This is a genomic window from Priestia sp. TRN 1309, assembly GCF_050846875.1.
GTDB lineage: Bacteria > Bacillota > Bacilli > Bacillales > Bacillaceae_H > Priestia > Priestia zanthoxyli.
The window spans coordinates 56,978-114,648 of record NZ_JBOZGM010000001.1; the positions used below are offsets into that span (position 1 = coordinate 56,978).

Below are 57,671 nucleotides of genomic sequence, written 5' to 3' on the forward strand. Positions count from 1 at the left end.
ATTCGTGACATTATCACGAATAATGATATTGAAACACAGGATGAATTGGTAGATATTTTAAAAAACCAAGGTTTTAATGTAACACAGGCAACAATCTCTCGTGATATTAAAGAACTGCACTTAGTCAAAGTGCCTTTGATGGACGGACGATACAAATACAGCTTGCCTGCAGATCAGCGTTTTAATCCCTTACAAAAGTTAAAGCGCTCTCTTATGGACGCATTTGTAAAAATTGATTCAGCCGGGCATATGCTGGTGATGAAAACATTGCCGGGAAACGCAAATGCGATTGGCGCATTAATTGATCATTTGGACTGGGATGAAATATTAGGAACAATTTGTGGAGACGATACATGTTTGATTATTTGCCGTACTCCTGAAGATACGCAAATTATATCAGACCGATTCTTAGAAATGTTATAAAGGTGAGTGAAGCAGGTTGTTAGCTGAATTATCCATTAAAAACTTTGCGATTATTGATGAACTTTCTGTTTCATTTGAAAAAGGCTTAACGGTATTAACAGGCGAAACAGGAGCGGGAAAGTCGATTATTATTGATGCCATTTCATTGTTAGTAGGTGGAAGAGGCTCTTCGGAGTTTGTCCGCCATGGAACAGACAGAGCCGAAATTGAAGGGCTTTTCTTATTTGATGAAGAACAGCATCCGAGTCACGAAAAAGCCAAACAAGTCGGTTTGGAAGTGGAAGATGGAATGATTGTGCTTCGCCGAGATATCACTACAAATGGGAAAAGTATTTGCCGTATCAATGGGAAGCTCGTAACGTTAGCTATCCTACGTGAAGTCGGACAGACGTTAATTGATATACATGGACAGCACGAGCACCAAGATTTAATGAATCAAGATCGTCACTTAACTCTTCTTGATCAATATGGAGGAGAAAAAGTAGAAGAGGCTTTGATGGAGTATCGAGAGGTATTTTCGAGGTATACGTCGCTAAAAAAGCAGTTGGATCAATTAACTGAAAATGAGCAGCAGATGGCACATCGCCTCGATCTTATTCAATTTCAATTAGATGAAATCAAAGCCGCAAATTTGCAGCTCAATGAAGACGAGGAACTAAATGAAGAGCGTTTGAAGATTTCCAACTTTGAAAAGATCTATACGTCGCTAAACGATGCGTACAATGCGCTGCACGGTGAACATCAAGGTCTGGATTGGGTAGGCGTAGCAATGAATCATACGGAGGATATTTCGTCACTGGAAAAAAACTATGCCGAAATTTCGGAGATTATTTCATCGAGCTTCTATCAGTTAGAAGACGCATCTTATAAAATTCGTCAGCAGCTGGATTTATTAGAATTTGATCCGAAACGCTTAGACTTTATTGAAGCGCGTTTAAATGAAATTAATCACTTAAAGCGTAAATACGGTCAAAGTGTAGATGAAATTCTAGAATATGCAGCACAAATTGAAGATGAAATTGATCGTATTGAAAATCGAGATACGCACGTGAGCAAGATCAAAGAACAGTTAAACAGCGTAGCACAGGATTTATTAGTAGAAGCTAACAACGTTTCAGCTATTCGAAAAAAACTTGCTCAGGAGTTAACGGACAGCATCCATCATGAGCTTCAAGAACTCTATATGGCTAAAACCGTATTTCAAATTAAATTCTCTGTCGTAAATGCAGGTAAAAATGACGTTGAAGTAAATGGCGAAAGAATAAAATTCACCAAAGACGGCATTGACAACGTAGAGTTTTATATTTCTACCAACCCTGGTGAACCGTTAAAGCCTCTTGCGAAAGTAGCATCAGGCGGAGAACTGTCAAGGATCATGCTGGCGTTAAAGAGCATCTTCTCTAAGCATCAAGGCGTGACGTCCATTATCTTTGATGAAGTTGATACAGGCGTAAGTGGAAGAGTAGCTCAATCGATCGGTGAAAAAATACATGCCATTTCCGTTGATTCGCAGGTTCTTTGCATATCTCATTTGCCGCAGGTAGCAGCTATGGCAGATACTCATCTCTTTATTGCTAAAGAGATAAAAGGTGATCGTACAACGACATCTGTTCTTCCATTAACTCTTGATGAAAAAGTAAAAGAAATTGGTCGAATGATTGCAGGAGCTGAAATTACAAGCTTAACGAAGGAGCATGCCAAAGAGCTTTTAGATTTAGCGGATAAGATGAAGCAGACCATTTAACAAAACACCTTTTAACACGTAACAGTATGTGTTAAAGGTGTTTTTTTATACAAAATGGAGGAACTGAAAATGTTTCCTTGCACTTCTTTTCATTTTTCTCTGAACTTCTGTTATAAATGCGCTCTAAGAAGGCTAAATTAAATGTGTAGCCATTTAGGCGAGGAAGCGAGGAGAGTGAAAACATGCAAAATCGATACAGACATATAATTGGTGCGATTCTCCTTGTTTCGTTCATTTTTGTAGGATTTATTCCAGTTGTGCAACAATATATACACATTCCAAAACAAATCGTCTTATTTGAACAGCAAAAAGAAAAAATTAATACGACATTACCGCTTAGCGTAGAAGCTTCATCACCTGTTTACGATGTAACAAGTAACAAGGCGAAGCTGACCGTAGCAGGCAAACAGGTAGGCAAAGAAGAGTTGATGCTTCATTTGGCCGGTATTCCTGTAAAGCGTGTAGACGTGCAGGTATTATCTGATTTTAAAGTCATTCCTGGTGGACAATCAATCGGTGTGAAATTAAATTCAAAAGGTGTTCTTGTTGTAGGCTATCATCAGGTAGATACAGCAAAAGGTAAAAAATCTCCTGGCGAAATTGCGGGTATTCAAGTTGGAGATATGATTACGAAGATTAATGGTAAAACCATTGAAAAAATGAGTGATATTACACCGTTTATTCAGCAGGCAGGGAAAACGGGTGAACCATTAAATCTGCATATTTTAAGAGAAAAAAAGCAGTTTGACACGAAGCTGTATCCGTTAAAAGATAAGCAAGATTATGCGTACAGAATCGGTTTATACATCCGTGATTCAGCTGCAGGAATTGGCACAATGACTTTTTATGATCCAAAATCTAAAAAATACGGCGCTTTAGGCCATGTTATTTCGGATATGGATACAAAAAAGCCAATCGTAGTAGAAGATGGACAAATTGTCCGTTCGACCGTTACATCAATTGAGAAAGGTTCGAACGGCGTTCCCGGCGAAAAGCTAGCGAGGTTTTCTGAAGATAGACAAATCATTGGAAATATTACACGAAATAGTCCTTTCGGTATTTTTGGAAAATTGTCTTCAACGATGGAAAACGGAATAATGGATAAAGCAATGCCAATTGCTCTATCTCATCAAGTAAAAGAAGGACCGGCTAAAATTCTAACGGTAGTAGATGATGATCAAGTGGAAGAATTTGATATTGAAATTATGAGTACTATACCTCAAAAGTTTCCGGCTACTAAAGGAATGGTTATTAAAATTACAGATCCTAAATTGTTAAAGAAAACAGGTGGAATTGTTCAAGGAATGAGCGGGAGTCCGATTATTCAAAACGGTAAAGTCGTTGGAGCGGTTACCCATGTTTTTGTAAATGATCCTACCTCCGGTTACGGTGTCCATATTGAATGGATGCTTAACGAAGCAGGAATCGATATTTATAAAAATAATCGAAAAAAAGCGAGCTAATGTTGTCATTAGTTCGCTTTTTTTGATAAAAATTATTGTCGTAAATGTACGAGAAAAACGTCGAAAAACAAAGAAAATAAGAGAAAATCGAATAAATTCCATTTAAAAGACTTTTTTCTAAAAAAATAAAGGAAATAATGTTGCATTGTCGAATTTGTCCTTTAGAATAAAGAATAGAGACACGTAGGAAACGACGTATAACATAAAGGACTGAGGAGGAAGCTGCATTGAAAAAAATTAAAGTATGCTTGGTTGATGATAATCGGGAACTAATTGGTTTGCTTGAAGATTATATTTCAGAGCAAGAAGACATGGAAGTAATCGGAGTAGCTTACAATGGACAAGAGTGTTTATCCATTTTAAAAGATAAAGATCCGGATGTTCTTGTATTAGACATTATTATGCCGCATCTAGATGGATTAGCAGTTTTAGGTCAGTTAAAAGAAATGAAAAAAGAAAATTATCCAAATGTCATCATGCTAACAGCATTTGGGCAAGAAGACGTAACGAAAAAAGCGGTTGATTTAGGAGCTGCTTATTTTATTCTAAAGCCGTTTGATATGGAAAACTTAGTGAATCATATTCGTCAAGTTAGCGGACAAACATCTTCATTTATGCAACGTTCATCTTCTTCCATGCGTTCGCATCGCGACAGCAAACCAGCAAATTTAGATGCAAGCATTACGAGCATCATTCACGAAATTGGTGTACCTGCTCATATTAAAGGCTATTTATATTTGAGAGAAGCCATTTCAATGGTATATAAGGATATTGAGCTGCTTGGGTCGATTACAAAAGTGCTGTATCCTGACATTGCAAAAAAATACAATACAACAGCAAGCCGCGTTGAGCGCGCCATTCGTCATGCCATTGAAGTAGCATGGAGCCGAGGGAACATTGATTCTATTTCTTCATTATTCGGATATACTGTCAGCATGTCAAAAGCGAAGCCGACAAATAGTGAATTTATCGCCATGGTTGCGGATAAATTACGCCTTGAACATAAAGCGAGTTGAAAGGGATAGGACTGCTGGAATTACGGGGTTTTGAGTGAGCTGATACCTTTTGTAATACAGAGTACATGCCGATAAACTTTTGGAATTTACACTAGATATTAAACTGAAAACCAATAAACTTTTTACTGCAGGGCCGATGAATTTTAATCATTCATGGGTCCTTTCATTTTGTTTTAAGAGTTGGAAATAGGGAGGTTAAGGGAATGCACATCTTGTGATCCATAGTAGTGTATTTTATTGAAATAATTTATTTAATTGTTATGAGGGCTTTGTGTTTGAAAGAAGATTTAGAAGATGTGTTAAAAAATTCATCTACATATATGGATAAGTAAATGATAAAAAAAGCAGCCTTCAGAAAAGGCTGCTTTTTTTAATCCATTAATTTAGCAATCGGTTTTGAAAGGAACAAAACAATAATTCCAAGTACAATTGTTACAGCTCCGATTAAGCTGAAGATGTCGAAATAACCTAACGACTGTGTATAAGATGCAAGAACACCCGCTAGCTTATTAGCAACAGCAGAGCTTGCCATCCATACGCCCATTAAAAGAGAAGCAAGCTTTAATGGAGCCAGTCTACTTACCATAGACAACCCTACTGGCGAAATCATAAGCTCAGCTAGCGTGTGCAGGAAGTAAGTGAAAATCATGAACAGGATATTTACTTTTAAAGCTGGGTCATTACCAGTATACATAACGGCTGGAATTAAAATTAAGAATCCTAATCCGACTGTTACAAGTCCCATACCCATTTTTGTTGGTGTTTTAAAATCACCGCGTTTTGAATTTCCTAGCTTGTACCAAACAAGTGACATAATTGGTGCTAAAATCATGATAAACAATGGATTCAATGATTGGAACCACTCTGTTGGAACCGTAAAACTACCGATTTGACGATCAATTTGATCTTGAGCATATAGCGTTAAAGAACTTCCAGCCTGTTCAAAAGCTGTCCAGAAAGCAATAACAACGAAAGCTAGAATAACGATAGCAACCGTTCTTTTCTTTTCTCGTGCTGTCAGCGGAGCAGTTGATGTTTGAGATGCTGCTGCATGAACTTTTCCTGTAGGCTCTTTCCCAATATCACCTAAATAGCGATTAGCCAGTAGGTTAAATAAAATTTGTCCAACAACCATTCCGATAGCTGCTGTTAAAAATCCGTATTTATAACTCATTAATCCAACAACTAATGGGGCGAAAAATGCACCAAAGTTAATACCCATATAAAAAATGGTAAAAGCACCGTCACGGCGAGGATCATTTTCTGCATAAAGATCTCCGACCAATGTGGAGATATTTGGTTTGAAAAATCCGTTTCCGATAATTAATAAAGCAAGTCCGATATACAAAGCGGCTACGCTTTGATGAATGAAGATGGAAAAATTCCCGAGTGCCATAATCACACCACCGATTGTGATGGCTAGCCTTCTTCCGAGGAAGCGGTCTGTTAAATATCCGCCAATCATCGGCGTAATGTAAACAGCACTAGTGAATGTTCCATATAAGCTCAGTGCAGTTGCTTTATCTACCCCGAGTCCACCTTGAGCAGCGGTAGCAGTTAAATAAAGAACCAGAATGGCTCTCATTCCATAATAACTAAATCTTTCCCATGCCTCAGTCGCGAATAATAAGTACAGTCCAGGAGGGTGTTTTTTCCTAGACTCATTTTGCTGCTGATTTTCATGTTGTACAGCTGCTTGCATAATGAAGTCCCCCTAAAATTTCTCTCATACTATTTAATTCTTTTATTTGAATTGATCAAAAAATCAGAATATAAGTACTGGAATAAATATAATGTATTTTTATTTTAGTAGAAAAACAATAATTTCGTCAATGAAATTATATGGAAAAATCAAAAAATAATTAAATATACACAAAAAAGTATTAAATTACTTATTTAAAAGCATTTTTAAAAATACATTTATATTATTAAATATTCTAATATATGTTATGGAAAATGAAGTAAGAAAGTAATACTATTTTTGGAAACGAAAATTCGAAAGAAAAAAGGATCTGTTATTCAGATCCTTTTTTATCTTCGCTCGCATTTAATTCAGCAAGTTTCTGTAGCAAAATATGCTGAGGCATATGCATTAATTGCTCGAGAGGGATATTTAATTGTTCTGCTAATTTTACGGCTGTATCCGGTGAAATTTGCAGTGGTCTCATACACAACGACCTCCTTTTGCATATAAAGTAATGAAAGTGAAAAAGTATAAACAGTAAATTCGTGCTTTCACTATTAAGTAATGCTAAAGTTAATAATAAGTGATAATAGAGGAGTTGAGCAAGTATGTTTGTAATAGGTCATCGCGGCGCAGCTGGAACGTTTCCTGAAAATACGATGATTTCCTTCAAAGAAGCAGCGAGAGTCGGAGCACACGGAATTGAACTTGATGTGCATATGACAAAAGATGGAGAACTTGCTGTAATTCATGATGAAAAAGTAGATCGAACGACGAATGGAAAAGGGTATGTAAAAGATTTTACGTATCAAGATTTACAAAAATTAGATGCGAGCTATAAGTTCAAAAAAAAGTATGGAGTATGTAAAATTCCCATGTTAAATGAAGTAATGGAGTGGGCTTCAAGTGAAGGAATTAGCGTAAATATCGAGTTGAAAAACAATATATTTGACTATCCATACTTGGAAATGAAAGTCTTGGATTTAATTTATTTATACAAGATGAAGGATCGAACGATGATTTCATCTTTTAATCATAACAGCTTAGCCCGAATTAGTTCCCTGGATTCTACGATTGAAACAGCTATTTTATATTCTTATCCGATGTATGAGCCTTGGGTATATGCTCAGCATCTTGGCGCAAAAGCTCTTCACCCTAATCAGCGTACCGTTAATGAAGTAAATGTAGCCGCTTCAAAAGATTGTCAAATTCCAGTGCGACCTTACACAGTAAATGATGTAAAAGTAGCTGAGCAGCTTCGGAAATATGGATGTGAATCCGTTATTACCGATTATCCAGAAAAAATGGTGAAGCAATTTGGAGGGCGCTTTTCGTAAAAAAACATCGCATTAATGCGATGTTTTTTTATCTTTTTGAAATCTGTTTTGAACTTTGTTTCGCTTGCGGTCTCTGTGCAGAATAAAGCCAGCAACAAATCCAAGACCGATTACAAATAACAGAAGACCGACTGAAAATTGCAAAAATAAAGAAGGGAACGGGGATTGCAGGATGCCAAAAATCATATCTCTCATAAGTTTAATGCCATATCCAGCGAGTATACCAGGAATAAGTAAGATTAGCAGTGCGATAATTCGAACCATAGCTTCTCCTTTCGCTTCTCTTTTTTAAAATGAATGCGTTTACATTATAAAACCGTTATACTTGAATCATAAAAGAACTAAATAAATTGTCAAGAGCGTTTCTTTTTTTATATGATAGGTATATGCAATATTTTGCACGGAATATGTACATATTAAGTAGAAAAGGTGAAAAAATATGCAAAAAGTGTTGATCGTTGGAGGAGGAAAAGGCGGATTAGCTATTCTGAAAATCTTGTTGGAAACAGAATTTATGAAAGTGATTGGTGTAGTAGACGTACGAGCTGACGCGCCGGCTGTTTTGCATGCGCAAGAACAAGATATTTCAACTGGAATGAATTGGGAGCCTTATATGACAAAGCAGCTCGATGTCATTGTTGAAACAACAGGTAAACAAGGTGTTTTTCAACAATTGCAGAGAAGCAAACCTGCTGATGCACTGGTAGTTCCGGGATTGGTTGCTGAAATTATGGCCAATCTGATGGAGGAAAAAGAAGAGTTAATTCAGCGGTTAAAGCAAGAATCGTATAAATATGATCTTATTTTTAACGCGGCTCATGATGCGATGGTCGTGATTGATAAGAATGGATATATTACGCTATTTAATCAAAGCGCCGAGCGTTTGACGAACTTTTCACACAGAGATGTAATTGGTAAGCATCTTCATGAAGTTATTCCAAATAGTAAACTTGTTGATGTTCTTCATACAAAAACGATTGATCAAAATAGTGAATTTGTGTTAGATAGCGGACGGAAGGTCATTACGACTAGAATACCAATACTCGACGAGAATAGAGAGCTGTTTGGTGCCTTTTCGATTTTTAAAGATATTACGGACGTTGTCGGATTGGCAGAAGAAGTTACGAACTTAAAAGAAGTACAAACTATGCTTCAAGCTATTATTCAATCTTCTGAAGAAGCTATTTCGGTTGTCGATGAAGAAGGAAGAGGGATTTTAATTAATCCTGCTTATACGAGAATTACGGGTTTAAAAAAGACGGATATTATTGGTCAGCCCGCGACTGCCGATATCTCTGAAGGAGACAGTATGCACATGAAGGTGCTGCAAACAAGACGTCCTGTTCGAGGTGTAAGAATGAGGCTTGGTCCGAGTAAAAGAGACGTAGTTGTGAATGTTGCCCCCGTTATTGTCGATGGAAAATTAAAAGGCAGCGTTGGAGTTATTCATGATATGTCTGAAATTCAAGAGCTTACAAATGAACTCAAAAGAGCGCGTCAAATTATCCGAACGCTTGAAGCGAAATATTCATTTGCTGATATCATTGGTCAGTCTGAAGAATTTCAGTTAGCAATTGAGCAGGCTAGACTTGCTGCTAAAACACCAGCTACTGTTTTGCTTAGAGGTGAATCTGGGACGGGTAAGGAGCTGTTTGCACATGCGATTCATAATGCGAGCAGCCGAAAGTTTAATAAATTTGTTCGGATCAACTGTGCTGCACTTTCTGAGTCTTTGCTTGAAAGTGAACTTTTTGGGTATGAAGAAGGAGCTTTTTCCGGGGCAAAACGAGGCGGAAAACGAGGTGTTTTTGAAGAAGCCAATAACGGTAGCATCTTTTTGGATGAAATCGGGGAGCTTTCAGCTCATATGCAGGCTAAGCTGCTTCGAGTGCTTCAAGAAAAAGAGCTTATTCGCGTTGGAGGCACGACCCCTATTCCGGTGAATGTTCGCGTGATTGCAGCTACGAATGTGAATTTAGAAAAAGGAATGGCTGATGGAAGCATCAGACAGGACTTGTATTATCGGCTAAACAAAATTCCGATTCACATACCTCCTCTTCGGAAGAGAAAAGAGGATATTGGAGCGCTTGTTACACACTTAATTACAAAAATTAATCAAGATTACGGCCGACATGTTGAAGGGGTAACAGAGCGGGCCTTACAATCATTGAGATCATACGACTGGCCAGGAAACGTCAGAGAGCTTGAAAACATATTAGGAAGAGCTATTATTTATATGCACTATACGGAAACAATGATTGATTCTGTTCATCTCCCTTCACTTGAAGGCAAGGGCAAAAAAGAAAAAAATCAGGCGAATGAAGAGGTAGTATTCGAAGGGAAGACTTTAGCGCACATGATGGAAAATTATGAAGCTGAACTTATTCAAAAAGTGCTGATTGCAAACAAGTATAACCGAACGAAAACAGCAAAACAGCTCAATATTTCCCTGCGTTCTCTGTATTATAAGTTGGAAAAATACAATCTTGCAAATAACAGCATGCAATAAAATGCATGGTGTGCAAGTTATTGCATATAAATAGAGAGGTATTCTTTTTTTCTGTTTGTCGTTAGAATCAATAAAAAAATTTTTTTGTGCGTAGAAACGGATATAAGCAGCTATATTATGTAATATATGCAGAGTGTGGCACAAATCTTGCATATATTTTAAGTGACTGCATAAACGCGCAGTATGCTCCTTAAAAAGGGGCAAAAGAAAGAATGAAAAAGGAGAGGTCGAACATTCCATGACTCTTGCTACCATCTTATCTCGGGTTGCTAAGCAGTCTTCTTTGACTGTTGCTGTTGCTGCAGCTGAAGACTTAGAAACAATTGAGGCAGTGTATGAAGCTGTGTCAAGGGAAGTTTCTGAATTTATTTTGTTTGGCAACGAAACAACAATTAATGAATTATTCAGGCAGTACCGCCCATCCTTACTCACTCATAAGGCTGTGACGGTCGTACATACGGAGTCCGTTTTAGAAGCGGCTCAATTGGCTGTGCGTTCAGTTCAGCAAGGTCAAGCTCATATCGTAATGAAAGGGAATTTATCCACATCGCTTATTTTAAAAGCTGTGTTAAATAAAGAGCATGGTTTGCGTACGGGAAATGTTTTATCACACGTAGCTGTGTTTGATGTTCCTCACTATGACCGCCCTATTCTTGTAACAGATGCAGCTATGAATATTACGCCATCTCTGGAAGAGAAAGTTCAAATCATTCAAAACGCGGTGAACGTTGCTCACTCGATTGGGATAGAGGTGCCAAAGGTAGCTCCTGTTGCAGCGGTTGAAGTTGTGAACCCTTTGATGCCTGCCACAGTAGAGGCTGCACTTCTTACACAGATGAACCGCAGAGGACAAATTAAAGGCTGCGTTATTGATGGACCTTTAGCACTCGACAATGCCATTAACATAGAAGCAGCCAAGCAAAAAGGCATTCAAAGTGAAGTTGCCGGTCAAGCAGATATATTACTCGTTCCAGCAATTGAAACAGGGAACGTCTTATATAAATCCCTTATTTATTTTGCTAAAGCAAAAGTTGGAGCTATTCTAGCGGGGGCAAAAGCTCCGGTCGTCTTAACATCCAGAGCAGATTCATCAGAAAGTAAATTATACTCACTGGCGCTTGCTATCAGCGTCGCTCAACAGAATTCTTAGGAGGCACTAACAATGAAAATTTTTGACTATATGGAAACATACGATTATGAGCAGTTATTATTTTGCCAAGATAAAGATTCAGGCTTAAAAGCCATTATTGCGATTCATGATACAACAATTGGACCAGCTCTAGGCGGTACGAGAATGTGGACATATGAATCAGAAGAGGCTGCAATTGAAGATGCGCTTCGTTTATCACGCGGAATGACTTATAAAAATGCAGCAGCAGGCTTGAATTTAGGAGGAGGAAAAACGGTTATTATCGGAGATCCTCGCAAAGACAAAAATGAAGCGATGTTCCGTGCATTTGGCCGCTTTATTCAAGGGTTAAATGGTCGATATATTACAGCAGAAGATGTGGGCACAACGGTAGAGGATATGGATATTGTATATGAGGAAACGGATTATGTAACGGGTGTATCTCCTGCCTTCGGTTCATCAGGCAATCCATCACCAGTCACAGCCTACGGCGTATACCGAGGAATTAAAGCAGCAGCAAAAGAAGCATTTGGAACAGATATGCTTGAAGGAAAAGTAGTAGCTGTCCAAGGTGTAGGAAACGTAGCATATAATTTATGCCGCCACCTTCACGAAGAAGGGGCAAAACTTATTGTAACGGATATTAATAAAGAAGCTGTTCAGCGTGCGGTAGAAGAATTTGGTGCGCAAGCAGTAGACCCAAATGATATTTATGGTGTAGAATGTGATATCTATGCTCCTTGTGCACTCGGAGCAACGATTAACGATGAAACGATCCCTCAAATAAAAGCAAAAGTTATTGCAGGGGCAGCTAATAATCAATTGAAAGAAACGCGTCATGGTGATTTAATTCATGAATTAGGCATTGTATATGCACCGGACTATGTTATTAATGCAGGAGGCGTTATTAACGTAGCTGATGAGCTAGTTGGATATAACCGTGAGCGTGCGCTGAAAAAAGTTGAAGGTATTTATGATAATATTGAAAAGGTAGTTGAAATCTCAAAGCGAGATGGCATTCCAACCTACCTAGCAGCAGATCGCTTAGCTGAAGAAAGAATTGAAAAGCTGCGTCGTTCACGCAGTCAATTTTTACAAAATGGACAGCATATTTTAAGTAGACGTCATACGCGCTAATGTTTGAGCTGAAGGCTAGGCAAAAGGAATAAATGAAATCCTTTCGACCTAGCCTTCGTTTATGAGAATGATAAGGTAGGAGGACATGTGTTGGATATGCACGAATATCGAATGCTGATAATAAATCCGGGTTCAACGTCCACAAAAATTGGCGTGTTTCACAACGATAAACCAATTTTTGATCGAACAATCCGCTACGATTCACAGCAAATGAATCAGTTTGAGACGATATATGCACAGTATGAGTTCCGTAAAAACTCGATTTTAGAGGCACTTGATGAAGAAGGGATTAATTTATCTAAATTAAGTGCAGTATGTGGAAGAGGAGGGCTTTTACGCCCGATTGAAGGCGGCACATACGAAGTAAATCAAGCCATGCTCAAAGATTTAAAAGACGGTTATGCCGGCCATCATGCTTCAAATTTAGGCGGGATTTTAGCGTTTGAGATTGCGTCTGGATTAAATATTCCAGCATACATTGTTGATCCAGTGGTGGTAGATGAGCTAAGTGACATCGCTCGTATCTCAGGAACTCCTTTTATGGAAAGGAAAAGCATCTTTCATGCGCTGAATCAAAAATCGGTGGCTCGAAAAGTGGCCAAAGAAATGAATAGCACATACGAACAAATGAACGTTATTGTTACCCATATGGGCGGGGGCATTACAGTTGGAGTTCACAAGTGCGGAAAAGTAATTGATGTGAACAATGGCCTGCACGGCGACGGTCCTTTTAGTCCAGAGCGCGCTGGCGGTGTACCGGTTGGTGAATTAGTTCGTCTTTGCTTTTCAGGTCAGTATTACCGCGAGGAGATTATGAAAATGCTTGTAGGAAAAGGCGGACTTGTCGGTTATTTGGGCACATCTGACGTGCAGAAAGTCGAAGCGCTAGTGAAAAATGGAAACGAAAAAGCTAAGCTTATCTACGAAGCAATGGCTTATCAAATTTCGAAGGAAATTGGAGCTGCCAGTACGGTATTGCATGGAAAAGTAGATGCCATTATTCTAACGGGAGGCATTGCTTATTCAAAAGCGTTTGTTGAGCTGATTATTAATCATGTAAAGTGGATTGCAGATGTCATTGTTTATCCTGGAGAAAATGAGCTTCAAGCGCTAGCTGAAGGGGCTCTCCGAGTGCTTACAGGTGAAGAAGAAGTAAAGGAATATAAAGGCGCTTAATAGCGTTTGCAGAAAGGTGTGAAGCAGTGTGGCAAAAGAATATGATTTGGTCATTCTCGGCGGTGGAACCGGAGGGTACGTAGCAGCTATTCGTGCCTCTCAGTTAGGTCTATCGGTAGCGGTTGTGGAAAAAAATAAGTTAGGCGGCACATGCCTGCACGCAGGGTGTATCCCAAGCAAAGCTTTACTAAGAAGTGCAGAAGTCTATCAAACGGCTAAGAAAAGCAGTGAATTTGGCGTAGAAACGTCCAATGTACTATTGAACTATGCTCGTGTACAAGAACGAAAGTCAGAAATTGTTTCACAGTTACATAATGGTGTCAAACAGCTAATGAAAAAAGGTAAAATTGACGTATATGAAGGAATTGGACGTATTTTAGGACCTTCTATTTTTTCTCCTATGCCAGGAACCATCTCCGTTGAATTAAAAAGCGGTGAAGAAAACGAAATGCTTATTCCAAAGAATGTAATTGTCGCAACAGGGTCTCGTCCTAGAACATTACCTGGTTTAACAATCGATGGAGAGAAAGTAATCACTTCAGATGAAGCATTAAAGATGGAAACACTTCCTGCTTCTATTATTATTGTGGGAGGCGGCGTCATTGGAATTGAATGGGCGTCAATGCTCACAGATTTTGATGTTGATGTAACGGTTGTTGAATACAGCGATCGAATTTTACCAACAGAAGATCAAGATATCTCTCGTGAAATGACGAAGCTTTTAAAAGCAAAAGGAGTTACCATTATTACTTCTGCTAAAGTAATGGCTGATACACTGTCTGTTGGTGGTCAGGTGAAAATTTCTGCTCAAGTAGGAGACGATATGCAAGAATATGAAGCAGAAAAGCTGCTTGTATCTGTAGGGCGTCAAGCGAATGTCGAAGGAATTGGTCTCGAGAATACCGATATTGTAGTAGAAAACGGTGTGATTGCCACAAATGATTTTTATCAAACGAAAGAATCTCATATCTACGCAATTGGAGATGTGATTGGCGGACTGCAGCTTGCACATGTAGCTTCTCACGAAGGAATCGTAGCTGTTGAGCATTTACACGGTGACAAGCCTTTGAAGATTGATTACACAACAATTTCTAAATGCGTATACAGCAGCCCGGAGGCAGCAAGTGTAGGATTAACAGAACAAGAAGCAAAACAGCAAGGATTTCAGCTGAAGGTTGGAAAGTTTCCGTTTAAGGCCGTTGGAAAAGCTCTTGTATATGGAGAGGCAGAGGGATTTGTTAAAATTATTGCCGATGCCGACACAAATGATGTTCTTGGTGTGCATATGATTGGACCTCACGTGACGGATATGATTTCTGAAGCGGGTCTTGCAAAGGTATTGGATGCTACACCATGGGAAATTGCTCATACCATTCATCCTCATCCTAGCCTTTCAGAAGCGATGGGAGAAGCTTCATTAGCTGTAGATGGAAAAGCGATTCATTTTTGATGATTAAAGGAGGTTTAAACATGACAAAAAACCGTCATGAATCATTAGGATTAACTGATGAACAAGTACTTGAAATGTACCGCACTATGCTGCTTGCACGAAAAATTGATGAGCGTATGTGGCTATTAAACCGTGCAGGGAAGGTGCCTTTTGTTATTTCATGTCAAGGTCAAGAAGCCGCTCAAGTTGGCGCAGCTTTTGCCTTAAACAGAGAGAATGATTACATATTACCTTATTACCGCGATCTGGGTGTTGTGCTGGCATTTGGAATGACTGCGCGCGATTTAATGCTTTCTGGGTTTGCTAAAGCAGAAGATCCAAACTCAGGAGGTCGTCAAATGCCAGGTCACTTTGGCCATAAGGAAAAGCGAATTGTAACAGGATCTTCTCCCGTTACAACACAGGTGCCTCATGCAGTAGGAATCGCTTTAGCAGGACGATTGGAGAAAAAAGACTTAGTCACGTTTGTTACGTTTGGAGAAGGATCTTCTAACCAAGGAGACTTCCACGAAGGCGCGAACTTTGCAGGTGTTCATAAGCTTCCTGTTATCTTTATGTGTGAAAATAACAAGTATGCGATTTCTGTTCCGGTTGAAAAGCAGCTAGGGTGCGCAAAAGTATCTGATCGTGCGATTGGATATGGTATGCCAGGCTACACAATTGATGGAAACGATGTCCTTGAAGTATATCGAGTGGTAAAAGAAGCAAGAGATCGTGCATCCAGAGGAGAAGGGCCTACTCTTATTGAAACTGTTTCAGAGCGTTTGACTGCCCATTCAAGTGATGACGATGATCGTGCATATCGCGGCGCAGAAGAATTGTCTGAAGCTAAAAAGAGTGATCCGCTTGCGTACTTTGCGACTTATTTAAAAGAGGTTAACGTGTTAACCGATGAACGAGAAAAACAAATGCTTGATGATATTATGAACATCGTTAATGATGCAACAGATTATGCTGAAAACGCTCCTTATGCAGAAGCGGAATCGGCTTTAAAATACGTGTACGGTGAGTAAGGAGGAGAACATATGCCGGTTATTTCATATATTGATGCAGTAACAATGGCCATTCGTGAAGAAATGGAAAGAGATTCCCGCGTGTTTGTATTAGGAGAAGACGTAGGAAAAAAAGGCGGCGTATTTAAAGCAACCAACGGACTGTACGAACAGTTCGGGGAAGAAAGAGTTATTGACACACCTCTTGCAGAGTCTGCTATTGCAGGCGTAGGAATCGGAGCGGCAATGTACGGCATGCGTCCGATTGCGGAAATGCAATTTGCTGATTTTATTATGCCTGCAGTCAATCAAATCGTGTCAGAAGCAGCGAAAATTCGCTATCGTTCTAATAATGATTGGAGTTGTCCAATTACAATTCGAGCTCCGTACGGCGGTGGAGTTCACGGTGCTCTTTATCATTCTCAATCTGTTGAAGCACTGTTTGCCAATACGCCAGGGTTAAAGATTGTGATGCCTTCTACGCCTTATGACGTAAAAGGATTATTAAAAGCAGCTATTCGTGATGATGATCCAGTTCTTTTCTTTGAGCATAAGCGTGCGTACCGTTTGATTAAAGGAGAAGTCCCTGAAGATGATTATGTACTTCCGATTGGCAAAGCAGATGTAAAGAGAGAAGGAGACGACATCACGGTTATTACATATGGTCTTTGTGTACACTTTGCTCTTCAAGCTGCTGAAAAGCTAGAAGCAGACGGTATTTCAGCACACATCTTAGATTTAAGAACGGTCTATCCACTTGATAAAGAAGCTATTATAGAAGCAGCATCTAAAACAGGTAAGGTCCTGCTTTTAACGGAAGACAACAAAGAAGGCAGCATTATGAGCGAAGTAGCAGCTATTATTGCTGAACACTGCTTATTTGATTTAGATGCGCCAATTCAGCGTCTTGCTGGCCCCGATGTTCCAGCTATGCCGTATGCACCAACAATGGAAAAATATTTTATGGTGAATCCAGATAAAGTAGAAAAAGCAATGAGAGAATTAGCTCAATTTTAAAAGGAGTTGTATCAATTGGCTATTGAAAAAATTACGATGCCGCAGCTCGGTGAAAGTGTAACAGAGGGTACAATTAGCAAATGGCTCGTTTCTGTTGGAGATCACGTAAATAAGTACGACCCGTTAGCTGAAGTCATGACGGATAAAGTAAATGCTGAAGTGCCTTCTTCTTTTAGTGGAACAATTAAAGAGTTAATTGCAGGTGAAGATGATACTTTACCCGTGGGAGAAGTGATTTGTTTAATTGAAGTAGAAGGAACTGTACCTCAAAAAGAACAGAAAACGTCTGATAAGACTGTAGAAGAATCAGCGCCAAAAACAGCGGACAGTCAATCCAATAAAAGCCGATACTCTCCAGCTGTTATGCGTCTGTCACAAGAACATAATATTAATTTAGATACCGTGACAGGAACAGGAGCGGGCGGCCGCATTACGAGAAAAGATATTTTAGCTGTTATCGAAAAAGGCGGAGCTGCTGAAGTGAAAGAAACACCTGCATCAACAGTTCAGCCAGAAGCACCCGTAGCGGCAGCTGCTCCAAAAACGAAGCAACCCGCGCCGGTTGTGTCTGCAGCCGGAGATCAAGAAATCCCTGTTTCAGGCGTGCGTAAAGCTATTGCAGCAAATATGCTTCGCAGTAAACACGAAATTCCGCATGCATGGACAATGGTTGAAGTTGATGTAACGAACTTAGTTTCTTATCGTGATGCATTAAAGACGGAGTTCAAACAAAAAGAAGGTTTTAACTTAACTTATTTTGCGTTCTTCGTAAAAGCAGTGGCTCAGGCTTTAAAAGAATTCCCTCAAATGAATTCAATGTGGGCAGGAGACCGTATTGTTCAGAAAAAAGATATTAATGTATCTATTGCTGTTGCAACAGACGATGCTTTATTTGTGCCGGTTATTAAACAAGCCGATGAAAAGACAATCAAAGGCATTGCGCGTGAAATTACAGAGCTTGCGCAAAAAGTTCGTACGGGTTCATTGAAGTCTGAAGACATGCAGGGCGGAACGTTTACTGTTAACAACACAGGCTCATTTGGTTCCGTGCAATCAATGGGGATTATTAATTACCCGCAAGCGGCTATTTTACAAGTAGAATCTATTGTAAAACGTCCGGTTATTATTGATAACATGATTGCTGTTCGAGATATGGTTAACTTATGTTTATCACTTGATCACCGCGTGTTGGACGGCTTGGTGTGCGGCAGGTTCTTGGCAAGAGTTAAAGAGATTTTAGAATCTACGTCTAAAGAGAATACGTCCGTCTATTAAAAAAAGCAAATGGAGCTTTCTCCATTTGCTTTTTTATTTTGAAGCAATGATTGAACAATTTGTAAAAGATGTATTAAAATAAAAGAAGAATCATCAAACTTCAAAGTGTAATCATCTAGTTCTAGCAGGCAGCTATTAACTGTAAAGGGGCATGGAAATGAAAACAAATACATTATCATTTCATGAATTTACACGTACACCTAAAGAAGATTGGGCACAGGAAGTTAGCAAAAACACCGCGCTCCGCTCAAAAGAAACGTTAGAAAACATCTTTTTGAAACCGCTTTATTTTGAAAGTGATACGGCACATTTAGACTACTTGCAGCAGAGTCCGGCGGGAATAGATTGTTTAAGAGGAGCCGGTAAAGAATCATACATATTAGGGGAATGGGAAATCACCCAAAAAATCGACTTACCTTCTATTAAAGAAAGCAATAAACTTCTTTTACACAGTTTGAGAAATGGACAAAATACGGCCGCTTTTACGTGCAGTGAAGCAATGAGGCAAGGAAAAGACGTTGATGAAGCAACTGAAGCTGAAGTAGCCTCAGGCGCTACAATTTCTACTTTAGAGGATGTTGCTCATTTGTTTCAGCATGTAGCTCTTGAAGCTGTGCCTTTATTTTTAAATACGGGATGTACATCCGTTCCACTTCTTTCGTTTCTAAAAGCATACTGTGTTGATCATAACTTTGATATGAGACAGCTAACAGGTACGGTTGGAATGGATCCGCTCGGCACTCTTGCTGAATACGGGAGAGTTCCACTTTCTACTCGAGATTTATACGATCATTTAGCTTACGCAACGCGTTTGGCTCATAGTAATGTTCCAGAGCTCAAAACGATCATTGTATCAAGCATTCCTTACCATAACAGCGGTGCAAACGCTGTTCAAGAACTAGCTTATATGCTTGCTACAGGAGTGCAGTATATTGATGAATGCATGAAACGCGGTCTGTCCTTACATCAAGTTTTACCTCACATGACCTTTTCTTTTTCAGTTAGCTCACATTTATTTATGGAAATATCAAAACTTCGTGCTTTTCGCATGCTTTGGGCAAATGTAGTTCGTGCTTTTGATGACACGGCCGTTTCAGTGCCGTTTATTCATACGGAAACGTCACGTCTTACACAGTCTAAAGAAGATATGTATACAAATGCATTAAGGAGCACGGTTCAAGCGTTTGCTTCTATTGTAGGAGGAGCGGATAGTCTGCATATTGAACCATATGATTCCGTTACATCCTCATCTTCTCAGTTCGCTCATCGCCTTTCCCGTAATACTCACTTAATTTTGCAGCACGAAACACATATATCAAAAGTAATGGATCCTGCCGGAGGCTCTTGGTACGTTGAAGCTTACACACATGAATTAATGACAAAAGCTTGGGAGTTATTTGGCAACATTGAAGACCACGGCGGAATGGAAGAAGCTTTAAAACAAGGGCGAATTCAAGATGAAGTTGAACAAATGAGAGTAAAAAGACAAGGAGATATAGAGTGCCGAATTGAGCGCTTGATCGGAGTCACACACTATGCTCCTAAGCAACACGCTGCATCTGAAGAGATAAAAAGCACTCTGTCTAAAAAAGAAGAAAGAAAAATGAATAAATACAGTGACCAGAACACTTCGGAATTTTCATCAAATCTTTCGCTAGAGGACTATACAAAGCTAGCATCTAAAGGGGTAACAGCAGGGTGGATGCTAAAACAAATGGCGAAGCAGTCACAGCCAGACAGTGTTGTGCCGCTCACTAAGTGGAGAGCAGCAGAGAAGTTTGAAAAAATACGGGTTTATACAAAGGGAATGAGCATTGGCATTATGGAGCTCGCCGATCCTAGCAGCCATAAAAAAGCTGAGATTGCCCGGTCTTTATTTGAAAGCGCAGGCTTTGCGTGTGAAACAATTAAAAACATAGATTCCTACGTCGAGATAGCAGATTGGATGAATGAACAAAAGCACGAAGCATATGTAATCTGTGGAAGTGATGAACTCGTGGAAAAGCTCTTAACAAAAGCGATGACTTATTTTGAGGAAGATTCCGTTTATGTGTACGTAGTAGGGGAAGAACACGTATCACGCAAAACGCAGTGGCAGCAAAAAGGTGTAATGAGCGTCATACATCCTAAGACAAATGTTATTCAATGCGTTAAGAAGTTATTATGTGCTTTGGAGGTAGAAGTTCATGTATAAAAAGCCTTCTTTTTCTAATATTCCATTATCATTTTCAAAGCAGCAAAGGGAAGAGGACGTGGCTCAAAGTTCATTCACTGCTTTTCAAACAAATGAACAAATTGAATTAAAATCATTATATACAAAAACAGACAGAGATGACCTCGACTTTATTCACTTTGCACCTGGTATTCCACCGTTTGTGAGAGGACCGTATGCAACGATGTATGTGAATCGGCCTTGGACGATTAGACAGTATGCAGGATACTCAACGGCGGAGGAAAGCAATGCCTTTTACCGCCGAAACCTAGCTGCTGGACAGAAAGGGCTGTCTGTTGCTTTTGACCTCGCTACCCACCGCGGCTATGACTCTGATCATCCAAGAGTTGTTGGAGATGTAGGGAAAGCAGGAGTGGCAATTGATTCAATGATTGATATGAAGCAGCTGTTTGAAGGGATTCCGCTTGATCAAATGTCCGTGTCGATGACGATGAACGGGGCGGTTCTTCCTATTTTAGCTTTCTACATCGTAACAGCTGAAGAACAAGGAGTAAAAAAAGAAAAGCTGGCTGGAACGATTCAAAACGATATTTTAAAAGAATATATGGTGCGCAATACGTATATTTATCCTCCTGAAATGTCCATGCGAATCATTGCGGATATTTTTAAATATACAGCGGAGCATATGCCGAAATTTAACAGTATTAGTATATCAGGCTATCATATGCAAGAAGCAGGCGCTCCAGCAGACTTAGAGCTTGCTTATACGCTTGCAGATGGACTTGAATATGTACGAACCGGCTTGAAAGCAGGAATTTCAATTGACGCGTTTGCACCGAGACTATCCTTTTTCTGGGCAATTGGAATGAACTACTTTATGGAAGTAGCGAAAATGAGAGCGGGGAGGCTGCTGTGGGCAAAACTCATGAAACAGTTTGAGCCGGACAACCCTAAATCACTCGCTCTTAGAACGCATTCTCAAACGTCCGGATGGAGCTTAACCGAGCAGGATCCATTTAATAATGTTATTAGAACATGCGTCGAAGCTCTGGCTGCAGTGTCAGGACATACGCAATCGCTTCATACAAACGCACTGGATGAAGCGATTGCTCTTCCGACTGATTTTTCAGCTAGAATTGCTCGAAATACGCAGCTTTATTTGCAAAATGAAACGGAGATTTGTTCCGTCATTGACCCTTGGGGAGGCTCTTATTATGTGGAATCATTAACGAATGAATTAATGATAAAAGCGTGGAAGCACCTTGAAGAAATAGAGCAGCTCGGCGGAATGACAAAAGCAATAGAAGCAGGCGTACCTAAAATGAAGATAGAAGAAGCTGCTGCGCGCAGACAAGCAAGAATAGACTCGCAGGTAGAAATTATTGTAGGTGTGAATCAGTTTCAGCCGGAGCAAGAAGAACCGCTTGATATTCTTGATATTGATAACACAGCAGTTCGAATGAAGCAGCTGGAAAAGCTAAAGAAAATACGCAGTGAACGTAACGAACAAGCGGTACTCGAAGCGCTTAATCGACTGACCACTTGTGCCAAAACAGGCGAAGGGAATCTCCTTGCTTTTGCGGTTGAAGCTGCAAGAGCTAGAGCTACACTAGGTGAAATTTCAGAAGCCATTGAGAAAGTGGCTGGAAGACATCAGGCTACTTCTAAGTCAGTCAGCGGGGTATACAGTGCGGAGTTTGCGCATCGAGATCAAATCGAAGAAGTTCGAAAGCTCACGGCTGAATTTTTAGAGGAAGAAGGAAGACGCCCAAGGATTTTAGTGGCGAAAATGGGGCAAGACGGTCATGACAGAGGATCAAAAGTGATTTCAACAGCCTTTGCTGACCTTGGATTTGATGTGGATATTGGCCCTTTATTTCAAACGCCTGAAGAGACAGCAAGACAAGCTGTAGAAAACGACGTACATGTGATTGGGATAAGCTCTTTGGCAGCCGGGCATAAAACGTTACTGCCGCAGCTTGTTGATGAGTTAAAGAAATTAGAGCGCGACGATATCGTTGTTATTGTCGGAGGCGTTATTCCTAAACAAGACTACTCATTTCTTTTAGAGCACGGCGCTTCTGCAATCTTTGGACCTGGAACAGTAATCCCAAAAGCGGCCGTTTCCGTCTTACATGAAATAAAGAAACGGTTAGAAGAATAGTTGGTGAAGACAATTGGTGAAATTAAAAACGGTACAAGATTATAAACAAGGGCTGCTTGAAGGGAAAAGAACAGCGTTAGCTCAAGCCATTACTTTAATTGAAAGTAAAGCGCCGAAGCATAAAGCAATAGCACAACAGCTGATTAAAGAAATCTATCCCCATACGGGGCATTCAGTGCGCATTGGTTTTACTGGCGTACCAGGAGCAGGAAAAAGTACGCTGATTGACAAATTTGGATCGTATCTATGCAAAAATGGCCATTCCGTTGCAGTTTTAGCAGTCGATCCAAGCAGTACCTTGTCTGGAGGAAGTATTTTAGGAGATAAAACCAGAATGGAGCTGCTTGCCAAACAAGAGAACGCTTTTGTCCGTCCTTCACCTTCTCAAGGAACGCTTGGAGGTGTTCATCTTAAAACGAGAGAAGCCATTTTTCTTTGTGAAGCGGCTGGGTATAACATCATATTTGTCGAAACGATGGGTGTTGGCCAAGGTGAAATGATTGTAAAAGAGATGGTAGACTTCTTTGTTTTGCTTGCTTTAACCGGAGCAGGAGATGATTTGCAAGGAATTAAAAAAGGGCTGCTTGAATGGGTTAATTTAATTTGTGTAAATAAAGCAGACGGGGATAACCGGCTAAAAGCAGAAGTGACTGCAAAAGAATACAAAAGTGTCATCGGTTTTCTTCACGGTCATTCCGGAGGGTGGAAACCACAGGTCATCACAACTTCTGCTTATGAAGAAGCGTCGTTTCAACATTTATGGCAGATAATTTGTGACTATAAGGAATGGATGAATAAAAAAGATCTGTTTTATGCAGTAAGACAAAAGCAAATGAAGGCATGGTTACAAGCAAGTGTTAATGAATATTTACAAGAATCATTTTATGAACATCCTTTAGTTAAGCAAACATTAGGGGATGTTGAAAAACAAATGATGACCGGAGATGCCACAATGGCTGAAGCTCTCCAACACTTGATTAAAATCTATCAGCAGGCGATGAAAGAAATGTAAAAAAGGATCCTGCATTTTATGCGGATCCTTCTACACTAGGGAGTTAAGAGTATGGTTTTCTAGCTGTAAAAACAGTATCACCATTTCTTTTCTTGTTTAATCTTGATTACCAAGAAAAAATGAGTCAAAGCAATCGCCTTTTTAGTTTTCGTTTGCTATGATAAAGGATAGATAGCAAAAGGGAGGTATGAAAATGAATATCGATTTTAACTTGTTTATGAACGACGTTGTTCGTCAGGCCCGTAAAGAAATTACAGCTGCTGGTTATACAGAATTAACGACGGCTGAAGCGGTAGATGAAACGTTTAAACAGCCTGGCACAACGCTTGTAATGGTGAATTCAGTTTGCGGTTGTGCAGGAGGTATTGCAAGACCTGCTGCAGCGCACGCTGTACATTATGATAAACGTCCAACAAACTTGGTTACAGTATTTGCTGGGCAAGATAAAGAAGCAACTGCGCGTGCACGCGAATACTTTGAAGGTTATCCGCCTTCATCTCCATCTTTCGCTTTATTAAAAGACGGAAAAATTATCACAATGGTAGAGCGTCACGAAATTGAAGGCCATGAGCCAATGTCAGTTGTGATGAAGCTGCAAGAAGCGTTCGAACAGAACTGTGAAGAAGTGTAAGAGAGAAGCCGTTTTGAACGGCTTCTTTTTTTATGCATTTTTTTATCCGTCTGTATGCAGGCTTTCTAATGAGTGGAAAATGTTGAGAAAAGGTATTTTCAAATAGTGAAACTTATATTTAAAAAAGATATTGCATATTTATAATGTTGTGTTAAAATACATTTATATGAATATATATTTAAATTTCGACATTTACTTGCAATAGTAAAAAACTTATTTCATAATATTATTAATTTTTAAAAAATAATGTAAGGAATAAACTAGGGGGAACGAAGATGAAATTGAAAAAGTGGTTATCGGTAACGGCAATTGGTCTCTTAACAGCAGGCGTTTTAGCTGCATGCGGAGCAGGAGAAGGAACGTCTAATGGCGGAGCAAGCAGCGACGACAAAGATAAAAAAGTACTTGTAATGGGAACATCAGCAGATTACCCACCATTTGAATATATTGATACGGCAAAAGGTGATAGTGAAGCAATCGGATTTGACGTAGATTTAGCAAAAACAATCGGTAAAAAGTTAGGCTATGACGTGCAGGTAAAGGATATGGAATTTGGCGGATTAATTCCAGCTTTACAATCTAACAAAGTCGATTTAGTTTTAGCCGGTATGACGCCAACTGAAAAGCGTAAAAAGAACGTGGACTTCTCAGACGTATACTATGAAGCAAAAAACATGATTGTATCGAAGAAAGATGCGCCAATTAAAAACGCAGAAGAACTAAAAGGAAAAACAGTCGGTGTACAAACTTCTTCTATTCAAGCAGACGAAGCAAAAGAAATTGCAAAAGAAGTTGACGGAGTAAATGTAACAACGCGTGACCGTATTCCAGAACTAATTCAAGAAATGAAATCAAATCGTATCGATGCAGCGATTATTGAAGATACAGTAGCTAAAGGGTATGTGAACAAAGACAAAAGCTTGCAAATGTCTGATACAGGACGTCCCGATTCAAGTAAAGGATCAGCAATCGCATTTCCTAAAGACAGCAAGCTAACGAATGACTTTAACCGTGAATTAAAGAAAATGAAAGAAAACGGTGAATTGGATAAATTAATCGTTAAGTGGTTTGACGACCAAAAATAAGAATGATAGTTAGAGAGGAATGGAACTAGGCATGAATTTGGATTTTTCGCAAATCGTGCCTTCTATGCCTTATATTTTAAAAGGGATAGGGGTAACGATACAGATAGTCCTAGCTTCAGCAATTTTAGGGTTTGTGCTGGGAGTTATTTTATCTTTATGTAAAATCAGCCGCAATAAACCTCTTCAATGGTTTGCGGATGCATATACGTCCGTGTTTCGCGGAACACCGCTTGTACTGCAATTATTATTAATATACTTTGGATTACCTCAGCTGCTCGGGTTTGATATTGCCCCGTTTCCAGCGGCCGTTGCTGCGTTCGGGCTAAACTCTGCAGCATATATATCTGAAATTATTCGCGCTGGTATTTTAGCTGTTGATAAAGGACAGCGTGAAGCGGCATTAGCGTTAGGAATTCCTTATCGCCGCATGATGGGACAAATTATTTTGCCACAGGCACTTAAAAATATTTTACCTGCTTTGATGAATGAGTTCATTACATTAACAAAGGAATCAGCTATCGTTACAGTTATTGGAGCACTCGACATTATGCGACGTGCTTACATTGTAGGTGGAGAAAAATTCGCCTACCTTGAACCGTTAATTTTTGCAGGGTTGATTTATTATGTAATGGTAATGGGCTTAACGCTCCTTGGTAAAGCAGTCGAGAGGAGAATGAGAAAAGGTGATTAACGTTGAAAATTTACACAAATCATTTGGTAAGAATGACGTTTTAAAAGGTATTTCAACTACGATTAAGGAAAAAGAAGTCGTAGCTGTTATTGGCCCTTCTGGTTCTGGTAAATCTACTTTTTTACGCTGTATGAACCTGCTTGAAGAACCGACGAGCGGATTAGTTTCCATTAACGGTCAAGTGATTACAGATAAAAAAACAAACATTATGCGTGTGCGTGAAAATGTAGGAATGGTATTTCAGCATTTTCACTTGTTTCCACATATGACAGTGCTTGAAAATTTGACGTATGCTCCGATGACGGTAAAAGGCGTGTCAAGAGAAACGGCTGTTGCTAAAGGCAAAGAATTACTCCAAAAAGTTGGACTTGCTCAAAAAGCCAACGAGTTTCCAAGTCGCTTATCGGGCGGTCAAAAGCAGCGTGTAGCTATTGCAAGAGCATTGGCAATGGAGCCGAAAGTAATGCTGTTTGACGAACCAACATCAGCATTGGATCCAGAGATGGTAAAAGAAGTGCTAGATGTAATGAAGTCGCTAACAGAAACAGGAATGACGATGGTCATTGTAACGCATGAAATGGGATTTGCACGAGAAGTAGCGGATCGTGTGCTGTTTTTAGACGGCGGTGTGCTTGTTGAAGATGCGCCTCCGGCCGAATTTTTCTCAGCCCCTAAAAGCAAGCGTGCTAAAGATTTCTTAGAAAAGATTTTATAATAAAAAAAGTGCAGGAAGAGTACGATCTTTTCTGCACTTTTTTTATTGAAATTTATAAAGTACAGCAAGATTTAAGGTTGTGTTATTTTTCTATTCGTGTTAATAAAGAATAGAGTATTTTATCACACTAAAAAGAAACCAACATGTAGGAGTCTAGAAAATGAAATTTAAAATTGGGTACCGGACAATTAAAACGGCCGTCGGTACATCACTGGCTATTATTATAGCTCAGTTCTTTCACCTCGAGTTTTTTGTATCAGCTGGAATTATCACCATTTTGTGCATTCAAAATTCAAAGAAAAAATCGCTGCGAAGCGCAAGCGATCGTTTTATTGCTTGTTCTTTATCCATTCTGTTTTCGTTTATATTCTTTGAAGGGATTGCTTATCATCCACTTGTTATAGGACTGATGCTGCTTTTGTTTATCCCGGTTACGGTGATATTCAAAGTTAATGCAGGCATTGTTACAAGCTCCGTTATTTTGCTTCATATTTACTCCAAAGGCAATATGACGTGGGGAATCGTCTTTAATGAACTTGGCTTAATTGTAATTGGGATAGGGGTTGCCCTGCTTGTGAATTTATATATGCCAAGTTTAGATCAAGAGCTTCGCACGTATCAGCAAGAAATTGAAGAAAATTTCCGATCGATGTTAAAAGAAATTGCCCTGTATCTCAGAACCAATGACAGCAGCTGGGACGGTAAGGAAATTGCAGATACGGTAAAAATTTTAGAAAAAGCAAAAAGCCTTGCGTTTCGTGATGTAGAAAATCATTTTGTGCGTGGGGAAAATTATTATTACCGCTATTTTAAAATTCGTGAAAAACAGCTTGAAATTATTGAGCGTACGCTTCCTCTCATTACCGCTATTGATTTGGTGGTAGAACAGCGCTACATGATTGCCGATTTCATTGAAGAATTAAGTCTATCCATCCACCCCGGTAATACAGCAAAATTATTTTTAGCCAAACTTCAGCATTTACGAGAAGCGTTTGCAGAGATGCCGCTTCCCAAAACGCGGGAAGAGTTTGAAGCGCGTGCCGATTTACTGCACGTAGTCAAAGAAATTGAACAATATTTGGTTATTAAACAAACCTTAAAAATAAGTTAAACAGCATGCATGTTGTGTATCTTGCTTACGAACACTAAATAAGACAAGAGATGTCTCTCTTGTCTTTTACTTAGGACTAACGTAAGGTGGTGGATTACGTGCATGTGTTTGCTTTTATCCTTTTACTACTATCTCCGGTTTGGCCATTAGGAGAAAATCCGTTGCCAAATGATCCTTATATTATTATTAATAAACAAAGCAATGAGCTTGCTTACATTCAAAATAAAGAAATTAAACAAATTATTAAAGTAGCAACGGGGAAAACAGTTAATCTGACGCCCGAAGGGGAGTTCACGGTAACAGTAAAAGCTGTTAATCCTTATTATCGGAGAAGTAACATTGAAGGAGGCGCTCCTCAAAATCCTCTAGGTGTAAGGTGGATTGGGTTTGATGCAAGAGAGACTGACGGACGTATTTATGGCATTCACGGTACAAATCAGCCGGATTCCATCGGTAAATATGTATCGAATGGCTGTATTCGCGTAGAAAATCGTGAAGTAAGCCATTTATACGATCAAGTCCCGTTAGGTACAAAAGTATGGATTGTATCTACAGATCAATCTTTTGAAGAGTTAGCCGCTCAAAAAGGCATTGTGAATATACAGCAAAAGACTGGTGACTAGTCACCAGTCTTTTTTATATGTTTGCATTGCACAAAGAAACAGCAGTGCATCTATGTTTTTAGTCATCAGTCTCGATTAAAACCACATCGCAAGTCCCGCTAGAAGCGTAGATATTAACATGACAAGAAGCATTAAAAACACAATGGTTTTTTGGATTTTCTTATTAGACATACAACCAAAGTCCTCCTACACGTTTTTTTCTTATTTTACATGTCTTCCGCTGCTTAGACAAGCAACTTTCTGTACATACGCGAGCAGGAGATTTCTTTTGTTTTCAAGAATATGTGTAAATGAAAACGCTTTTTTAAAGAGGTGAGAAAGTGATAAAAGGAATTGATCACATAGGAGTAGCTGTAAAATCAATTGAAGGCAGCCTCCCTTTTTACGAAAAGGTATTAGGACTGTCTCTATTAAAAGTAGAAAAAGTAGAAGAACAAGGAGTAAAAGTGGCTTTTATTCAGTGCGGCAACGTAAAAATTGAATTATTAGAGCCGCTCTTTGAAGACAGTGCAGTCGGTGCGTTCATCAAAAAGAGAGGTGAAGGTCTTCACCATGTTGCTTTAGGTGTACGTACGATTGAAGAACGGATTAACGAGTTAAAAGAAAAAGGTGTACAAATGATTGACGATGTTCCGCGAAAAGGCGCAGGGGAAGCATCCATTGCTTTTTTGCATCCTAAGTCAGCAAACGGTGTTCTTTATGAGCTCTGTGAAAAAACACTAGAGGAGGAGAAGAAGCATGGTTGACATTTATGATAAATTAAATGAATTGTACGATAAGCGCCGGAAAATCGAGTTAGGCGGTGGAGACGAAAAAATTGAAAAACAGCACCATAAAGGGAAGCTAACGGCACGTGAACGAATCGAAATTCTTTTGGATGAACATACATTTGTCGAGTTAAATCCGTTTATTGAGCATCGGTGTGCTGACTTCAGTATGAATAATCAAGTAGGACCAGGAGACGGGGTAGTAACAGGCTACGGCAAGATAAACGGTCGCTCAGTCTATTTGTTTTCGCAAGATTTTACGGTATTTGGAGGCGCGTTAGGTGAGATGCATGCTAAAAAAATTGCGCACGTAATGGATTTAGCGGCTAAAACAGGCGTGCCGTTTATTGGTTTAAATGACTCAGGCGGGGCTCGTATTCAAGAGGGCGTCATGTCTCTTGATGGATACGGTCATATTTTTTATCGAAACGCCATTTATTCAGGTGTTATGCCTCAAATATCTGTTATTATGGGTCCTTGTGCAGGCGGAGCCGTGTACTCACCGGCGATTACGGACTTTGTTTTTATGGTAGAAGAAACAAGTCAAATGTTCATTACCGGACCAAAAGTAATTGAAACCGTAACGGGGGAAAGCATTTCCTCTGAAAATCTTGGAGGAGCAGCTGTTCATAACGAAATTAGCGGTAACGCCCATTTCAGAGGTTCAACAGAACAAGAGGTACTAGAACAAGTACGAACGCTCTTAAGCTATCTTCCGCAGTCTAGTCAAGAGCAGCCTCCTTTAGCTTCAGAGGCACAGAGTGATCATTACCGTCCGGATTTATTAGACGTTGTCCCGTTTGATGCCGTGCGTCCTTACGATGTGCGTCAAGTCATTCACCAAGTAGTGGACGAGCACTCCTTTTTTGAAGTGCAAAAAGACTTTGCCAGAAATATTGTCATTGGTTTTGCCCGCATAGATGGAAAAGTTGTCGGACTTGTGTGTAACCAGCCTAAAGTAATGGCAGGCAGTTTAGATATTAACTCCTCAGATAAAGCAGCAAGGTTTATTCGGTTTTGCGATTCATTTAATATCCCACTTATTACATTTGAAGATGTTACAGGTTTTTTCCCAGGTATCAAGCAGGAACATGGCGGAATTATACGACATGGTGCTAAAATTTTATATGCATACTCCGAAGCTACCGTTCCGAAAATCACGGTGATCTTGCGAAAGGCGTACGGAGGTGCGTATGTAGCTTTAAATAGTAAATCGATTGGAGCCGACCTTGTGTATTCGTGGCCGAATGCAGAAATTGCTGTTATGGGTCCTCAAGGTGCTGCAAATATTATCTTTGCAAACGACATTCGAGGTAGCGAAAACCCAGATGAAACAAGACACGAAAAAATTGAGCAGTATCGCGAGAAATTTGCTAATCCTTACGTAGCGGCAAGCGCTGGAATGGTCGATGATGTGATTGATCCTCGGGAAACACGAATAAAATTAATACAAGCGCTTGAAATGTTGCACAATAAAAAGGAAGAGCGTCCAGCAAAGAAACATGGTAACATACCATTGTAGGTTATTTTTGGAGGGATTACATATTATGATTAATGAACAACGAATCGTTGATTTATTTATTGAATTAGTACAAGTAGACTCAGAAACAAAGCATGAAGAAAAAATCGCTGTTGTACTAAAAGAAAAATTTACCGCATTAGGCGTCGAAGTAGTAGAAGATGATGCCAAAGAAAAAACAGGCCACGGAGCCAACAACTTAATCTGCACACTGCCAGCTACAAAAGAAGGCGTAGACACAATCTACTTTACTTCTCATATGGATACAGTCGTACCTGGAAATGGTATTAAACCATCTATTGAAGATGGCTATATTAAAAGTGACGGCACGACAATTCTTGGAGCGGATGATAAAGCAGGCTTAGCAGCAATGCTAGAAGCAATCACCGTATTAAAAGAAGAAAAAATCGCGCACGGCAAAATTGAATTTATTATTACAGTAGGAGAAGAATCTGGCTTAGTGGGTGCTAAAGCTCTTGATTCTAGTCTTGTAACGGCAAAATTCGGCTATGCTTTAGATAGCGATGGCAAAGTGGGAGACATTATTGTTGCTGCGCCGACGCAAGCAAAAGTAAATGCAACAATTTATGGAAAAACAGCTCATGCGGGTGTAGCTCCTGAACGAGGCGTTTCTGCTATTACGATTGCTTCAAGAGCCATTTCTAAAATGCCGCTTGGACGTATTGATGAAGAGACTACAGCGAATATTGGACGTTTTGAAGGTGGAACGCAAACGAATATCGTGTGTGACCGCGTCGATATTTTAGCAGAAGCTCGTTCATTAATTCCAGAAAAAATGGAAGCACAAGTAGTGAAAATGAAAGAAGCGTTTGAAACAGCTGCACAAGAAATGGGCGGACGTGCAGAAGTTGATATTAAAGTGATGTATCCAGGCTTTAAATTTGGCGATGGAGATCATGTTGTCGAAGTTGCTAAAAAAGCCGTGGCTAATATCGATCGTCCTTCACGCCTGCTTCAAAGCGGAGGCGGAAGCGATGCAAATGTAATCGCAGGCTTTGATATCCCAACAGTAAATTTAGCAGTTGGTTATGAAGACATTCATACAACCAATGAAAAAATTCCGGTAGAAGAACTGGTGAAGACATCTGAACTAGTAGTGTCGATTATTAAAGAAGTAGCAAAATAATAGTTGAAGCCTTGCTTTTATATAAAAGCAAGGCTTTTTACATAGTGAATAGTAAATAGTCTGAATTTTTTAACATAATGTATAATGAAGAAAAGACGGTCGTTTTGTACAATAAAGTTAGTAATACATTTTACAAAGTAGAAGTTGAAAATAACGTATATAAAAAATATGTAAGCGCTTTCAATTTAAGTTTTATCAACAGATATTCTTGGGAGGTTGATGCAATGCGATCACCGGAAAGTTTGCAGTCCATCATTCAAAACTTTAATGAAGTAGAAAAAGGGTTGTCCAATAGAGAAGCAGTCGAAGAATCTAATCGATGTTTGTACTGTTATGATGCACCCTGTATTCAGGCATGCCCTACAGGAATTGACATCCCGACGTTTATTAAAAAAATTGCATCGGGCAATTTAAAGGGCTCTGCCGAAACGATTATGTCTTCGAATCCAGTAGGAGCAAGCTGTTCGAGAGTCTGTCCAACCGATGAACTATGTGAAGGAGCGTGTGTGCTAAACCATTCAACCAAACCAATTATGATTGGAGATTTGCAGCGCTACGCAACGGATTGGGCTATTCAAAATGAACAGGTGCTGTTTGAGAAAGGAAAAGCCAACGGCAAAAAGGTAGCGATTGTTGGGGGAGGTCCGGCTGGTCTCTCTGCAGCAAGAGAACTGGCCCGATTCGGGTACGACGTAACCATTTTTGAAGCGGAAAAACAAGCAGGAGGGTTAAATACATATGGAATCGTGTCGTTCCGTCTTCCTCAAGCGATTTCATTCTGGGAAGTTGAACAAGTAAAAAGCTTAGATGTAAAAATTAAAACAAACGTAAGAATTGGAGAAGATATTCTTCCAAGCGAATTACTGCAGTCATATGACGCGGTTGTATTAGCTATTGGTATGAGTAAGGTGCCTTCTCTACATGTTGAAGGTGAAGAGCTAGACGGTGTGTATGATGCGATTGATTTTGTGAAAAAAACGAAGTCAAAAGCGCTATCAACAGAATTTGTTGGTAAGCGTGTAGCCGTCATTGGAGCGGGAAATACTGCGATTGATGGTGCTACGTGTTCCGTGCGCTTGGGGGCTGAAAATGTTCAAATTTTATACCGTCGTACACGAGAAGAAATGACGGCTTATGATTTTGAATTTGAATTTGCGAAACAAGATGGTGTTGAATTCCGCTGGTTAACGGCTCCTATACGAATTATTGGAGATGAAAATGGTAAGGTGAGCGGGATTGAATGTGTAAAAATGACCCTAACAGATCCAGATGCAGACGGCCGCAGGAAGCCTGTTCCTGTTGAAGATTCAACGTTTACGATTCCAGTCGATGCTGTTGTTAAAGCAATTGGTCAAGAACGTTACCTGTCTTTGATTCAACAATTCCAGCTGAACCATGAAGACGGAGTTGTCTTAATCAATCAAGAGACGTTCCAAACATCAAATCCAAAAGTATTTGCTTGTGGAGACGTCATTTTTGGTAAAGGACAAGGAGAAGCAATGGTTGTGACCGCTGCTCAGCAAGGAAAACAAACGGCGTTAAATATTCATATGCAGTTAACAAAAGAAACAATGGAAACAGCTTAAAATCAGGAGGAGGAGAAATCTATGGCAGATTTAACAACAAATTTAGCAGGTATTCAATCACCAAATCCGTTTTGGCTGGCATCCGCACCGCCAACCAATTCAGGTTATCAAGTGCAGCGTGCATTTGAAGCAGGATGGGGAGGCGCAGTTTGGAAAACGCTTGGTGATCCGATTTTAAATGTTTCCTCTCGATTTGCTGCCGTTGGCTTCAACGGTCAGCGCGTAGCCGGCTTTAACAATATTGAGCTAATCACCGATCGTCCGCTTGAAGTTAATTTGAAGGAAATCTATGAAACGAAAAAGAAGTTTCCTAACCACGCAATTATTGCCTCTCTTATGGTAGAGCCTCAGCAAGAAAAATGGCATGAGATTGTCAAAAAAGTAGAAGATGTAGGAGTAGATGGATTAGAGCTGAACTTTGGCTGTCCGCATGGAATGGCAGAACGAGGGATGGGTGCTGCCTCTGGGCAAGTCCCTGATTTAGTTGAAAAACAAACGTATTGGGCTAAAGAAGTAGCCCAAACGCCGGTCATTGTTAAGCTAACCCCAAATATCACAGATATTACCGTTACAGCAGAAGCAGCGGTTCGAGGTGGTGCCGACGCTGTTAGTATGATTAACACCATTAATAGTTTAGCAGGAGTAGACATTCATTCATGGAATACAATTCCACACGTAGCGGGAAAAGGCGCTCACGGAGGCTATTGCGGCCCGGCTGTTAAGCCGATTGCATTAAACATGGTTGCTGAATGTGCAAGAAGTCCGTTTATTAACGTTCCAATATCTGGTATGGGAGGCGTTTCGAACTGGCAAGAAGCAGTGGAATTTATGCTCATGGGTGCTACAGGTGTGCAAGTATGTACAGCTGCTATGCATCACGGATTCCGCATTGTAGAGGATATGATTCAAGGTCTCAACTATTACTTGGATGAAAGAGGAATCGAAAAAGTAAGCGATATTGTAGGGAAAGCCGTTTCAAAATATTCCGACTGGGGCAACTTAGATCTCAATTATAAAGTAGTGGCTCGCATCGACCCTGATACGTGTATTAACTGCAATAAGTGTCATATTTCTTGTGAAGATACTTCTCACCAATGTATTGATATGTTGAAAGATTCTTCAGGGAAACCTTATTTAAAAGTACGAGAAGAAGATTGTGTAGGCTGTAATTTATGTTCGATTGTATGTCCTGTGGATGGAGCTATATCCATGGTTGAATTACCAAATGAACAACCGCCAATGACGTGGAATGAACGCCAAGCTGCTTTACAAGCGACGGCTGCACAGCGATTGGACGTATAAATACAAAGGGGATGAAGAAATGAAGAAAATCGTTAAAAATGGTGTCATAGTCACAGCAACAGATACGTATAAAGCCGATATTTTAATTGAAAATGGAGTGATTTCGGCAATTGGCTCAGCTTTTGAAGAACAGGGATGCGAAGTGATTGATGCAAAAGGCAACTATGTATTCCCAGGAGGCATCGATCCCCATACTCATTTAGATATGCCGTTTGGAGGGACCGTTACAAAAGACGACTTTGAAACAGGTACAAGAGCAGCAGCTTTTGGAGGTACGACAACTGTTATTGATTTTTGCTTAACCAATAAAGGCGAACCGCTCCAAAAAGCGATCGGCACATGGCATGAAAAATCAAAAGGAAAAGCGGCTATCGATTACAGCTTTCATCTAATGATTGGAGAAATCACGGAAGATGTATTAAATGAGCTTCCTACGATTATTGAAAAAGAAGGAATTACTTCTTTTAAAGTGTTCATGGCCTATAAAAATGTTTTTCAAGCAGACGATGCTACCCTTTACCAAACGCTAGTGCAAGCTAAAAACCTAGGGGCGCTTGTGATGGTACATGCTGAAAATGGAGATGTTATTGAGTATTTAACGGCAAAAGCGCTGGAGCAAGGACAAACTGATCCTATCTATCATGCACTCACTCGTCCTCCGGAAATAGAAGGAGAAGCTACGGGAAGAGCCGCAGTGCTAACCGAGCTTGCTGACTCACAGCTCTATGTTGTTCACGTATCTTGCGCTGAAGCGGTTAAAAAGATTGCTGAAGCAAGGGAAAAAGGCGTAAATATCTGGGGCGAAACGTGTCCGCAGTATTTGACGCTTGACCAAACCTATTTAGAGAAACCGGATTTTGAAGGAGCAAAATACGTATGGTCGCCGCCTTTACGTGAAAAATGGAACCAAGATGTTTTGTGGAATGCCCTGCGTAATGGCGACTTGCAAACGATTGGATCAGATCAGTGCTCGTTTGATTTTAACGGTCAAAAAGATCTAGGAAAAGGAGATTTTACAAAGATTCCAAACGGAGGACCTATTATCGAGGATCGCATGAGCCTTTTATTTTCAGAAGGAGTAGTGAAAAACCGAATTAATATCAATCAGTTTGTGGATATAACATCAACAAAAATTGCGAAGCTGTTCGGACTGTATCCGAAAAAAGGAACGATAGCAGTTGGTGCAGACGCGGATCTGCTTATATTTGACCCTTCTGTTGAACGTGCGATTTCAGCTAAAACGCATCATATGGCAGTTGATTATAGCGCATTTGAGGGAATGAAAGTTACAGGTGAGCCGGTTTCAGTGCTTTGCCGAGGAGAATTTGTCGTAAAAGATAAGCAGTTTGTCGGTCAAAAAGGCTATGGACAGTATACAAAAAGAGCAAAGTTTAATGAGTTAAACACGGCTAACGAAGCTGAAAAATTAACGTTATAAAAACAGATGCCAAAATAGATTGGAGGCAGGGGAATGTCAAGTTACCATGAATATATGGCAGAGCGGGAAAAGATTGATTTTTTGCTGCAAAAAGGATTTAAAATAACGGCTGTAACAGAGAATCTAAGCGGGGCGTTTGTGACGTTTGAACGCATCGAAAAGAATCAAACCGAACAAGAAACGCTTCATATATTGACGGCGGATGCTAGAAAGTATTTTTCATCCTTACTGATTCAACAAGTATAAAAACGAAGGCTGAGACAAAATTATTTTAGCTGAAGGAAGATCCGAACGATGAATCGTTCGGATTTTTTTATTGGTAGGGTGAACGTAGGTTTCACGTATGCAGGTGCTCCTAGATGTTGATGGAAGTAATTTAGTTATGTCTCAATCCCTTTCTTTGTTTACTAAGACCTATAAGTTTTTTACTATATTGGCTGACAAAAGTGATCCGTTTTTGTGTTTTTTTCGTTTTGGATGTGAAACAAAATAACTAGATATTATCCATTGACTGTATTACAGTTGTTACATTTCGTTTACATCGAAAGAGAAAAGGTTTAGTTATCTAGTAAATTGTAGTAAATATTATAGTAGAACGTTTTCACAATAAATCTATTAAATATAAAAAGGGTGTGACACGGATGGATCAAGCTACGCAGTGTATGACACAAGAAGAAACAAAAATTATTGATAAATTAAAAATGGAAATGTTAAATGCAGTGTCACTACAAGATCTGCGTTTTTATAAAAAAGAAATTCACCGAATTAAAGAACAAGCGGTTAAGCGCCACGGTTTTTTTAATAAATTACAGCAAACGGCTCAGAAGCTGTAACGATCCATTATCGTTACAGCTTTTTTCGTTTCTTTTATTAAATATTTTATTTCTTCTAAATATTTAATATAATGTAAGAAGATATAGCTTTTGTTCTACACATATGCGAAATACGCGTTAATGATCCAGGAGACATGATGTGAAATTCGCTAGGGGCGGTGTTGACTTGAAATCATATTTAACAGTAACAGAGATTTTAACAAGGAAACATTTTGTAAACTGTGAAGTAATAGCTGGAGAGAAAGGGCTTACTAATTCTGTGAAGTGGGTGCACGTGATGGAAGTGACGCGCATTAATGAGCTACTAAAAGGAAACGAGCTCATTTTATCAACAGGGGTAGGCTGGGGAGAAGATCCTCAATCTTGTTTATCATTTCTTCAGCAATTAATTTCTTGTAAGGCATCAGGACTGTGTATTGAACTTGGCACTTATACTTCTAAGATTCCGCAAATTGTCATTGATAAAGCGAACGAATGTGATTTTCCGATTATTTTATTTCACGAAGAAGTTCCGTTCGTTGAAATTACGCAAGATGTTCACTCACTTTTAATTAATCAGCATTATCAAATGATTTCCGATTTAGAACAGTATTCTCATCGGCTAAATCAGCTGCTGTTAACAGTTAATGACCCAGCCGTTATCTTACAGTGTTTATATGAATCTACGGGGCTTCTTGTCGGCCTTAAAGTTTCAAATGAATTATTTACCTTTGCTCCGGAGATGGACTTACTCAAACAGCAGCTTCTACTTCATTATATAAGCAGGGAAAATGAGAGTCCGCATTTTACTGAGCAGCCTATTCATTTATTAGGACAAGATTATGCTCAGCTGTATGTCGCCTCTATAAATGAAGCGTTAACAGAACTTGAAGTGCTCACCGTTGACCGGACGGCAACTGCACTTGCTCAGCATTTTTTGAAGGACTTGTATGTCGAAGAGAAAAAAAGAGTAGATGAAACTGAATGGATGACGAAATGGATGAACGGAGAGCTAACTCTTGAACAAATAAAAGATTCTATGCACGAGGTGTGTTCAGATTCTCCTATTCGCGGGGGTATCGTTGTTTGCTGTAAGTGGCAAAGACGGGAAAAGTTTGATCGAACGTATTTTAAGCTGATCTTACGAAGCATCTTTGAACAAGAAGGCTTTCACTTATTAGTCTCCGAGCGAAATCGCGAAGTGTTATTTATTCTTTTGAACAAACGAATGGTTAGCACGTGGAGAGAGAGATTAGAAAGCAGCCTTCACCGCTGGATGAATCAATACGAATCGGATGAAAACTCAAAGCGGAACGCTATTAGCTTTATCGGAATTGGCCAATACTGTGAACAGCTTGACTGTATGCATAAAAGCTATGAAACGGCTAAAGAAACGATTTCGATTCAAGAAATGCTGCAAAAACAAACCATTATTCATTTTTATGATGATTTGCATATGTACCGAATTATTTCGCTTTTACATCAGCATGAAGACTTACAGGAAGTGGTGTTTGAATATCTGCAGCCCGTTATTACATATGATGAAACGTACAATGCAAAACTCATGGAAACATTAAAAATTTATTTAGCATGCAACGGATCTAAACAAGAGACGGCTAAGCGTTTATACATTGTGCGGCAAACGCTGTATCACCGCATTGAAAAACTAGAAAAGCTGCTGGGTGAAGATTTTATGGAGCCGGAAAAACGATTGGCGATTGAATTTATGATTATGGCATATGAATATTTGTTTATGATGAAAAAGTCGCGTGCGGAATTTATAAACGGATAAGTAAGCAGCTGGAAACAGCTGTTTTTTTATGTTGAGGATGATTTTACTATATGTTCATTTTAGTTCATGCTTTCTCCGAGTTCACTGCGCAAAATGTGAAACGAGAATCTAGAGTTGTTTCACATTTTGTCTAATGCAACCACCATTTATTTATTCAATAATAAAGGTAGATTTGTCATTTCTTATTTTTTGAGGAGGCCAAGCGATATGTCAGTTGTGAATAATGATACGCAAGTTTTAAAAAATTACGTGGGCGGAAAATGGGTTGATACGGCAGGGCAAAAATTTGGAGAGGTAATTAATCCATCGACGGGCGAAGTAATTGCAAAAGTACCGCTTTCTACAAAAGAAGACGTAGCCAATGCGGTGGAAACAGCGCAAAAAACATTTGAAACATGGCGTAGCGTTCCTGCTCCAAAACGAGCAAGATTAATGTTTGCGTTTCAGCATTTACTAGTTAAGCATCACGAAGAGTTAGCGAAATTAGTTGTACAAGAAAACGGCAAGGCTTTTAAAGAAGCTTACGGTGAAGTACAGCGCGGTATTGAATGCGTGGAGTTTGCTGCGGGTGCTCCTACTTTATTAATGGGAGAATCATTAAATAACATAGCGGAAGAAATTGATTCTGAAATGTTCCGTTTCCCACTTGGTGTTGTCGGAGGCATCACACCTTTTAATTTTCCAATGATGGTACCGCTGTGGATGTTCCCGCTTGCCATTGTATGTGGAAATACGTTTGTATTAAAACCGTCTGAGCGAACGCCGCTTTTAGCAACGCGACTTGCTGAACTTTTTACAGAAGCAGGAGCACCGGATGGATTATTAAATATTGTACACGGGGCACATGATGTCGTGAATGGATTAATAGAGCACGAAAAAGTTAAAGCGATTTCATTCGTCGGATCGCAGCCGGTAGCAAAGTATGTTTATGAACAAGCTGCAGCTCAAGGGAAACGAGTTCAGGCTTTATCCGGAGCTAAAAATCATCATGTTGTGATGCCAGACTGCGATATGGATAAAGCGGTATCCCATATTATCAGCTCGGCTTATGGAAGTGCCGGCCAGCGATGCATGGCTTGCAGCGCCGTGGTCGTAGTTGGTGAAAAAGGAGATGAATTCGTCGCAAAATTAAAGCAAAAAGCAGATGAATTAATTATGGGAAGCGGATTTGATGATGAAGTGCTTCTAACGCCCGTGATTCGAAAAGAGCACCGTGATAAGGTGCTGGATTATATTGAACTTGGCATGAAAGAAGGGGCGGAACTCATTCGTGACGGACGTAAAGAAATGGATGAACATGCAGAAGGAAATTTCTTAGGAGCAACCATTTTTGACCGCGTAACTCCTGATATGACCATTGCTAAAGAAGAGATTTTTGCACCTGTACTAAGCTTGCTTCGCGCTGACACATTAGATGAAGCACTTCGCTATATGGAAAAATCTCGTTTTGGAAATGGAGCAACGATTTATACAAAAGATGCAAAAGCGGTGCGTCAATTTAGAGAAGAAGCAGATGCGGGTATGCTCGGCATTAACGTAGGAGTACCTGCTACGATGGCCTTCTTCCCATTCTCCGGCTGGAAAGACTCTTTTTACGGAGATTTGCATGTAAACGGCAAAGACGGTTTGAACTTCTTTACACGTAAAAAGATGGTTACATCACGCTTTGACTTTTAACATATAGATGAATATAGCAAGTGGCTTCGGCATTTTGTCGAAGTCTTTTCATACAGAAAAAAATACCGCGCTAGCGATTTGGGAGTGGATAAGATGGTACAGGTCAGTCAAAATGAAAAAGATCTGCGTGCAAAAGATGAGCAGTATGTATGGCATGGAATGAAACCATACAGTCCGGATGCAACGATGGTAGCTACAAAAGCAAAAGGTGCTTGGATTACAGATGAACAAGGAAATCGCTATTTAGATGCAATGGCAGGGCTTTGGTGTGTAAATACCGGGTATGGACGGGATGAGTTAGCGCTTGCAGCTTATGAGCAGCTAAAAGAACTGGCTTATTTTCCGCTCACTCAATCTCACGTACCTGCTATCAAACTAGCAGAGAAGCTAAATGAAATGCTAGGTGATGATTATGTTATCTTCTTTTCAAATAGCGGATCTGAAGCAAATGAAACGGCTTTTAAAATTGTGCGTCAATACCATCAGCAAAAAGGAGAGCATTCTCGCTACAAATTTATTTCGCGTTACCGAGGGTATCACGGAAATTCAATGGGCGCACTAGCAGCAACGGGCCAAGCTCAGCGTAAATATAAATATGAACCGCTTGCTCCTGGCTTTATTCACGTTGCGCCGCCTGATTCATACCGAGGGCAAGATGACTACCATGCGCCAAAAGAAGAGCTTCAATCTGTAAAAGATATTGACAATGTCATGACGTGGGAGCTAAGCGAAACGATTGCCGCTGTTATTATGGAGCCAATTATTACAGGTGGAGGAATTCTTTTACCGCCTCAAAATTATATGAAAGGCGTAAAAGAAACGTGTGAAAAACACGGTGCACTTCTAATTGTAGATGAAGTTATTTGCGGCTTTGGACGTACAGGAGAAGCCTTTGGTTTTATGAACTACGATGTAAAACCAGATATCATTACCATGGCAAAAGGAATTACAAGCGCATATCTTCCGCTCTCGGCAACTGCTGTTAAAAAAGAAATCTATGAAGCGTTCAAAGATAGCGATCAGTACGAGTATTTTCGCCACGTTAATACATTTGGAGGAAGCCCGGCTGCGTGTGCACTGGCATTAAAGAATTTAGAAATTATGGAAAGAGAAAATCTGTTTGATCGTTCTAAACAGCTCGGGGCTTACGTATTAAGTGAGCTAACGTCGCTTATTGATAGCCACCCATACGTTGGAGATGTAAGAGGTAAAGGGCTTTTAATCGGAATTGAACTTGTAGCTGATAAGCAAACGAAGGAACCGCTAGACGTTAATCTTGTAAATGAAGTGATTGCTAAATGTAAAAGCAAAGGAGTCATTATTGGGAAAAATGGAGCAACGGTAGCCGGCTATAATAATGTTCTCACGCTCTCGCCGCCGCTCAACATTGAGGAAAGTGATATTGAGCTGTTATTAGCTACTATTACGTATGCGCTTGACAGCATCAAATAGGTAAGTTTGCAAAAAGCCTGTATAATATACTTACAGGCTTTTTGTGCGTGTGAAGGAGGAAGTAGAAAATGGAATTGTTATTTTTAGGAACGGGTGCAGGAGTACCAGCAAAACAGCGGAATGTTTCATCTCTTGCGCTCGAACTTTTGCAAGAAAGAGGGGCGGTGTGGCTTTTTGATTGCGGAGAAGCAACGCAGCATCAAATTTTACATACAACCGTTAAACCGAGACGAATTGAGAAAATTTTTATTACGCACCTTCACGGTGATCATATTTATGGCTTACCTGGACTCCTTGGAAGCCGTTCGTTTCAAGGCGGAGAATCGCTGCTTACTGTATACGGGCCAAAAGGAATTAAAGAATTTATTGAAGTCACGCTTGCTGTAAGTCAAACTCATCTGCAATATCCTCTAGAGGTTGTTGAAATAGAAGAGGAAAGTGAAAGTGGAACGATTTTTGAAGATGAAACTTTTTCAGTGGAGTTTGGCAAACTTGAACATGGCATTTTATCTTATGGATATCGCGTTGTCGAAAAAGATTTGCCAGGGTCACTGGACGTTCAGCGTTTAAGAGAAATGAATATTCCCCCAGGGCCTCATTATCAGCAGTTAAAAGAAGGGAAAGAAGTAGTATTAAAAGATGGGCGTCTAATCAATGGACAAGAGTTTGTAGGAGAACCTAAAAAAGGGAAGGTCATCACGGTTTTAGGAGATACAAGAAGGTGCACGCAAAGTGTTCAGCTTGCTATGCATGCGAATGTGTTAATCCATGAAGCTACGTTTGCAGCGGGAGACGAGGAGCTTGCTTACAACTATTTTCATTCTACTGCAAAAGAAGCCGCTGAAATTGCTAAAACAGCATCGGCCGAGCGTCTTATTTTATCTCATATCAGTTCGCGTTACCAAGGAGACGCAGTCAGCCAGTTAGCAGAAGGAGCAAAAGAAATTTTTCCGAATACCGATATAGCAGAAGACTTAAAAAGGTTTACGATTTCATAGAAAAAGACGAGGATATCCTCGTCTTTTTTTACCATCCGCGTTCGTACTGAACGGGTGCTGAAAGTGTTTCATTTAATTCTTTTGCCGCCGTGCGCGGGAAGTACGGATCGCGTAGAAGTTCGCGCGCAACAAAAATTAAATCAGCGCGTTCGCTTTGTAAAACCTCTTCAGCTTGTCGTCCAGTTGTAATTAATCCAACTGCGCCTGTATCAATATTTGCCTGCTGCTTAATTTTATCTGCAAACGGCACTTGATAGCCAGGGTATACGTTGATTGGAGCATGTACAAGAGCACCGGAACTAACGTCAATTAAGTCGACGCCTTGTTCTTTCATCCATTTTGCAAATACAACGTGATCATCGACTGTTAATCCGCCTTCTGTATAGTCAGAAGCAGAAACACGGACAAATAAAGGACCGTCCCACTCTGTTTTCACAGCGTCAATAATTTCCTTTAAGAAACGATAGCGGTTTTCTGCGCTGCCGCCATATTCGTCGCTGCGTTTATTGCTTAGCGGTGATAGGAATTGATGTACTAAATAACCGTGTGCCGCGTGAAGCTCGATAATATCAAATCCAGCTTCCTTTGAGCGTCGAGCGCTTTCTTTAAAGGCAGAAATCGTTTCATGAATTTGTTCTGTGGTCATTTCCACAGGTTTTTTACTTTTATCATCAAAAGCAATCGCAGAAGGAGCATAAATATCGCCTTCAACAGTTGCTTTACGTCCTGCGTGTGCAAGTTGAATGGCCGTTTTTGCACCGTTTTCTTTTAGCTGTGTCACAAGTTTTGTTAATCCATCTCTTTGCTCATCATTCCAAATCCCTAAGTCTTGAGCTGAAATACGACCTTGTGGGACGACAGCTGAGGCTTCAACCATAATGAGACCTACTTGTCCAACCGCGCGAGTTGTGTAGTGAACCATATGAAAGTCGGTTACTACTCCGTCTTCTTTTTCGCATGAATACATGCACATTGGTGACATTACAATTCGGTTTTTTAATGTTACGTCTTTCACTGTATAAGGTGAAAATAGTTTTGTTGTCATTCGGTTTAACCTCCAATTATTTCGATACTCTAAACAAAAGTTATTATATCACCGCATTGAAATATCTTTCACATAATCTGCTTATCCATTTTTAATCATAAAAAAACCTCTTTCTTTTTTTAGAAAGAGGTGAACCTTTACGAACGTTTACTCGAGATTTTTTCGTCAATCGTATCTCCTAAATATTTAGAGCGAATGGTAGCTTGTTCAATACACTGCATCATCGCTTCTTGGAAGTTATGAGAAATAAGCTGTTCGATTCCTGCTTCTGTTGTACCGCCAGGACTCATAACTTCTTTTCGAAGTACGGCCGGTGTTTTAGGTGACTGTTTCAGCATTTCTGCAGCACCGATAAGCGTTTGAAGAATTAGTTCATTTGACACTGACGTATCCAAGCCTTGTTTTTCAGCTGCTTTTTCCATTGCTTCTACTAGATAATAGACATACGCTGGGCCGCTTCCAGATAGTCCTGTTACAGCGTGAAGCTGCTCTTCCTCTACAGTTGTAACCGTACCAATCGTTTCAAATAAAGCAGTAGTAACGTTCATATGCTCCGCTGTAGCAAACTTCCCGGGTGCAATGGCTGTAGCCGATAATCCAATAGAAGCAGATGTATTTGGCATAGCTCTTACAACCGCTACTTCTTGGTCAAACAAGTTTACAATTGTGGCAGTCGATACACCCGCTAAAACAGAGAGAACGAGGTGATGGGGACGAATATAGGACTTAATCGTATTGATGCTTTCGGCTACGTCTTTTGGTTTAATAGCAAGCACGACGATATCGCTTTTTTCTATTAACAAGGCATGATTACGCGTAATGTTAATTCCATAGGCGTTTCGAAGTTCGTGAAGTCTTTTATCATTGCTATGATTTGTTACGGTGATTTGGTTGGGGCGAAGCTTTTTATCTGACAGCAGCCCTGAGATCATGGCTTCAGCCATTGATCCAGCTCCAATAAAGGCGATGTTTAAATCCGTTTTCATTAAAATTTCCTCCAGTCATTTGCTATCCAATGAAAACAGATACTGAAATTTCAGTATCTGTTAAAGGTTTGTGTTTGTGTATCTCTTCTTTATAAAATGCATAGTTATCTAAAGATATGAATAAAACTTCACTATATTTCTGTCATTATGCAATGAAAAAGAGAGGGATGTCAATGTAATTTTCAGAAAACGAAAGCAATTGTATAAATAAGGGGAAAAATCGTGTAAACTTAAAAGAAAATGCGATGGTAAAGGAGCAAAAATACAGATGAATGAGCAATTGTATAAAATTGTGCTGCCTACTCCTTTTGCGGTAGGAGATGTGAATGTTTTTGTTATAAAAGGTCAGACCGTTACGCTAATCGATGCTGGTATTAAAACGGAGGCAGCGTGGTCTGTATTTAAAGAAAAGCTTAATGAAATAGGATTAAAACCAGATGATATTAAACAAGTTGTCCTAACTCATCACCATCCTGATCACGTAGGAATGCTTGATTTTTTTGATAAAGATATCGCCATAGTCGGTCATGCGAAAAATCAGCCTTGGATCTCTCAGAATCCGGATTTTTTTGAGTGGTACGATGCGTTTTTTGAAGATCACTTTATGAAAGCGGGCGTAGATGAAAGATTTCGCCCCTATTTAAAACGTTTAAAAGCATCAATGAAGTATTCATGTCACCGTTCTCTTACGACTTCTGTGCAGGAAGGAGATTACATTCCGGGCCTAGAGAGTTGGAAAGTGCTTGAAGTGCCCGGTCATGCTCAAAGCCATATTGCATTATACAATGAAAAAACAGCGGTTATGATTGGAGGAGATTTGCTGTTAAAGCATATTTCATCTAATCCGCTTATTGAACCTCCTATGAAACCAAGCGGCGAGCGGCCTAAAACGCTTCTTCAATATAATCATTCGTTAAGACGTCTGCTTGACTTAGAGATAAGCTGTATCTATACAGGTCATGGAGATGAAGTAGTACATGTCCGTGAACTTGTACAAGAGAGGTTACAAAAGCAAAGCGACCGAGCGGATAGAGTGCTTAGCATGATAAAAGAACGCCCTCAAACAGCGTTTGATATTTGCAAACAGCTATTTCCTACTATTTATGAAAAAGAACTAGGGCTAACTCTTTCTGAAACAATTGGTCAGCTCGATTTTTTAGAAGATGCAAATAAAATCAGTACACATGAAAAGGAAAGTACGCTTATTTATTCTGTGTGCTCTTAACTTACAAAAAAGGTGTGTTATATTTGAAATCCTCGTTAAAGAACCAACATGTCGTGATTACAGGCGCTTCAGGAGGTCTTGGAGAACATTTAGCTTATGAAGTGGCCAAAAGAGGGGGCGTCCCCGTTTTACTTGCACGTACAGAAGAAAAGCTGCAGCGAGTAGCTGAGCAAATTAATCAAAAGTATGGGATTACCTCTTACATATATAAAGCTGACGTAGCGAACGTAGAGGAAGTCAAAAGTGTTGTTCAGAAAATGATAAGTGAAATTAAGCGTGTTGATGTGCTGATTAATAATGCAGGCTTTGGTGTATTTGAAGAAGTGAAAGAAGCATCCATTTCGACAATTGCATCAATGTTTCAAGTCAATGTTATTGGATTAATTGCATGTACACAAGAAATTTTAGCTTATATGCTAAAAGAAAACAAAGGACATATTATTAACATTGCTTCTCAAGCAGGCAAACTGGCAACGCCTAAATCCAGTGGCTATTCAGCTTCTAAACATGCCGTGCTAGGGTTTACCAACAGCCTGCGAATGGAATTAGCAAAAACGGATATCTATGTAACCGCAGTGAATCCAGGTCCTATTCAAACCAACTTTTTTTCAATAGCGGATCAGTCAGGAAACTATGAAAAAAGTGTAGAAAAGTTTATGTTAAAACCTCAATACGTAGCTGAAAAAACGGTCAATATTATTGGGAAATCAAAACGAGAAGTCAACTTGCCTAAGTGGATGAACATGGGTTCGAAGGTGTATCAGCTTGCCCCGGGGCTCGTAGAAAAATTGGCAGGGGATGCGTTTAATAGAAAATAACCTGTGCTTTAATCACAGGTTATCAATGTTTTTCGTTAATGCTTTCGTTCAGTAAAGCTGTATTTCTATGAATCTACTGCTCGTCTAAAACTTTTGCAGCGCGCACACAAGAGTCGAATTTTCCTTTATGATTTCCGTCGCAAAAGGGCATCTTTTGCGACTGGCCACATCGGCATAGTGAAAATGTCGGCTTTGTTTCAAATTTATTGCCGTCTGCATCAATTAATTCAACGTCTCCAGTGACACGGAAAGAACCGTTATCCATTACTTTAATTTGTACTTTTGACATAGAAAAACCTCCTTTTTGTACACACCTATATGAAGCGCCAGAGTTTAATGAAAGCAAGATGTGTATTATACTCATTATATAAGCAATTTTCGTTTGTTTATACAATTAGTTTAAAAGGAGTTAAAGGAAAATGAATATTACCTTTACAGATAAAGCAATAACAAAAATACAAGAAAAGTACGGAAAAGATTCTTCACTATATTTAAAATTGAAATACGATACGGATGGATGCGGCTGTGTGGTGAGCGGTGTAACGACGCTATGGATTGTTGATGAAAAAGAGAGCGATGATGTGACCATCGAGACGAATTTTGTTCCCGTTCTTGTCGAAAAAACAAAGCAAGTATTTCTAGATGATAATATGACGGTTGACTACAATGAAAGTGCATATGCGTTTATGCTAAAATGTCCTTCTCAAATTTTAAATCCGCGCATGTCATTCATCGATAAAACAAAAGAAGCGCTTTAATGCGCTTCTTTTTGTATTTTTTCTAAAAATGATTCAATAACTTGTTCATATTCCCCTGGATTATCAGCATACGAGCGGGCATGAGTGCCTACAGGTGCCAAATACATCCGTTTTGCACCCATTTTTTTGGCATGCAGCTGCTCCGTCATTTTAGGAAGAATATAGTCATCTTCTTTACTATGGATAAACAGAACAGGATGTTTTATTTGATCTACGACTGAAATGGGGGATACGTCTTTAAATGAATAGCCTTCTCGCCATTTTAAAATAATATTGGCTGCTGGCATCACAAGCTGTTTGGGCAGATGGAAATCTTGTTTTAAGCGATAGGCAAGAAGTTCTTCCAAGTCTGAAAAAGGGCAGTCGACAATATAAAAATCAGCTCCGTCTTCCATTCCAGCATACAAAAGAGTGGTCGCAGCTCCCATAGACTCCCCGTGAATCCCAAGGGAAATAGTTGAACCGAATTGTTCTTTTACCCAGTGAACAACAGATTGAAGGTCCAGCTTTTCATAATAGCCGTAGCTCGTTGTTTTCCCTTCAGACTTGCCGTGACGGCGATGATCATAAAGAACGACGTTCCATCCAAGCTTCAGAAAAAGCCGAGCATATTTCATAGAATTCAGTGAATGAACTGTGACTCCATGCGAAAGAATCATAAATCGGTTGTGATCGTGTTGTTTAATAACGGTCCCAGCTATGTTATAGCCTAGAGAAGAAGGAAGTACAAATGCTTCTTTAGGAAGAGTGCTATAGACTTTCTCATCATAAAAGCCATCTTCCGTATCGCGGTCAATAATAACTTTGTCGGTCTTTTTACGGATGTACATCATTTGATTTGTAAAAAAGATGCCAAGAGCGGCAAATGCTCCGAGAACGCTTCCTACTAATAATAGCCATTTTTTCATGATTAGCGGCTCCTTTTGTTAATATAGCTATTAGTTATTATAGCATCGCTCTCATAAAAACCTAATTTTTAACGCTGTGCAAATAAAGAGTATTGCTTGCTTTCAATCGGTCTTGAAATGTAAGGAGCGATAAAATCGACCGCTTCGAGCAGCTTTTCTTCATTAATAGAAGTGGAAATACCCATTTCATGAAGCATAAAGACAAGATCTTCGGTAGCTACGTTTCCCGTTGCTCCCTTAGCAAATGGACATCCTCCTAGCCCGCCAGCGGATGAATCGAACCTGTTAATACCGGCTTGCAGAGCTGCATAGATATTTGCAATAGCTAATCCTCTCGTATCGTGAAAGTGCGCAGCAAGTAGCGTGTGGGAAAAACTTTGTTTTAATTTCGAGAAAAGTGAAAATACATCTTTAGGATTTGCCATGCCAATTGTATCGGCAACGCTTAGCTCATCTACTCCAGCTTCCACAAAGCTTTCGCAAAGGCTCAGCACGTCACGTTCATTTATTTTTCCTTCATATGGGCAATAAAAGGCGGTGGAAATGCAGGTGCGAATAAAACATTCTTGCTGCTTAAGCTGCTGAATGAGAGGAAGCAGCGTTTGGACAGCTTCTTCGGTGTTTTTGTTAATATTTTTTTGATTAAAAGTATCGCTTACGCCAATAAAAAGCGCAACCGAGCGGCAATCAGCTTGCAGTGCCTTTTCCAAGCCTTTTTGATTCGGCACCAGTACAATGTTTCGGCATGTATCAGGCTGGAATATAGGTGCGATAGTAGAAGCATCTTTCATTTGAGGAACCCATTTTGGAGAAACAAAGGATGTAATTTCGATTTCAGATAGTCCAGCTTCTTTTAATTTTTTGATAAAATTAATTTTTTTATCAGTTGGAACAAAATTTTTTTCATTTTGAAGTCCATCTCGTGGACCAACTTCTATAATTGTTACTTTTTCAGGAAATCCCATAAACCGCTCTCCTCCCACAATGTAAACGCTTACTAATATTTATTTTAATTCTAAAAAATTAAAATTCAATAAAAATTATAAATTTTTACAAAAAAAGAGGAATTTCGCAAGCGATGTCGAAATTAATACAAGTGACAGTTAATCACAGTAATCAAACAGTAAGGAGAGGTTTTCGACATGGGTCAAACAGAAGTAGTCATTGTAAGCGCTGTACGTACAGCAATCGGCAGCTTTGGGGGAAGCTTACAAAATGTATCCGCAACAACTTTAGGTGGTACTGTAATCAAAGAAGCTTTAAACAAAGCAGGGGTATCAGCAAACGAAGTAGATGAAGTTATTATGGGAAATGTCTTACAAGCAGGTTTAGGACAAAATCCAGCACGACAAGCAACTTTAGCAGCAGGGTTACCTGAAACTGTTTCAGCATTAACCATCAATAAAGTATGCGGATCAGGACTAAAAGCAGTACATCTCGCTACACAGGCGATTCTTGCTGGGGATGCTGATGTGATTGTTGCTGGTGGAATGGAAAACATGAGCCAAGCACCATACCTATTAAAAAATGCACGCAACGGGTTTAAAATGGGCGATCAAAAAGTAGTCGACAGCATGATCCAAGATGGATTATGGTGTGCATTTAACGACTACCATATGGGCGTTACAGCTGAAAACCTGTGTGATAAATATGAAATTACTCGCGACGAACAAGATGCATTTGCAGCTTCAAGTCAGCAAAAAGCAGAAGCAGCTATTCAATCTGGCCGTTTCGCAGATGAAATTGTGCCAGTAGAAGTGCCTGGAAGAAAAGGCCAAGTAACAATTTTTGAACAAGATGAGTTCCCACGCGCAGGCACAACGGCTGAAAGTCTAGGAAAGCTACGTCCAGCTTTCAAAAAAGACGGTTCAGTAACAGCTGGTAATGCATCTGGTATCAATGACGGTGCAGCTGCAGTAGTGGTAATGAGCCGTAAAAAAGCAGACGAGTTAGGCCTAACACCATTAGTGTCTATTAAAGCTAATGCAACTGCTGGAGTAGACCCAAGCATTATGGGAATCGGTCCTGTAAGCGCAGTGAAAAAGGCGCTTGAAAGAGCTGTTGTTTCATTAGAAGACGTTCAACTAGTAGAAGCAAACGAAGCATTCGCTGCACAGTCAATCGCTGTGGATCGTGAACTTCAATTTAACCATGATATTTTAAATGTAAACGGTGGAGCAATTGCGCTTGGACATCCTATTGGTGCAAGTGGTACACGTGTCCTGGTTTCACTTATTCATGAAATGCAAAAACGCGACGCAAAACTTGGTTTAGCAACGTTATGTATTGGCGGAGGCCAAGGTGTTGCAACAATCGTTGAACGTCCTTAATTTTTGATATAGCTTTAACAAACATTAAAGCTATATCACAACGCCACAGATTCCAAACATACTGCTTTGGAACTCGTGGCGTTTTTGTTTTTCTTTGAATTTTGTCTACTAATATAACTTTTTTGACAAAAAAATGATTAAATTATAATTTTTAGTTATATATATATTTAAAAAGAAATAAAAATCTTTTATAATAGATTAGAAAGCGTTTTCAAAAATAACTAAGGGGTGGTTATGTATGAAACAAGTACATACGTCGTTTAAAGAAGCGGTGAAAGATATTCACGACGGTGCTACGATGATGGTCGGTGGTTTTGGTTTATGTGGAATTCCGGAGAATTTGATTTTAGCGTTAGTTGAAACAGGGGTAAAAGATTTAACCGTAATTTCAAATAACTGCGGCGTAGACGACTGGGGACTTGGACTGCTTCTGAAAAACAAACAAATTAAAAAGATGATTGGCTCTTACGTGGGAGAAAATAAAGAGTTTGAAAGACAAGTATTGTCAGGAGAAATTGAAGTAGAATTGCTACCTCAAGGCACGCTAGCTGAAAAGATTCGCGCCGGCGGAGCGGGCATACCTGCATTTTATACACCAGCGGGAGTGGGAACACCCATTGCTGAAGGAAAAGAAGTTCGTGTGTTTGATGGGAAAGAATATTTACTAGAAGAGGCGTTAAAAGCTGATTTTAGTTTGGTTAGAGCTTGGAAAGCCGATCATATGGGGAATTTAGTGTATAACAAGACAGCGCGCAATTTCAGCCCAATGATTGCAGCAGCAGGAAAAGTGACGATAGCAGAAGTAGAGGAACTTCATCCAACAGGTTCACTTGATCCAAATATTATCCACACACCTAGTGTATATGTTCAATCGTTAATTATTGGTGAACAAGAAAAACGTATTGAGCGTTTAACCGTTCAAAAATAACAAAAGGGGAGAGATTTTTCATGATTGAAAACGGCGTGAACGTGAGAGAGCGAATTGCAAAACGTGCTGAAAAAGAAATTTTGGACGGATTTTATGTAAACCTTGGAATTGGTATTCCAACGCTTGTGGCTAATCATATCTCAGATAATAAAACGGTTGTGCTTCAGTCCGAAAACGGTCTGTTAGGCATTGGACCATATCCGAAAGAAGGAGAAGTAGATCCTGATTTAATTAATGCAGGCAAAGAAACCGTAACGGCGACAAAAGGGGCTTCTTACTTCGACAGTGCTGAATCGTTTGGCATGATTCGCGGAGGGCATATTAATATTGCGATTTTAGGAGGCATGGAAGTCTCAAAAACTGGTGACTTAGCTAACTGGATGATTCCTGGAAAAATGATTAAAGGAATGGGCGGTGCAATGGATTTAGTTCATGGAGCGCAGCGCATCATTGTTATTATGGAACATGTGACGAGAAAAGACCAACCTAAAATCTTAAATGAGTGCACCCTCCCTCTGACAGGAAAAGGGGTAGTAGATCGTATTATTACAGATCGAGCGGTCATTGACATTACGGCAGAAGGCCTAAAACTTGTCGAAGTAGCGAAAGGCTATACGGTAGAAGATATTCAACAGTCTACAGAGCCAACTTTAATCATTGATGAACATGTAAAACTAGATGCATTTTGATTTTTGGTAACAAAAGCAAGAATATGATACAATATCTCTCAATTAAAGTAGCGGGGGAATTGTGATGGCTAAAAAAAAGCAAAAACAATCAGCACAAAAACAAAATGATCAGCTTAGTATCAAAGATCAGCTAAATGATAGCTTATTAAAACAGCTTCAGGCTAAAAAACAGGCGCTTTCTTTAAAAGAAGAAGAGCAGAAAGAAACAGAACGTAAAGAAGCTGCTCGAATTCGAAAAGAAAAAGAAAAAAATAAATCGTTTGAAGAACTGTTAAATGAAAGTGATATGAACTGGTCCGAATTTAAAAAATAAAAGCGCCGATAAAGGCGCTTTTATTTTTTAACGATGAGCTTCATATTGATTTGCTTTAAAAATCGAGTGCAGTTTGTTAACTTCAGTAGGCTGTAGGGGGGAGGTCTCGACAGCCTTTACGTTTTCACGAAGCTGTGAAGAAGAGCTTGCTCCTGCTACAACTGAGGCTACCGTAGGATTAGCTAAACAGTATTGAAGTGCAGTTGAATTCAGAGAGTGATTTGGTCGTACGTGACGAAATGCTTCAATCGTTTTTGATAATTCCGTACCGCTATAGTCTAAGTATCCCTTACCTTCGAATGCAACAAGCTTTTGCTCTCCTTTTTCGGTTAGCAGCCCTTTGGCTACTGGACCTCTGGCTACAACGCTAATGCCGTTATCGTGCAAAAGGGGAAGTGCACTTTCTTCAGGACGTCTGTCTAACAAGCTATATTGTATCATGACACTGACAATAGAAGAGTTTTGCACATACTCTCGAATCACATTCGGCCGGATAGATGAAATACCATAGTAGCGAATGACGCCTTCTTGTTTTAATTCTTCAAATGCTTCAATCGTTTCTTCAATATTGTCTTCAACAGTCCCTCCGTGCAGTTGATATAAATCGATGTAATCCGTTTGAAGCCGGCGCAGGCTTTCTTTTACTTCATCTTTTATGTAAGCTTTAGACGGATCCCACGTCCAGCTGTCTTTTGCATCATTCCAGCGATTTCCTACTTTTGTGGCTAAAACAATATCATGTCTGCGGTTTTTTAAAGCTTGTCCCACAAACTCCTCGTTTAAGCCAAAGTCATATAAATCTGCTGTATCAAAATAATTAATGCCATATTCCAGAGCTTCATCAATCATATTGACAGCGTGTTTCTGTTCCGTGCCAAGAGACATGCATCCTAAACCTAATGTACTGACCAGCAAATCTGAAGTACCTAAGCGTCTTTTTTCCATATATGCCACTCCTTATTTTTTACTTGTTTCTATCTATTGTAGCGCTATGATAGAGAGAAACTCAAATAAGAAGATTAAAAAACTGCAGCACAATTAGTGTCTGCAGTCTGCTTGTTGTTTGTAAGAATTAAAATTTTGAGAGATAGCGTTCGTCCACTCATCAACATACTGAAATTGTTCGCCGTATTCTTTTAACTTTTGCTTAATTTCCCATGCTTTACCGACTAAAATGATTTGCTTCTCGTGAACATAAACTTTCATTTTTTCTACCTCCCAAGATTCGTATGATAGAATATATGTAAGAGTCAAAAAAATAGAACGAGGTGGAGAAAATGGATCATTTAACAGAAAAAATGCGGTCTTCTGAAAAGCTGTTTGGAGGCAGAGTGATTGATTTGTACTTAGAAGAAGTAGAGCTTCCGAACGGAAAAACGAGTACAAGAGAAGTAGTTAAGCATCCTGGAGCTGTCGCTGTCATTGCGTTAACAAGCGATCATAAAATGGTTATGGTCAAACAGTATCGCAGACCGATGGATCGTATTTTAGTGGAAATTCCAGCCGGCAAGCTGGAAAAAGGAGAAGAGCCGATTGTAACGGCAAAACGTGAGTTAGAAGAAGAAACGGGCTATACAACAGATTCCCTTAGCCATATTATTTCTTTTTACACATCGCCAGGTTTTGCAGATGAGTTGGTTCACGTTTATTTAGCAGAAGATTTAAAAGTGATGACCACCAAAGCGGAATTGGACGAAGATGAATTTGTTGAAGTGATGGAAGTTACTGTAGATGAGGCCCTTACTCTTATTCAAAACAAAGAAATTTACGATGCAAAAACAGCATATGCTGTGCAGTACTTACAGTTAAAAAGCGGATTAGGAGAGTAAGAGAGTTTTTTCTTTTACATACGTACGGCAATCTAGCAATTTAGAGGTTTACATTGAAACGTCATTTGATGTGAGAAAAAACAGGCATGCGCGTATCTCTAGCTTAAAAAATGTGTGACAACCATATATTAGTTGAAGAAAAATCCGAACGATAAATAGAGATTCTTGATTTAGAATCAAATTCGTTCGGATTTTTTTTAAGTTGATGGTGAACGTAGCTTTCATTTATGTAGTTGGTTCTAGCGGTTGATTGGAGGTCAAGGCGAAGACTCCTGCGGGAAAAGCGGAATAGGTGAGACCCCGCAGGAGCGTACGCGACGAGGAGGCTCACCGGCCGCCCGCGGAAAGCGAAGCCTTGCATGAAAATCAACAGCGGTGTCACAAGCTATCCATACTATTTCATTTGTTCTTATTTAGATTAGATTAATTTCATTATGTCTTAATCTCTTTTTTATGTGATAGATTTAAAAGATTCTTGGCATAGTTTTTGTACTCTATCATACACTCTATTAAGCGATTAATAGGAGGAAGACGATGAGAAAAAAACAATTGCCATTATCGTATGCAAGACATTTTCAAGAAAACAGTTCTATTTATTTATTTGTAACCGTGCTGTTTTTAATGGGAATCATTTTTGGGGCTATTGTTGTAAATAGTTTGACGCTTGATCAAAAAGAAGACCTGTACTTCTATTTAAACCGGTTTTTCGGACAGGTAAAGAGTGGGGAAGTAGCAAGCAGCGTTGAAATGTTTCAGCAAAGTTTTTTTCACAATGTTAAATACTTAGGGCTCATTTGGATACTAGGAATTGCTATTATTGGTTTGCCTGTAGTGTTAATTCTGCTGTTTTTAAAAGGAATGGTGATTGGTTTTACCGTAGGCTTTTTAGTCAATCAAATGGGACTCTCTGGGTTTGCGCTATCTTTTGTATCTGTTATGCCGCAAAATATCTTTCTCATACCGGCATTTCTGATTCTGTCTGCAGCTTCAGTTGCCTTTTCTTTGAAGCTTGTGCGGCAGCAGTTTTTTAAAAAAGCAGCGGAGCCTATTTCTGCATCCTTTTTACGCTATAGCGGCACGATGATTGCAATGGTATGCTTGGTTGCCTGTGCAGCTACAGTTGAAGCTTATGTATCACCTACTTTAATGAAAAGTGTAATGGCTCTATTAAATAAGTAAGAATAAGTATTAAATAAAAAGAATTCTTTTTTCTTATTAAGAATAACTTTATTTTGACACCCTCGACACATCTGATATAATGGATTAGTGAATGGCGAGGGAGGGAATAATTATGGAAAGTCGAATTGAGCGAATTAAGCAGCAGTTGCACTCAGCTAGCTATAAATTGACACCTCAACGTGAGGCGACTGTAAGAGTACTTCTTGAACATGAAGAGGATCATTTAAGTGCCGAAGATGTATATCTCCTCGTCAAGGAAAAGTCTCCGGAAATTGGATTGGCAACTGTTTATCGTACGTTAGAATTGTTAACTGAACTTAAAATTGTTGATAAAATAAACTTTGGCGATGGCGTTTCTCGCTACGATTTAAGACAAGAAGGAGCCGCACACTTTCATCATCACCTTGTGTGTATGGAATGTGGATCTGTGGACGAAATTCAAGAAGATTTGCTTGAAGACGTTGAAGAAATTGTGGAAAAGCAATGGAATTTTAAAATTAAAGATCACCGCTTGACATTTCATGGCATTTGCCATCGCTGTCAGGATAAAGAAGACAAGCAGTAAAAGCCTTTTCCATAATGGAGAAGGTTTTTTGTTGTACATAAATAGAAAAAATAAAGAGGTTACAAGCTATATGGTTTTATAGAAAGGAAGGAAATGACAAGGAGAGAACTCAGCGTATAAAGGCAAGAAACATGTATAAAACCTGTCCCAATTGGCATATCTTCTAATAGAATCAAAAATTGGAGGAATTGTTTCATGAAATCATGGGCTGAAATGGTATATAATACATGTAAAGTATTTATCTTATTTACCGGGTTTACTCTTTTGTTTTATTTTGGAATGATATGGGTATCTCAAGAGTATCAAAATTATAAACGTTATGATGAGCCGTCGGGTTCAGCAGTTAAGGTCATGCAAGCAAGTGTGAACAAAGATCAGACGTGGCTGGAGCGTTTATTTATGTTTTATCAAAACGGGGAGTAGAGGCTATTGAATGATCAAATTCAAGATTTTATTCATTATTTAGTAGTAGAGCGGGGACTGGCGAAAAATACGATTGATTCGTATGAACGAGATTTAAAAAAGTATGCTCAATATTTAGAGCATGTAGAGCAGCTGAAATCATTTAATGAAGTAACAAGACTCCACATCGTTAATTTTCTGAAATATTTAAGTGATCAGCAAAAATCATCTAAAACGATTGCGAGACATGTAGCTTCAACTAGATCTTTTCATCAATTCTTACTAAGGGAAAAAGCAGCGGATACAGATCCATCCGTTCATATTGATACTCCGCAGCTTGAGCGCAAGCTGCCAAAAGTGCTAAATGCAGAGGAAGTAGAGGCACTGTTAAATGTGTTTGATACTTCGACGCCTTTTGGCATACGAGACAAAGCGATGCTTGAATTGCTTTATGCTACTGGAATTCGTGTATCTGAACTCGTTAACTTAAATATTGATGATGCACATTTGACGATGGGATTTATTCGGTGTATCGGAAAAGGGAATAAAGAAAGAATTGTCCCCATCGGAAGGTTGGCAACAGAGGCGATTGAAGAGTACTTACAGCATGGCCGGAGTATTTTAACAAAGCAAAAGGAACAGGACAAAG

General features: G+C 39.5%; 57 protein-coding genes (2 of these 57 running past the window's edge). 46 read left to right on the forward strand and 11 right to left on the reverse strand.

Going from position 1 to position 57,671, the window contains the following annotated elements; translation table 11 throughout:
* The 4 genes from ahrC to spo0A form a co-directional block, all read left to right on the forward strand.
* Positions 1-423, forward strand: partial view of a transcriptional regulator AhrC/ArgR gene (ahrC, locus tag ACRPLQ_RS00325; protein WP_013059136.1) — the 3' portion only. The gene continues 27 nt to the left of window position 1, outside the view; only the last 423 of its 450 coding nucleotides appear in the window; its start codon lies off the left edge, out of view; its stop codon occupies positions 421-423.
* Between the two features lie 16 nt (positions 424-439).
* Positions 440-2,167, forward strand: coding sequence for a DNA repair protein RecN (gene recN, locus ACRPLQ_RS00330; protein WP_047749847.1), 1,728 nt, complete (start codon positions 440-442; stop codon positions 2,165-2,167).
* A 182-nt stretch (positions 2,168-2,349) separates the two neighbouring features.
* Complete coding sequence (spoIVB, locus tag ACRPLQ_RS00335) at positions 2,350-3,630, forward strand: SpoIVB peptidase (protein WP_028411587.1); 1,281 nt, start codon at positions 2,350-2,352, stop codon at positions 3,628-3,630.
* 227 nt (positions 3,631-3,857) lie between these two features.
* Positions 3,858-4,646 (forward strand): sporulation transcription factor Spo0A, encoded by a 789-nt coding sequence (gene spo0A, locus ACRPLQ_RS00340; RefSeq protein WP_013084985.1) that lies wholly within the window; start codon positions 3,858-3,860, stop codon positions 4,644-4,646.
* 370 nt (positions 4,647-5,016) lie between these two features.
* On the opposite strand, the gene ACRPLQ_RS00345 is transcribed toward spo0A, so the two are convergent.
* Together ACRPLQ_RS00345 and ACRPLQ_RS00350 are read right to left on the reverse strand one after the other, a co-directional pair.
* On the reverse strand, positions 5,017-6,348 hold the full coding sequence (locus ACRPLQ_RS00345) for a peptide MFS transporter (RefSeq protein ID WP_340927333.1): 1,332 nt from the start codon (positions 6,346-6,348) through the stop codon (positions 5,017-5,019).
* Positions 6,349-6,661: 313 nt separating this feature from the next.
* Positions 6,662-6,814, reverse strand: coding sequence for a YycC family protein (locus ACRPLQ_RS00350; RefSeq protein ID WP_013059130.1), 153 nt, complete (start codon positions 6,812-6,814; stop codon positions 6,662-6,664).
* Between the two features lie 124 nt (positions 6,815-6,938).
* Between ACRPLQ_RS00350 and ACRPLQ_RS00355 the strand changes: the two genes are divergently transcribed.
* On the forward strand, positions 6,939-7,667 hold the full coding sequence (locus ACRPLQ_RS00355) for a glycerophosphodiester phosphodiesterase (RefSeq protein ID WP_098112934.1): 729 nt from the start codon (positions 6,939-6,941) through the stop codon (positions 7,665-7,667).
* Between the two features lie 12 nt (positions 7,668-7,679).
* Here the strand turns inward: ACRPLQ_RS00355 and ACRPLQ_RS00360 are convergent, their stop codons facing one another.
* Positions 7,680-7,931: a DUF2627 domain-containing protein gene (locus tag ACRPLQ_RS00360; protein ID WP_028411584.1), complete on the reverse strand. Its 252-nt coding sequence runs from the start codon at positions 7,929-7,931 to the stop codon at positions 7,680-7,682.
* Between the two features lie 175 nt (positions 7,932-8,106).
* On the opposite strand from ACRPLQ_RS00360, the gene ACRPLQ_RS00365 reads away from it, so the two are divergent.
* From ACRPLQ_RS00365 to ACRPLQ_RS00445, 17 genes are all read left to right on the forward strand, one after another.
* On the forward strand, positions 8,107-10,176 hold the full coding sequence (locus ACRPLQ_RS00365) for a sigma-54 interaction domain-containing protein (RefSeq protein ID WP_154973106.1): 2,070 nt from the start codon (positions 8,107-8,109) through the stop codon (positions 10,174-10,176).
* A gap of 238 nt (positions 10,177-10,414) precedes the next feature.
* A complete protein-coding gene (yqiS, locus tag ACRPLQ_RS00370) occupies positions 10,415-11,326 on the forward strand; it encodes a phosphate butyryltransferase (protein ID WP_028411582.1) in 912 nt (303 codons plus the stop codon).
* Between the two features lie 12 nt (positions 11,327-11,338).
* Positions 11,339-12,442 (forward strand): branched-chain amino acid dehydrogenase, encoded by a 1,104-nt coding sequence (bcd, locus tag ACRPLQ_RS00375; RefSeq protein ID WP_013059125.1) that lies wholly within the window; start codon positions 11,339-11,341, stop codon positions 12,440-12,442.
* 96 nt (positions 12,443-12,538) lie between these two features.
* Positions 12,539-13,618, forward strand: coding sequence for a butyrate kinase (gene buk, locus ACRPLQ_RS00380; RefSeq protein WP_372492011.1), 1,080 nt, complete (start codon positions 12,539-12,541; stop codon positions 13,616-13,618).
* A 28-nt stretch (positions 13,619-13,646) separates the two neighbouring features.
* A complete protein-coding gene (lpdA, locus tag ACRPLQ_RS00385) occupies positions 13,647-15,068 on the forward strand; it encodes a dihydrolipoyl dehydrogenase (RefSeq protein ID WP_028411580.1) in 1,422 nt (473 codons plus the stop codon).
* A 20-nt stretch (positions 15,069-15,088) separates the two neighbouring features.
* A complete protein-coding gene (locus ACRPLQ_RS00390) occupies positions 15,089-16,081 on the forward strand; it encodes a thiamine pyrophosphate-dependent dehydrogenase E1 component subunit alpha (RefSeq protein WP_013084976.1) in 993 nt (330 codons plus the stop codon).
* Between the two features lie 12 nt (positions 16,082-16,093).
* Positions 16,094-17,077 carry an alpha-ketoacid dehydrogenase subunit beta gene (locus ACRPLQ_RS00395; protein WP_013084975.1) on the forward strand — a complete coding sequence of 328 codons (984 nt, stop codon included), beginning with the start codon at positions 16,094-16,096 and terminating at the stop codon, positions 17,075-17,077.
* A gap of 15 nt (positions 17,078-17,092) precedes the next feature.
* Entirely contained in the window at positions 17,093-18,352 is a 1,260-nt protein-coding gene (locus ACRPLQ_RS00400) for a dihydrolipoamide acetyltransferase family protein (protein ID WP_033579716.1), read from the forward strand.
* 157 nt (positions 18,353-18,509) lie between these two features.
* Entirely contained in the window at positions 18,510-20,546 is a 2,037-nt protein-coding gene (locus ACRPLQ_RS00405; protein WP_099000487.1) for a methylmalonyl-CoA mutase family protein, read from the forward strand.
* A complete protein-coding gene (gene scpA / locus ACRPLQ_RS00410) occupies positions 20,539-22,689 on the forward strand; it encodes a methylmalonyl-CoA mutase (protein ID WP_165635153.1) in 2,151 nt (716 codons plus the stop codon). The genes ACRPLQ_RS00405 and scpA overlap by 8 nt, the downstream gene beginning before the upstream one ends.
* 16 nt (positions 22,690-22,705) lie before the next feature.
* Complete coding sequence (gene meaB, locus ACRPLQ_RS00415) at positions 22,706-23,701, forward strand: methylmalonyl Co-A mutase-associated GTPase MeaB (RefSeq protein WP_033579718.1); 996 nt, start codon at positions 22,706-22,708, stop codon at positions 23,699-23,701.
* A 193-nt stretch (positions 23,702-23,894) separates the two neighbouring features.
* Positions 23,895-24,332: a BrxA/BrxB family bacilliredoxin gene (locus ACRPLQ_RS00420; protein ID WP_028411575.1), complete on the forward strand. Its 438-nt coding sequence runs from the start codon at positions 23,895-23,897 to the stop codon at positions 24,330-24,332.
* Positions 24,333-24,613: 281 nt separating this feature from the next.
* Complete coding sequence (locus tag ACRPLQ_RS00425) at positions 24,614-25,417, forward strand: transporter substrate-binding domain-containing protein (RefSeq protein ID WP_026106695.1); 804 nt, start codon at positions 24,614-24,616, stop codon at positions 25,415-25,417.
* A 31-nt stretch (positions 25,418-25,448) separates the two neighbouring features.
* Entirely contained in the window at positions 25,449-26,108 is a 660-nt protein-coding gene (locus tag ACRPLQ_RS00430; protein WP_013059114.1) for an amino acid ABC transporter permease, read from the forward strand.
* Positions 26,101-26,823: an amino acid ABC transporter ATP-binding protein gene (locus tag ACRPLQ_RS00435; protein ID WP_028411574.1), complete on the forward strand. Its 723-nt coding sequence runs from the start codon at positions 26,101-26,103 to the stop codon at positions 26,821-26,823. The genes ACRPLQ_RS00430 and ACRPLQ_RS00435 overlap by 8 nt, the downstream gene beginning before the upstream one ends.
* Positions 26,824-26,983: 160 nt before the next feature.
* Positions 26,984-27,934 carry an aromatic acid exporter family protein gene (locus tag ACRPLQ_RS00440; protein ID WP_013059112.1) on the forward strand — a complete coding sequence of 317 codons (951 nt, stop codon included), beginning with the start codon at positions 26,984-26,986 and terminating at the stop codon, positions 27,932-27,934.
* Positions 27,935-28,032: 98 nt separating this feature from the next.
* Positions 28,033-28,557: a L,D-transpeptidase gene (locus tag ACRPLQ_RS00445; RefSeq protein WP_014458269.1), complete on the forward strand. Its 525-nt coding sequence runs from the start codon at positions 28,033-28,035 to the stop codon at positions 28,555-28,557.
* Between the two features lie 75 nt (positions 28,558-28,632).
* Here ACRPLQ_RS00445 and prli42 read toward each other — a convergent pair whose 3' ends face one another.
* Positions 28,633-28,728 carry a stressosome-associated protein Prli42 gene (gene prli42 / locus ACRPLQ_RS00450; RefSeq protein ID WP_149917156.1) on the reverse strand — a complete coding sequence of 32 codons (96 nt, stop codon included), beginning with the start codon at positions 28,726-28,728 and terminating at the stop codon, positions 28,633-28,635.
* Positions 28,729-28,877: 149 nt separating this feature from the next.
* Between prli42 and mce the strand changes: the two genes are divergently transcribed.
* The 12 genes from mce (at position 28,878) to rnz (ending at position 43,047) form a co-directional block, all read left to right on the forward strand.
* Positions 28,878-29,303, forward strand: coding sequence for a methylmalonyl-CoA epimerase (gene mce, locus ACRPLQ_RS00455; protein WP_080754463.1), 426 nt, complete (start codon positions 28,878-28,880; stop codon positions 29,301-29,303).
* The gene (locus tag ACRPLQ_RS00460; RefSeq protein WP_033579719.1) at positions 29,296-30,846 is read left to right on the forward strand and encodes an acyl-CoA carboxylase subunit beta; all 1,551 of its coding nucleotides are present in this window, start codon (positions 29,296-29,298) and stop codon (positions 30,844-30,846) included. Before mce ends, ACRPLQ_RS00460 begins: the two co-directional genes overlap by 8 nt.
* A 25-nt stretch (positions 30,847-30,871) precedes the next feature.
* Positions 30,872-31,990, forward strand: coding sequence for a tripeptidase T (locus ACRPLQ_RS00465; protein WP_432235631.1), 1,119 nt, complete (start codon positions 30,872-30,874; stop codon positions 31,988-31,990).
* A 224-nt stretch (positions 31,991-32,214) separates the two neighbouring features.
* Positions 32,215-33,576 carry an NAD(P)-dependent oxidoreductase gene (locus ACRPLQ_RS00470; protein ID WP_367076853.1) on the forward strand — a complete coding sequence of 454 codons (1,362 nt, stop codon included), beginning with the start codon at positions 32,215-32,217 and terminating at the stop codon, positions 33,574-33,576.
* Positions 33,577-33,597: 21 nt separating this feature from the next.
* Positions 33,598-34,878 carry an NAD-dependent dihydropyrimidine dehydrogenase subunit PreA gene (gene preA / locus ACRPLQ_RS00475; protein ID WP_367076854.1) on the forward strand — a complete coding sequence of 427 codons (1,281 nt, stop codon included), beginning with the start codon at positions 33,598-33,600 and terminating at the stop codon, positions 34,876-34,878.
* 19 nt (positions 34,879-34,897) lie between these two features.
* Complete coding sequence (gene hydA / locus ACRPLQ_RS00480) at positions 34,898-36,316, forward strand: dihydropyrimidinase (RefSeq protein WP_165635154.1); 1,419 nt, start codon at positions 34,898-34,900, stop codon at positions 36,314-36,316.
* A gap of 33 nt (positions 36,317-36,349) precedes the next feature.
* A complete protein-coding gene (locus tag ACRPLQ_RS00485) occupies positions 36,350-36,562 on the forward strand; it encodes a hypothetical protein (RefSeq protein WP_028411568.1) in 213 nt (70 codons plus the stop codon).
* Between the two features lie 395 nt (positions 36,563-36,957).
* Positions 36,958-37,149, forward strand: a complete 192-nt coding sequence (locus ACRPLQ_RS00490; protein WP_013059103.1) for a hypothetical protein — start codon at positions 36,958-36,960, stop codon at positions 37,147-37,149.
* A gap of 139 nt (positions 37,150-37,288) precedes the next feature.
* Entirely contained in the window at positions 37,289-38,920 is a 1,632-nt protein-coding gene (locus ACRPLQ_RS00495) for a PucR family transcriptional regulator (RefSeq protein ID WP_033579724.1), read from the forward strand.
* 207 nt (positions 38,921-39,127) lie between these two features.
* Complete coding sequence (locus ACRPLQ_RS00500; RefSeq protein ID WP_367076855.1) at positions 39,128-40,597, forward strand: CoA-acylating methylmalonate-semialdehyde dehydrogenase; 1,470 nt, start codon at positions 39,128-39,130, stop codon at positions 40,595-40,597.
* A gap of 93 nt (positions 40,598-40,690) precedes the next feature.
* Entirely contained in the window at positions 40,691-42,049 is a 1,359-nt protein-coding gene (locus ACRPLQ_RS00505) for an aspartate aminotransferase family protein (protein WP_165635155.1), read from the forward strand.
* A gap of 68 nt (positions 42,050-42,117) precedes the next feature.
* Complete coding sequence (gene rnz / locus ACRPLQ_RS00510; protein ID WP_033579725.1) at positions 42,118-43,047, forward strand: ribonuclease Z; 930 nt, start codon at positions 42,118-42,120, stop codon at positions 43,045-43,047.
* Positions 43,048-43,075: 28 nt separating this feature from the next.
* Here the strand turns inward: rnz and namA are convergent, their stop codons facing one another.
* Complete coding sequence (gene namA, locus ACRPLQ_RS00515; protein WP_028411563.1) at positions 43,076-44,092, reverse strand: NADPH dehydrogenase NamA; 1,017 nt, start codon at positions 44,090-44,092, stop codon at positions 43,076-43,078.
* A gap of 137 nt (positions 44,093-44,229) precedes the next feature.
* Positions 44,230-45,078: a pyrroline-5-carboxylate reductase ProI gene (proI, locus tag ACRPLQ_RS00520; RefSeq protein ID WP_033579726.1), complete on the reverse strand. Its 849-nt coding sequence runs from the start codon at positions 45,076-45,078 to the stop codon at positions 44,230-44,232.
* Between the two features lie 268 nt (positions 45,079-45,346).
* On the opposite strand from proI, the gene ACRPLQ_RS00525 reads away from it, so the two are divergent.
* Together ACRPLQ_RS00525 and ACRPLQ_RS00530 are read left to right on the forward strand one after the other, a co-directional pair.
* Positions 45,347-46,303, forward strand: coding sequence for an MBL fold metallo-hydrolase (locus tag ACRPLQ_RS00525; protein ID WP_367076856.1), 957 nt, complete (start codon positions 45,347-45,349; stop codon positions 46,301-46,303).
* A gap of 23 nt (positions 46,304-46,326) precedes the next feature.
* Positions 46,327-47,121: an SDR family NAD(P)-dependent oxidoreductase gene (locus tag ACRPLQ_RS00530; protein WP_099331270.1), complete on the forward strand. Its 795-nt coding sequence runs from the start codon at positions 46,327-46,329 to the stop codon at positions 47,119-47,121.
* Between the two features lie 73 nt (positions 47,122-47,194).
* Here ACRPLQ_RS00530 and ACRPLQ_RS00535 read toward each other — a convergent pair whose 3' ends face one another.
* Positions 47,195-47,410 carry a CDGSH iron-sulfur domain-containing protein gene (locus ACRPLQ_RS00535; protein ID WP_028410691.1) on the reverse strand — a complete coding sequence of 72 codons (216 nt, stop codon included), beginning with the start codon at positions 47,408-47,410 and terminating at the stop codon, positions 47,195-47,197.
* A 130-nt stretch (positions 47,411-47,540) separates the two neighbouring features.
* On the opposite strand from ACRPLQ_RS00535, the gene ACRPLQ_RS00540 reads away from it, so the two are divergent.
* Positions 47,541-47,879: an iron-sulfur cluster biosynthesis family protein gene (locus tag ACRPLQ_RS00540; RefSeq protein WP_028411559.1), complete on the forward strand. Its 339-nt coding sequence runs from the start codon at positions 47,541-47,543 to the stop codon at positions 47,877-47,879.
* On the opposite strand, the gene ACRPLQ_RS00545 is transcribed toward ACRPLQ_RS00540, so the two are convergent.
* A complete protein-coding gene (locus ACRPLQ_RS00545; RefSeq protein WP_033579727.1) occupies positions 47,876-48,787 on the reverse strand; it encodes an alpha/beta hydrolase in 912 nt (303 codons plus the stop codon). The genes ACRPLQ_RS00540 and ACRPLQ_RS00545 overlap by 4 nt on opposite strands.
* 68 nt (positions 48,788-48,855) lie before the next feature.
* Positions 48,856-49,752, reverse strand: a complete 897-nt coding sequence (locus ACRPLQ_RS00550) for a hydroxymethylglutaryl-CoA lyase (protein WP_028411557.1) — start codon at positions 49,750-49,752, stop codon at positions 48,856-48,858.
* A 177-nt stretch (positions 49,753-49,929) separates the two neighbouring features.
* Between ACRPLQ_RS00550 and ACRPLQ_RS00555 the strand changes: the two genes are divergently transcribed.
* From ACRPLQ_RS00555 to ACRPLQ_RS00570, 4 genes are all read left to right on the forward strand, one after another.
* Positions 49,930-51,117 (forward strand): acetyl-CoA C-acetyltransferase, encoded by a 1,188-nt coding sequence (locus ACRPLQ_RS00555; protein ID WP_432235632.1) that lies wholly within the window; start codon positions 49,930-49,932, stop codon positions 51,115-51,117.
* 238 nt (positions 51,118-51,355) lie between these two features.
* Positions 51,356-52,045 carry a CoA transferase subunit A gene (locus tag ACRPLQ_RS00560; RefSeq protein WP_028411555.1) on the forward strand — a complete coding sequence of 230 codons (690 nt, stop codon included), beginning with the start codon at positions 51,356-51,358 and terminating at the stop codon, positions 52,043-52,045.
* A gap of 20 nt (positions 52,046-52,065) precedes the next feature.
* Positions 52,066-52,734 (forward strand): CoA transferase subunit B, encoded by a 669-nt coding sequence (locus ACRPLQ_RS00565; RefSeq protein ID WP_028411554.1) that lies wholly within the window; start codon positions 52,066-52,068, stop codon positions 52,732-52,734.
* A 64-nt stretch (positions 52,735-52,798) separates the two neighbouring features.
* The gene (locus ACRPLQ_RS00570) at positions 52,799-53,047 is read left to right on the forward strand and encodes a YqkE family protein (protein WP_033579729.1); all 249 of its coding nucleotides are present in this window, start codon (positions 52,799-52,801) and stop codon (positions 53,045-53,047) included.
* A gap of 27 nt (positions 53,048-53,074) precedes the next feature.
* On the opposite strand, the gene ACRPLQ_RS00575 is transcribed toward ACRPLQ_RS00570, so the two are convergent.
* A complete protein-coding gene (locus ACRPLQ_RS00575; RefSeq protein WP_367076858.1) occupies positions 53,075-53,992 on the reverse strand; it encodes an aldo/keto reductase in 918 nt (305 codons plus the stop codon).
* Positions 53,993-54,085: 93 nt separating this feature from the next.
* Positions 54,086-54,253, reverse strand: a complete 168-nt coding sequence (gene mciZ / locus ACRPLQ_RS00580; RefSeq protein ID WP_033579730.1) for a Z-ring formation inhibitor MciZ — start codon at positions 54,251-54,253, stop codon at positions 54,086-54,088.
* Positions 54,254-54,324: 71 nt separating this feature from the next.
* On the opposite strand from mciZ, the gene ACRPLQ_RS00585 reads away from it, so the two are divergent.
* The 5 genes from ACRPLQ_RS00585 to xerD form a co-directional block, all read left to right on the forward strand.
* The gene (locus tag ACRPLQ_RS00585) at positions 54,325-54,876 is read left to right on the forward strand and encodes an NUDIX hydrolase (protein ID WP_028411551.1); all 552 of its coding nucleotides are present in this window, start codon (positions 54,325-54,327) and stop codon (positions 54,874-54,876) included.
* A 534-nt stretch (positions 54,877-55,410) separates the two neighbouring features.
* Entirely contained in the window at positions 55,411-56,055 is a 645-nt protein-coding gene (spoIIM, locus tag ACRPLQ_RS00590; protein ID WP_014458293.1) for a stage II sporulation protein M, read from the forward strand.
* Between the two features lie 112 nt (positions 56,056-56,167).
* Positions 56,168-56,620 (forward strand): Fur family transcriptional regulator, encoded by a 453-nt coding sequence (locus ACRPLQ_RS00595; RefSeq protein WP_013059082.1) that lies wholly within the window; start codon positions 56,168-56,170, stop codon positions 56,618-56,620.
* 195 nt (positions 56,621-56,815) lie between these two features.
* Positions 56,816-57,043 (forward strand): YqzK family protein, encoded by a 228-nt coding sequence (locus ACRPLQ_RS00600; RefSeq protein ID WP_013059081.1) that lies wholly within the window; start codon positions 56,816-56,818, stop codon positions 57,041-57,043.
* 6 nt (positions 57,044-57,049) lie between these two features.
* On the forward strand, positions 57,050-57,671 hold the 5' portion of the coding sequence (gene xerD / locus ACRPLQ_RS00605; protein ID WP_028411550.1) for a site-specific tyrosine recombinase XerD. 272 nt of this gene lie beyond the right edge of the window; 622 of the gene's 894 nt are visible here — the first part of the coding sequence; its start codon is at positions 57,050-57,052; its stop codon lies off the right edge, out of view.

What these genes read in the sequence shown, in the direction of transcription:
- spoIVB (WP_028411587.1), top strand. Translation starts at nt 2,350, where the DNA reads ATGCAAAATCGATACAGACATATAATTGGTGCGATTCTCCTTGTTTCG.
- ACRPLQ_RS00345 (WP_340927333.1), bottom strand. Translation starts at nt 6,348, where the DNA reads ATGCAAGCAGCTGTACAACATGAAAATCAGCAGCAAAATGAGTCTAGG.
- ACRPLQ_RS00350 (WP_013059130.1), bottom strand. Translation starts at nt 6,814, where the DNA reads ATGAGACCACTGCAAATTTCACCGGATACAGCCGTAAAATTAGCAGAA.
- ACRPLQ_RS00355 (WP_098112934.1), top strand. Translation starts at nt 6,939, where the DNA reads ATGTTTGTAATAGGTCATCGCGGCGCAGCTGGAACGTTTCCTGAAAAT.
- ACRPLQ_RS00360 (WP_028411584.1), bottom strand. Translation starts at nt 7,931, where the DNA reads ATGGTTCGAATTATCGCACTGCTAATCTTACTTATTCCTGGTATACTC.
- ACRPLQ_RS00365 (WP_154973106.1), top strand. Translation starts at nt 8,107, where the DNA reads ATGCAAAAAGTGTTGATCGTTGGAGGAGGAAAAGGCGGATTAGCTATT.
- yqiS (WP_028411582.1), top strand. Translation starts at nt 10,415, where the DNA reads ATGACTCTTGCTACCATCTTATCTCGGGTTGCTAAGCAGTCTTCTTTG.
- bcd (WP_013059125.1), top strand. Translation starts at nt 11,339, where the DNA reads ATGAAAATTTTTGACTATATGGAAACATACGATTATGAGCAGTTATTA.
- buk (WP_372492011.1), top strand. Translation starts at nt 12,539, where the DNA reads ATGCACGAATATCGAATGCTGATAATAAATCCGGGTTCAACGTCCACA.
- ACRPLQ_RS00390 (WP_013084976.1), top strand. Translation starts at nt 15,089, where the DNA reads ATGACAAAAAACCGTCATGAATCATTAGGATTAACTGATGAACAAGTA.
- ACRPLQ_RS00395 (WP_013084975.1), top strand. Translation starts at nt 16,094, where the DNA reads ATGCCGGTTATTTCATATATTGATGCAGTAACAATGGCCATTCGTGAA.
- ACRPLQ_RS00405 (WP_099000487.1), top strand. Translation starts at nt 18,510, where the DNA reads ATGAAAACAAATACATTATCATTTCATGAATTTACACGTACACCTAAA.
- scpA (WP_165635153.1), top strand. Translation starts at nt 20,539, where the DNA reads ATGTATAAAAAGCCTTCTTTTTCTAATATTCCATTATCATTTTCAAAG.
- ACRPLQ_RS00420 (WP_028411575.1), top strand. Translation starts at nt 23,895, where the DNA reads ATGAATATCGATTTTAACTTGTTTATGAACGACGTTGTTCGTCAGGCC.
- ACRPLQ_RS00430 (WP_013059114.1), top strand. Translation starts at nt 25,449, where the DNA reads ATGAATTTGGATTTTTCGCAAATCGTGCCTTCTATGCCTTATATTTTA.
- ACRPLQ_RS00440 (WP_013059112.1), top strand. Translation starts at nt 26,984, where the DNA reads ATGAAATTTAAAATTGGGTACCGGACAATTAAAACGGCCGTCGGTACA.
- prli42 (WP_149917156.1), bottom strand. Translation starts at nt 28,728, where the DNA reads ATGTCTAATAAGAAAATCCAAAAAACCATTGTGTTTTTAATGCTTCTT.
- ACRPLQ_RS00460 (WP_033579719.1), top strand. Translation starts at nt 29,296, where the DNA reads ATGGTTGACATTTATGATAAATTAAATGAATTGTACGATAAGCGCCGG.
- ACRPLQ_RS00465 (WP_432235631.1), top strand. Translation starts at nt 30,872, where the DNA reads ATGATTAATGAACAACGAATCGTTGATTTATTTATTGAATTAGTACAA.
- ACRPLQ_RS00470 (WP_367076853.1), top strand. Translation starts at nt 32,215, where the DNA reads ATGCGATCACCGGAAAGTTTGCAGTCCATCATTCAAAACTTTAATGAA.
- preA (WP_367076854.1), top strand. Translation starts at nt 33,598, where the DNA reads ATGGCAGATTTAACAACAAATTTAGCAGGTATTCAATCACCAAATCCG.
- hydA (WP_165635154.1), top strand. Translation starts at nt 34,898, where the DNA reads ATGAAGAAAATCGTTAAAAATGGTGTCATAGTCACAGCAACAGATACG.
- ACRPLQ_RS00485 (WP_028411568.1), top strand. Translation starts at nt 36,350, where the DNA reads ATGTCAAGTTACCATGAATATATGGCAGAGCGGGAAAAGATTGATTTT.
- ACRPLQ_RS00490 (WP_013059103.1), top strand. Translation starts at nt 36,958, where the DNA reads ATGGATCAAGCTACGCAGTGTATGACACAAGAAGAAACAAAAATTATT.
- ACRPLQ_RS00500 (WP_367076855.1), top strand. Translation starts at nt 39,128, where the DNA reads ATGTCAGTTGTGAATAATGATACGCAAGTTTTAAAAAATTACGTGGGC.
- ACRPLQ_RS00505 (WP_165635155.1), top strand. Translation starts at nt 40,691, where the DNA reads ATGGTACAGGTCAGTCAAAATGAAAAAGATCTGCGTGCAAAAGATGAG.
- rnz (WP_033579725.1), top strand. Translation starts at nt 42,118, where the DNA reads ATGGAATTGTTATTTTTAGGAACGGGTGCAGGAGTACCAGCAAAACAG.
- namA (WP_028411563.1), bottom strand. Translation starts at nt 44,092, where the DNA reads ATGACAACAAAACTATTTTCACCTTATACAGTGAAAGACGTAACATTA.
- proI (WP_033579726.1), bottom strand. Translation starts at nt 45,078, where the DNA reads ATGAAAACGGATTTAAACATCGCCTTTATTGGAGCTGGATCAATGGCT.
- ACRPLQ_RS00525 (WP_367076856.1), top strand. Translation starts at nt 45,347, where the DNA reads ATGAATGAGCAATTGTATAAAATTGTGCTGCCTACTCCTTTTGCGGTA.
- ACRPLQ_RS00535 (WP_028410691.1), bottom strand. Translation starts at nt 47,410, where the DNA reads ATGTCAAAAGTACAAATTAAAGTAATGGATAACGGTTCTTTCCGTGTC.
- ACRPLQ_RS00540 (WP_028411559.1), top strand. Translation starts at nt 47,541, where the DNA reads ATGAATATTACCTTTACAGATAAAGCAATAACAAAAATACAAGAAAAG.
- ACRPLQ_RS00545 (WP_033579727.1), bottom strand. Translation starts at nt 48,787, where the DNA reads ATGAAAAAATGGCTATTATTAGTAGGAAGCGTTCTCGGAGCATTTGCC.
- ACRPLQ_RS00550 (WP_028411557.1), bottom strand. Translation starts at nt 49,752, where the DNA reads ATGGGATTTCCTGAAAAAGTAACAATTATAGAAGTTGGTCCACGAGAT.
- ACRPLQ_RS00555 (WP_432235632.1), top strand. Translation starts at nt 49,930, where the DNA reads ATGGGTCAAACAGAAGTAGTCATTGTAAGCGCTGTACGTACAGCAATC.
- ACRPLQ_RS00560 (WP_028411555.1), top strand. Translation starts at nt 51,356, where the DNA reads ATGAAACAAGTACATACGTCGTTTAAAGAAGCGGTGAAAGATATTCAC.
- ACRPLQ_RS00565 (WP_028411554.1), top strand. Translation starts at nt 52,066, where the DNA reads ATGATTGAAAACGGCGTGAACGTGAGAGAGCGAATTGCAAAACGTGCT.
- ACRPLQ_RS00570 (WP_033579729.1), top strand. Translation starts at nt 52,799, where the DNA reads ATGGCTAAAAAAAAGCAAAAACAATCAGCACAAAAACAAAATGATCAG.
- ACRPLQ_RS00575 (WP_367076858.1), bottom strand. Translation starts at nt 53,992, where the DNA reads ATGGAAAAAAGACGCTTAGGTACTTCAGATTTGCTGGTCAGTACATTA.
- mciZ (WP_033579730.1), bottom strand. Translation starts at nt 54,253, where the DNA reads ATGAAAGTTTATGTTCACGAGAAGCAAATCATTTTAGTCGGTAAAGCA.
- ACRPLQ_RS00585 (WP_028411551.1), top strand. Translation starts at nt 54,325, where the DNA reads ATGGATCATTTAACAGAAAAAATGCGGTCTTCTGAAAAGCTGTTTGGA.
- spoIIM (WP_014458293.1), top strand. Translation starts at nt 55,411, where the DNA reads ATGAGAAAAAAACAATTGCCATTATCGTATGCAAGACATTTTCAAGAA.
- ACRPLQ_RS00595 (WP_013059082.1), top strand. Translation starts at nt 56,168, where the DNA reads ATGGAAAGTCGAATTGAGCGAATTAAGCAGCAGTTGCACTCAGCTAGC.
- ACRPLQ_RS00600 (WP_013059081.1), top strand. Translation starts at nt 56,816, where the DNA reads ATGAAATCATGGGCTGAAATGGTATATAATACATGTAAAGTATTTATC.